General features: G+C 74.5%; 41 protein-coding genes (1 of these 41 only partly in view). 23 read left to right on the forward strand and 18 right to left on the reverse strand.

Annotated features, from left to right (window positions below; genetic code table 11):
* The 8 genes from ACI79F_RS15220 to ACI79F_RS15255 all read left to right on the forward strand — a co-directional run.
* Positions 1–1,090: the 3' portion of an acyl-CoA dehydrogenase family protein gene (locus ACI79F_RS15220; RefSeq protein WP_456543298.1), read on the forward strand. Its footprint begins 206 nt before the window's first position; only the last 1,090 of its 1,296 coding nucleotides appear in the window; its start codon lies off the left edge, out of view; the stop codon is at positions 1,088–1,090.
* Positions 1,087–2,181 (forward strand): phosphotransferase family protein, encoded by a 1,095-nt coding sequence (locus ACI79F_RS15225; protein WP_456543297.1) that lies wholly within the window; start codon positions 1,087–1,089, stop codon positions 2,179–2,181. Before ACI79F_RS15220 ends, ACI79F_RS15225 begins: the two co-directional genes overlap by 4 nt.
* Positions 2,182–2,222: 41 nt before the next feature.
* Complete coding sequence (locus tag ACI79F_RS15230) at positions 2,223–3,341, forward strand: acyl-CoA dehydrogenase family protein (protein ID WP_456543296.1); 1,119 nt, start codon at positions 2,223–2,225, stop codon at positions 3,339–3,341.
* Between the two features lies 1 nt (position 3,342).
* On the forward strand, positions 3,343–5,787 hold the full coding sequence (locus ACI79F_RS15235; RefSeq protein WP_456543295.1) for a CoA transferase: 2,445 nt from the start codon (positions 3,343–3,345) through the stop codon (positions 5,785–5,787).
* A 42-nt stretch (positions 5,788–5,829) separates the two neighbouring features.
* A complete protein-coding gene (locus ACI79F_RS15240; protein ID WP_456543294.1) occupies positions 5,830–6,651 on the forward strand; it encodes an SDR family NAD(P)-dependent oxidoreductase in 822 nt (273 codons plus the stop codon).
* Between the two features lie 142 nt (positions 6,652–6,793).
* Positions 6,794–7,966 (forward strand): amidohydrolase family protein, encoded by a 1,173-nt coding sequence (locus tag ACI79F_RS15245; protein ID WP_456543293.1) that lies wholly within the window; start codon positions 6,794–6,796, stop codon positions 7,964–7,966.
* A 41-nt stretch (positions 7,967–8,007) separates the two neighbouring features.
* Positions 8,008–8,448 (forward strand): Zn-ribbon domain-containing OB-fold protein, encoded by a 441-nt coding sequence (locus ACI79F_RS15250; protein WP_456543292.1) that lies wholly within the window; start codon positions 8,008–8,010, stop codon positions 8,446–8,448.
* A complete protein-coding gene (locus ACI79F_RS15255) occupies positions 8,441–9,586 on the forward strand; it encodes a thiolase family protein (RefSeq protein WP_456543291.1) in 1,146 nt (381 codons plus the stop codon). The genes ACI79F_RS15250 and ACI79F_RS15255 overlap by 8 nt, the downstream gene beginning before the upstream one ends.
* A 42-nt stretch (positions 9,587–9,628) precedes the next feature.
* On the opposite strand, the gene ACI79F_RS15260 is transcribed toward ACI79F_RS15255, so the two are convergent.
* Positions 9,629–10,747 (reverse strand): alcohol dehydrogenase catalytic domain-containing protein, encoded by a 1,119-nt coding sequence (locus tag ACI79F_RS15260; RefSeq protein ID WP_456543290.1) that lies wholly within the window; start codon positions 10,745–10,747, stop codon positions 9,629–9,631.
* Positions 10,748–10,830: 83 nt separating this feature from the next.
* On the opposite strand from ACI79F_RS15260, the gene ACI79F_RS15265 reads away from it, so the two are divergent.
* The 8 genes from ACI79F_RS15265 to ACI79F_RS15300 all read left to right on the forward strand — a co-directional run bounded on the left by ACI79F_RS15265 (position 10,831) and on the right by ACI79F_RS15300 (position 19,759).
* Complete coding sequence (locus ACI79F_RS15265; RefSeq protein ID WP_456543289.1) at positions 10,831–11,742, forward strand: TIGR03619 family F420-dependent LLM class oxidoreductase; 912 nt, start codon at positions 10,831–10,833, stop codon at positions 11,740–11,742.
* Positions 11,739–13,085: an FAD-dependent oxidoreductase gene (locus tag ACI79F_RS15270; RefSeq protein ID WP_456543288.1), complete on the forward strand. Its 1,347-nt coding sequence runs from the start codon at positions 11,739–11,741 to the stop codon at positions 13,083–13,085. Before ACI79F_RS15265 ends, ACI79F_RS15270 begins: the two co-directional genes overlap by 4 nt.
* 152 nt (positions 13,086–13,237) lie before the next feature.
* The gene (locus ACI79F_RS15275; RefSeq protein WP_456543287.1) at positions 13,238–14,311 is read left to right on the forward strand and encodes an ABC transporter substrate-binding protein; all 1,074 of its coding nucleotides are present in this window, start codon (positions 13,238–13,240) and stop codon (positions 14,309–14,311) included.
* Positions 14,312–14,381: 70 nt separating this feature from the next.
* A complete protein-coding gene (locus ACI79F_RS15280) occupies positions 14,382–15,548 on the forward strand; it encodes an ABC transporter ATP-binding protein (protein WP_456543286.1) in 1,167 nt (388 codons plus the stop codon).
* Positions 15,545–17,254, forward strand: a complete 1,710-nt coding sequence (locus tag ACI79F_RS15285) for an ABC transporter permease (RefSeq protein ID WP_456543285.1) — start codon at positions 15,545–15,547, stop codon at positions 17,252–17,254. The genes ACI79F_RS15280 and ACI79F_RS15285 overlap by 4 nt, the downstream gene beginning before the upstream one ends.
* 49 nt (positions 17,255–17,303) lie before the next feature.
* Complete coding sequence (locus tag ACI79F_RS15290) at positions 17,304–18,077, forward strand: SDR family NAD(P)-dependent oxidoreductase (RefSeq protein WP_456543284.1); 774 nt, start codon at positions 17,304–17,306, stop codon at positions 18,075–18,077.
* A 42-nt stretch (positions 18,078–18,119) separates the two neighbouring features.
* Positions 18,120–19,313, forward strand: a complete 1,194-nt coding sequence (locus tag ACI79F_RS15295; protein WP_456543283.1) for a thiolase C-terminal domain-containing protein — start codon at positions 18,120–18,122, stop codon at positions 19,311–19,313.
* A complete protein-coding gene (locus tag ACI79F_RS15300) occupies positions 19,310–19,759 on the forward strand; it encodes a Zn-ribbon domain-containing OB-fold protein (RefSeq protein ID WP_456543282.1) in 450 nt (149 codons plus the stop codon). Before ACI79F_RS15295 ends, ACI79F_RS15300 begins: the two co-directional genes overlap by 4 nt.
* Here the strand turns inward: ACI79F_RS15300 and ACI79F_RS15305 are convergent.
* Together ACI79F_RS15305 and ACI79F_RS15310 are read right to left on the reverse strand one after the other, a co-directional pair.
* The gene (locus ACI79F_RS15305; RefSeq protein ID WP_456543281.1) at positions 19,734–20,480 is read right to left on the reverse strand and encodes a FadR/GntR family transcriptional regulator; all 747 of its coding nucleotides are present in this window, start codon (positions 20,478–20,480) and stop codon (positions 19,734–19,736) included. The genes ACI79F_RS15300 and ACI79F_RS15305 overlap by 26 nt on opposite strands.
* Before the next feature lie 308 nt (positions 20,481–20,788).
* Complete coding sequence (locus ACI79F_RS15310) at positions 20,789–21,880, reverse strand: alcohol dehydrogenase catalytic domain-containing protein (protein ID WP_456543280.1); 1,092 nt, start codon at positions 21,878–21,880, stop codon at positions 20,789–20,791.
* A 632-nt stretch (positions 21,881–22,512) separates the two neighbouring features.
* On the opposite strand from ACI79F_RS15310, the gene ACI79F_RS15315 reads away from it, so the two are divergent.
* Together ACI79F_RS15315 and ACI79F_RS15320 are read left to right on the forward strand one after the other, a co-directional pair.
* Positions 22,513–23,865, forward strand: coding sequence for a DUF1254 domain-containing protein (locus ACI79F_RS15315; protein WP_456543279.1), 1,353 nt, complete (start codon positions 22,513–22,515; stop codon positions 23,863–23,865).
* Positions 23,862–25,334 (forward strand): class I adenylate-forming enzyme family protein, encoded by a 1,473-nt coding sequence (locus tag ACI79F_RS15320; protein ID WP_456543278.1) that lies wholly within the window; start codon positions 23,862–23,864, stop codon positions 25,332–25,334. Before ACI79F_RS15315 ends, ACI79F_RS15320 begins: the two co-directional genes overlap by 4 nt.
* A gap of 610 nt (positions 25,335–25,944) precedes the next feature.
* Here ACI79F_RS15320 and ACI79F_RS15325 read toward each other — a convergent pair.
* Genes ACI79F_RS15325 through ACI79F_RS15345 form a run of 5 tightly spaced genes read right to left on the reverse strand, consistent with a single transcriptional unit; the run spans position 25,945 to position 31,999 of the window.
* The gene (locus ACI79F_RS15325; RefSeq protein ID WP_456543277.1) at positions 25,945–26,898 is read right to left on the reverse strand and encodes a PDR/VanB family oxidoreductase; all 954 of its coding nucleotides are present in this window, start codon (positions 26,896–26,898) and stop codon (positions 25,945–25,947) included.
* Between the two features lie 7 nt (positions 26,899–26,905).
* Entirely contained in the window at positions 26,906–28,852 is a 1,947-nt protein-coding gene (locus tag ACI79F_RS15330) for an acetoacetate--CoA ligase (RefSeq protein WP_456543276.1), read from the reverse strand.
* Positions 28,849–29,829, reverse strand: coding sequence for a fumarylacetoacetate hydrolase family protein (locus ACI79F_RS15335; protein ID WP_456543275.1), 981 nt, complete (start codon positions 29,827–29,829; stop codon positions 28,849–28,851). Before ACI79F_RS15335 ends, ACI79F_RS15330 begins: the two co-directional genes overlap by 4 nt.
* Positions 29,826–30,803 carry an MBL fold metallo-hydrolase gene (locus ACI79F_RS15340; protein ID WP_456543274.1) on the reverse strand — a complete coding sequence of 326 codons (978 nt, stop codon included), beginning with the start codon at positions 30,801–30,803 and terminating at the stop codon, positions 29,826–29,828. Before ACI79F_RS15340 ends, ACI79F_RS15335 begins: the two co-directional genes overlap by 4 nt.
* Positions 30,800–31,999 (reverse strand): cytochrome P450, encoded by a 1,200-nt coding sequence (locus tag ACI79F_RS15345; protein ID WP_456543273.1) that lies wholly within the window; start codon positions 31,997–31,999, stop codon positions 30,800–30,802. The genes ACI79F_RS15340 and ACI79F_RS15345 overlap by 4 nt, the downstream gene beginning before the upstream one ends.
* 102 nt (positions 32,000–32,101) lie before the next feature.
* Between ACI79F_RS15345 and ACI79F_RS15350 the strand changes: the two genes are divergently transcribed.
* On the forward strand, positions 32,102–32,695 hold the full coding sequence (locus ACI79F_RS15350) for a TetR/AcrR family transcriptional regulator (RefSeq protein WP_456543272.1): 594 nt from the start codon (positions 32,102–32,104) through the stop codon (positions 32,693–32,695).
* 169 nt (positions 32,696–32,864) lie between these two features.
* On the opposite strand, the gene ACI79F_RS15355 is transcribed toward ACI79F_RS15350, so the two are convergent.
* From ACI79F_RS15355 to ACI79F_RS15380, 6 genes are read right to left on the reverse strand one after another with little or no spacing between them, the layout of a single operon-like run.
* Entirely contained in the window at positions 32,865–33,932 is a 1,068-nt protein-coding gene (locus tag ACI79F_RS15355; RefSeq protein ID WP_456543271.1) for a DNA polymerase domain-containing protein, read from the reverse strand.
* A 33-nt stretch (positions 33,933–33,965) separates the two neighbouring features.
* Positions 33,966–35,525 (reverse strand): alpha/beta hydrolase, encoded by a 1,560-nt coding sequence (locus ACI79F_RS15360; protein ID WP_456543270.1) that lies wholly within the window; start codon positions 35,523–35,525, stop codon positions 33,966–33,968.
* 48 nt (positions 35,526–35,573) lie between these two features.
* A complete protein-coding gene (locus ACI79F_RS15365; protein WP_456543269.1) occupies positions 35,574–35,732 on the reverse strand; it encodes a hypothetical protein in 159 nt (52 codons plus the stop codon).
* A gap of 9 nt (positions 35,733–35,741) precedes the next feature.
* On the reverse strand, positions 35,742–36,476 hold the full coding sequence (locus ACI79F_RS15370; protein ID WP_456543268.1) for a class E sortase: 735 nt from the start codon (positions 36,474–36,476) through the stop codon (positions 35,742–35,744).
* Positions 36,473–37,543 carry an ATP-dependent DNA ligase gene (locus tag ACI79F_RS15375; protein WP_456543267.1) on the reverse strand — a complete coding sequence of 357 codons (1,071 nt, stop codon included), beginning with the start codon at positions 37,541–37,543 and terminating at the stop codon, positions 36,473–36,475. The genes ACI79F_RS15370 and ACI79F_RS15375 overlap by 4 nt, the downstream gene beginning before the upstream one ends.
* Before the next feature lie 5 nt (positions 37,544–37,548).
* Positions 37,549–38,241, reverse strand: coding sequence for a signal peptidase I (locus tag ACI79F_RS15380; RefSeq protein ID WP_456543266.1), 693 nt, complete (start codon positions 38,239–38,241; stop codon positions 37,549–37,551).
* Between the two features lie 86 nt (positions 38,242–38,327).
* Here ACI79F_RS15380 and ACI79F_RS15385 point away from each other — a divergent pair, with 86 nt between their 5' ends.
* Both ACI79F_RS15385 and ACI79F_RS15390 read left to right on the forward strand, forming a co-directional pair.
* A complete protein-coding gene (locus tag ACI79F_RS15385) occupies positions 38,328–39,263 on the forward strand; it encodes a hypothetical protein (RefSeq protein WP_456543265.1) in 936 nt (311 codons plus the stop codon).
* The gene (locus ACI79F_RS15390; RefSeq protein ID WP_456543264.1) at positions 39,260–39,850 is read left to right on the forward strand and encodes a SipW-dependent-type signal peptide-containing protein; all 591 of its coding nucleotides are present in this window, start codon (positions 39,260–39,262) and stop codon (positions 39,848–39,850) included. The genes ACI79F_RS15385 and ACI79F_RS15390 overlap by 4 nt, the downstream gene beginning before the upstream one ends.
* Before the next feature lie 5 nt (positions 39,851–39,855).
* Here ACI79F_RS15390 and ACI79F_RS15395 read toward each other — a convergent pair whose 3' ends face one another.
* Entirely contained in the window at positions 39,856–40,542 is a 687-nt protein-coding gene (locus tag ACI79F_RS15395; protein WP_456543263.1) for a LuxR C-terminal-related transcriptional regulator, read from the reverse strand.
* Complete coding sequence (locus ACI79F_RS15400) at positions 40,539–42,047, reverse strand: sensor histidine kinase (protein WP_456543262.1); 1,509 nt, start codon at positions 42,045–42,047, stop codon at positions 40,539–40,541. The genes ACI79F_RS15395 and ACI79F_RS15400 overlap by 4 nt, the downstream gene beginning before the upstream one ends.
* 253 nt (positions 42,048–42,300) lie before the next feature.
* Here ACI79F_RS15400 and ACI79F_RS15405 point away from each other — a divergent pair, with 253 nt between their 5' ends.
* Both ACI79F_RS15405 and ACI79F_RS15410 read left to right on the forward strand, forming a co-directional pair.
* Complete coding sequence (locus tag ACI79F_RS15405; protein ID WP_456543261.1) at positions 42,301–42,996, forward strand: TasA family protein; 696 nt, start codon at positions 42,301–42,303, stop codon at positions 42,994–42,996.
* 161 nt (positions 42,997–43,157) lie between these two features.
* Positions 43,158–44,687 (forward strand): protein kinase domain-containing protein, encoded by a 1,530-nt coding sequence (locus ACI79F_RS15410; RefSeq protein ID WP_456543260.1) that lies wholly within the window; start codon positions 43,158–43,160, stop codon positions 44,685–44,687.
* Between the two features lie 9 nt (positions 44,688–44,696).
* On the opposite strand, the gene ACI79F_RS15415 is transcribed toward ACI79F_RS15410, so the two are convergent.
* Positions 44,697–45,434 (reverse strand): dihydrofolate reductase family protein, encoded by a 738-nt coding sequence (locus tag ACI79F_RS15415; RefSeq protein WP_456543259.1) that lies wholly within the window; start codon positions 45,432–45,434, stop codon positions 44,697–44,699.
* 1 nt (position 45,435) lies between these two features.
* A complete protein-coding gene (gene treZ, locus ACI79F_RS15420) occupies positions 45,436–47,187 on the reverse strand; it encodes a malto-oligosyltrehalose trehalohydrolase (RefSeq protein ID WP_456543258.1) in 1,752 nt (583 codons plus the stop codon).
* Positions 47,188–47,345: the final 158 nt, after the last annotated feature.

The raw sequence follows: 47,345 nt of genomic DNA on the forward strand, positions 1-47,345 counted from the left end.
CGGCGGCCCCGGCTACGGGCAGCTCAAGCTCGCCCTGCTCAACGAGAAGCTCGGGCGCACCCACTCGGGCCCGGTCGTGTTCGGCTGCCACGCGCCCGACTCGGGCAACGCCGAGATCCTCGCGCACTACGGCACCGACGACCTCAAGAAGACCTACCTCGAGCCGCTGATCGAGAACGACATCGTCAGCTGCTTCTCGATGACGGAGCCGCACGGCGGCTCGGACCCCACCGGCTTCCGCACCACCGCGGTCCCCGACGGCGACAGCTGGGTGATCAACGGCGAGAAGTGGTTCTCCTCGCACGCCCGCTTCGCGTCCTTCCTCATCGTGATGGCGGTGACCGACCCCGACGCCGAACCGCACAAGAGCATGTCGATGTTCGTCGTCCCGGCCGACACCCCCGGCATCGAGATCGTGCGCAACGTGGCGGTGTACGGGCACGAGGAGACCGAGGGCACCCACGCCTACATCCGGTACACCGACGTCCGGATCCCCGCCGACCACATCCTGGGGGAGCGCGGCGAGGGCTTCGCGGTCGCGCAGACCCGGCTGGGCGGTGGCCGGATCCACCACGCGATGCGCACCGTCGGCCTGGTCAGCCACGCCTTCGACCTGATGTGCCGGCGGGCCGTGTCCCGCTCGACCAAGGGGACGACGCTGTCCCGGTTGCAGCTGGTGCAGGAGATGGTCGCCGACTCCTGGCTGCAGATCGAGCAGTTCCGGCTGCTGGTGCTACGCACCGCCTGGAAGATCGACAAGTACAACGACTACCGGCGCGTGCGCGCGGACATCGCCGCCGTGAAGGCCGCCATGCCCAAGGTCCTGATGGACGTCTCCTCCCGGGCCATCCAGGTGCACGGCTCGCTGGGGATCTCCACCGAGCTGCCGTTCGGCCGCTACGTCATGGAGTCCTTCCACATGGGCCTGGCCGACGGCGCCACCGAGGTGCACAAGGTCAACCTCGCCCAGGGACTGCTGCGCGGCTACACGCCGGACGAGGGCCTGTTCCCGCCCTACACCGAGCCGACCCTGGCCGCCGAGGCCCGGGCCCGGTTCGCCGCGGTGCTGGAGGAGGCGGCGGCGGAGTGATCACCGGCCACGAGGAGACGTCGACCCAGCGCGGCGCGGTCGAGCTGGCCCCGGTCCGGTCGGGGGAGGAGCTGGACTGGGCGGCCCTGGAACGCTGGCTGCGGGACCAGCTCCCGGACCTGTCCGGGCCGTTCTCGGTGCTGCAGTTCCCGAACGGCTCGGCGAACCTCACCTACCAGGTGCAGGTCGGCGACGCCCGGCTCGTCGTCCGCCGGCCGCCCTTCGGCCAGCTCGCCCCCGGTGCGCACGACATGGCCCGCGAGCACCGGGTCCTGTCCCGGCTCCACCGCTGCTACGACCGGGCGCCGCGGGCGCTGACCTTCTGCGGCGACGAGACCGTCGTCGGGGCACCGTTCTTCGTCATGGAGTACCGGCCCGGCATCGTGGTCTGGGACGCCGTCCCGGAGTCCATGGCCGGTCTGCCCGACGTCGGCCGCCGGCTCGGGTTCGCCGCCGTGGACGCGCTCGCCGACCTGCACCGGGTCGACCCCGCGGAGTGCGACCTGGCGGATCTGGGCCGGCCGCAGGGCTACCTGGAGCGGCAGCTGGCCGGCTGGGGCCGGCGGTGGGAGATGGTGGCGCCGGAGGGCGGCGCGCCGCGGGCCGAGCGGCTGCGCGACCGGCTGCAGGAGACGATGCCGACGTCGGGCCCGCCGGCCGTGCTGCACAACGACTTCAAACTCGACAACTGCCAGTTCACGCCGGGTGACCCCGACCGGGTCGTGTCGGTCTTCGACTGGGACATGGCCACGCTCGGCGACCCGCTGGTCGACCTGGGCACGCTGCTCAACTACTGGCCGGACGGCGACCGGGCGCCCGCGGCGCTGGCCGAGCTCGGCCTCGAGCGGCTGGGCCTGCCCTCGCACGCCGAGGTGGTCGAGCGCTACCGGGAGCGCAGCGGCGCCGACGTCTCCGACGTCGCCTGGTACGTCGCCTACGGGGGCTGGAAGACCGTGGTCATCCTCCAGCAGCTGCACGCGCGGTACCTGCGCGGGGAGAGCAGCGACCCCCGCATGGGCGAGCGCGGCCGCCTGGTCGCACCGCTCGTGGAGCAGTCGCTGGCCGTCCTCGGCGAGCCGCTGCTCACCTGACCCGCACCCGACCGTCGATCCCTGCCCGCCGAGGAGGCACCGTGCGGCTGACCCCGACCGCCGACCAGGAGGAACTGCGCGACACCGTCCGCGCCTTCCTCGACCGACACTGCGGGTCGGAGGACGTCCGCCGGCAGATGGCCACCGAGCGCGGGTGGGACCCCGCGGTGTGGCGACGCGCCGCCACCGAGCTCGGGCTGACCGGCCTGGAGGTGCCCGAGGAGCTCGGCGGAGCCGGCGCCGGCTTCGGCGAGGTGGCCGTCGTGCTGGAGGAGACGGGGCGGTCCCTGGCCTGCCTGCCGTACTTCTCCACGGTCGTCCTCGCCTCCGGGGTGCTGCTGCTCGGCGACGACGAGCAGGCGCGCGCGGACCTGCTCCCCGGCATCGCCGACGGGAGCCGGACGGCGACCCTGGCCCTGGCGGGGGAGACCGGCTCCTGGGACCCGGCGGCGCCGACGGTGACAGCGTCCGCGGACCCGGGCGGCTGGACCCTGGACGGGGTCAGCGGGTTCGTCGTCGACGGCCGGACCGCCGACCTCGTCCTCGTCGCGGCCGGCACGACGGCGGGGGGACCGAGCGTCTTCGCCGTCGACGGTGCGGCGCCCGGCCTGACGCGGACCCCGCTGACCACCCTGGACCCGACCCGCAAGCTCGCCCGCCTGGAGTTCTCCCGCACCCCGGCCCGGCTCCTGGGGGGCGAGGGGACGGCCGGACCGCTGCTCGAGCGGGTGCTCGACCGGGCGCTCGCCGGGCTGGCGTGCGAGCAGGTCGGCGGCGCGCAGGCCACGCTCGACGCCGCGGTCGCGCACGCCCGTGACCGCCGCCAGTTCGGCCGCCCCATCGGCTCCTTCCAGGCGATCAAGCACCGGTGCGCCGACATGCTGCAGCAGCTGGAGGGCGCACGCGCCGCGGCGTCGTGGGCCGTCGCGACCGTCGCCGACGGCAGCGGCGACGCCCCGGCCGCCGCGGCGATGGCCGCCGTCCGGTGCGCGGAGGCCTTCCGCTTCACCTCCGCCGAGTCCATCCAGGTGCACGGCGGCATGGGGTTCACCTGGGAGCACCCGGCCCACCTGTACTTCCGGCGCGCGGCGAGCAGCGCGGAGCTGCTGGGCAGTCCCGCGGCGCACCGGGAACGGCTGCTGCAGGCCATCGGGGTCTGACGTGCCGGCCGCGTGCGAGGAGCCGGCCGGTCCGGTCTACGCGGGACTGCGCGTCGTCGACCTGACCCGAGGGACCGCCGGGGCGATCGCCACCATGCTGCTGGCCGACGCCGGCGCGGAGGTGATCCGACTGGACTCACCCGACGACCCGTTCGCCGGCTGCTCGGGCTACCGCGTGTGGCACCGCGGCAAGCGCCGGGCCGTCCTGGACCCCGCCGACCCGGCCGACCTGGCCGTCGCCCGGGAGCTGCTGACCGGTGCCGACGTCGTCGTGGAGACCCCCGAGCACCTCCCTGCCGAGCTCGACGTCGCCGGCTGGACCGCCGCCGACGAGCGGCTGGTCCGCTGCTCGATCACCGGGTACGGGGACGCGGCCGCGCACCGGGGGCGGCCCGCGGTCGACGCCCTGGTCGCCGCCCGCACCGGTCTGTGCTGGGAGACCCGCGGCGTCCCCGGGACGACGATCGGCCTGCTCTCCGGCCGCAGCGACCCGCTGGCCGACCTCCCCGTCCCCGACGGCGCCGCCGTCGGCCCGGACCGCGACGGGCCGATGGCCACCGGCATCCCGTGGGCGAGCAACGCCACCGCCTACCTGGCGGCGATCGCGATCGCGGCGGCGCTGCGCGACCGGGAGCTCACCGGCCTCGGCCAGCACGTCCGCACCTCGCTGCTGCAAGGCGTCCTCGGTACGACGAGCATCGCCTGGCAGCGTGCCGAGCACCCGGACAGCGAGAGCTACCTCGGCTGGACCAGCGACCCCCGGGCCCCCAAGGGCTTCTACCGCGCCCGCGACGGGCGGTGGTTCCAGCAGTGGGTGCAGCTGCCCGCCTTCATGCTGGCCGACGAGGAGCCGCCGGCGGGCACGTCACCGCGGGACGCGGAGCTGCGGATCGAGACCGACTACGCCGAGATGGTGCTGCTGCACCACTTCCACCCCCTGATGACCCGGGCGGCAGGGCGGCGGACGGCCGCCGAGTGGGAGCGGGCGGCCGAGGCGGCCGGCGTCCCGCTGGAGGTGGTCCGGTCCCCGGAGGAGGCGCTGCTGGACGACGCGCTGCTCGCCGACGGCTGCGTGGCCGAGCTGCCCGACGCCGAGCACGGCGCCATCCGCGCCGTCGGCAGCGTCATCCGGCTCGGGGACTGCCCGGCGCCCGTCACCCGGGGGACCGCGCCGGCCGGCGCCGACACGGCCTGGGTCCGGGCGCACGCCCGCCGGTCCCGGCGCGCCGCGCGGCCGGCCGGGGGCTCGAGGGGTGGGGGAGCGGCCCCGCTCGCCGGCGTGCGTGTGCTGGACCTCGGGCTGGCGATCGCCGGGCCGTTCGGCGCGCAGCTGCTCGCCGCGCTCGGGGCCGACGTCGTCCGGGTGCACCCTGCCCGGGACGAGTTCTGGATGCGCACGCAGTACTCGCACATGTCCAACCGGGGGAAGCGCAGCCTGGCGCTGGACCTCAAGGACCCCCGCGGCCTGGCCGTGTTCCACGACCTCGTGCGCGGGGCGGACGTCGTCCACCACAACATGCGCGAGGCCGCGGCCCGGCGTCTCGGGGTCGACTCCGCGTCCCTGCGCGCGGTCAACCCCGGGCTGGTCCACTGCCACACCCGCGGCTACGAGCACGGCCGGCGCGACCCCCGCCCGGCCAACGACCAGACGGCCGCAGCGCTGTGCGGCACCGAGTGGGTGGACGGCGGCACCGACCGGGGCGGCACACCGATCTGGCCGTCGGTCTCCCTCGGCGACACCGGCAACGGCCTGCTCTCGGCGCTGGGGGTCCTGCAGGCGCTGTACCACCGGGACCGGACCGGGCGCGGGCAGCTGGTCGACACCTCGATCACCTACGCGCACCTGCTCAACGCCTCGTCGGCGTGGGTGACCCCCGACGGCGCCACCCGCGGCGCGCGCCCGGAGCTCGACGCCGAGGGCTGGGGAGTGTCCGCCCTTCAGCGGATCTACCCGACGGCGGTGGGCTGGCTGTGCCTGGCCGTGGCCTCCGACGACCAGTGGCGCCGGCTGTGCGCAGCACTGCCCGAGCTGGACCTGCCGCGGTTCGCCACGGCGCCGGGCCGGGCCGCCGCCGACGGCGAGCTGGCCGAGCGGCTGACCGCCGTCCTCGCCACCGACACCGCCGAGGCCTGGGCCGCGCGGCTGGACGCCTGCCAGGTGCCGGCCGAGGCGTGCGCCCCGGCGCCCGGCACCGCGTTGTTCGACGACCCCGACCTGGCCGCGCGCGGGCTGGTCACGAGCTACCGCCATCCCGTGCTCGGCCGCATGCAGATGGCCGGCCGGCTGTTCGACGTCCGCGGTGTCGCGCCCCTCGGCCCCGCACCGCTGCTGGGCCAGCACACCCGGGAGCTCCTGCTCGAGCTCGGCCGCTCGCCCGCGGAGGTCGACGCGCTCGCCGCCGACGGCGTCGTCGTCGACCGGTCCCGGTCGGCCGTCGACGCCTGACCCGGGCCGCCCCGTCCCGACCGCAGCGAGGAGACCACACCCATGACCGCCCCGACGACCTCCGCGACGACCTCCGCGACGACCTCCGGCCGCTTCGCCGGCCGCACCGCCCTCGTCACCGGCGCCGGCTCCGGGATCGGCGCGGCGACCGCGGCCGGGCTGCTCCGCCAGGGGGCGGCGCACGTGTACCTGGCCGACGTCGACACCCGGGCGATCCGCGAGTCCGGCGCCGGCCCCGCGTCCACCGTCGTCGACCTCGACGTCGCCGACGCGCGGGCGGTCGACGCGGCCGTCGACCGGATCGCCGAGGCCCGCGGCGGCCTGGACGTCGTCGTGCACGCCGCCGGCGTCGACGACGGCCCCGTCAAGCAGCAGCTGGCGGAGGCGATGACCCAGGAGCGGCCGCCGTGGATCACCGCGGGGCTGACCGACCAGTCCTGGCGCAGGGTCATGGCGGTCAACCTCGACGGCACCTTCCACGTCCTGCGGGCGGCCCTCCGCGTGATGGCCCCGCACCGGCGGGGGACCGTCGTGGTCATCGGGTCGTCGTCGGTGTTCGACACCCCGACCGGGATCGCGCACTACGCGGCGTCGAAGGCCGGCGTCCACGCGCTCACCCAGGCGGTGGCCAAGGAGGCCATCCCGTTCGGCATCCGGGTCAACGGGCTGGCCCCCGGGCCGACCGACACCGGCATGGCCGCCCGCACCCCCGCGGCGCTCCGGGCCAGCATGTCCGGCGCGACCGCCCGGCCGTACGCGACCCCCGACGAGATCGCCGACATCGCCCTGTTCCTCGCGAGCGAGGAGTCGCGCAACGTCGTCGGCGAGGTGCTGCTCGCCAACGGCGGGCGCTTCACCGTCTGACGAGCGGCCACTCAGGGACGTCGATTCATCATGAGGAAGCGTTGACCGCGGCCGCGCAGCGGCCGTAATGTGATCCAGGCAACGATCCGCTCCCCGGGCCGAGTCGGCCCGACGGCGAGCCCCCTGGCAGAGGAGGCAACGGATGAGTTCCGTGCTCCGGGACATCCCGATCATCGACACCGACACCCACGTCGTCGAACCGCCGGACCTGTGGACCTCGCGCGTGCCGGCCCGGCTGAAGGACCAGGTGCCCTCCGTCCGGTGGATGGCCGACCGGCAGGAGGAGGTGTGGGTCCTCGGCGACAGCGTCCTCAGCGGCGTCGGGGCCGCCGCGATGGCCGGCTGGCACGAGCACCCGCCGTTCCACCCGCGGACCTGGGCCGAGGCCGACCCGGCCACCTGGGACGCCGGCCGGCGCGCGGCGATGATGGACGGCTACGGCATCCGGTCGCAGATCCTCTATCCGAACGTGGCGGTCTTCAACGCCGGCACGCTCGTGGGGCTGCACGACCCGGAGGCCCAACTGGCCTGCGTGCAGGCCTACAACGACTTCCTGGTCGACTGGTCCGGAGAGGCCCCGGGCCGGCTGGTCCCGGTCGCCACGCTGCCGTTCTGGGACCTGCAGCTGACCCTGGCCGAGATCGAGCGGGTCGCCGCCATGGGGCACCGCGGCATCGTCTTCACCCAGGACCCGACCGCGTTCGGCCTGCCGATGCTCACCGACCGCTACTGGGACCCGATGTGGGCCTCGGCCCAGGAGAAGGGCCTGCCGGTCAACTTCCACATCGCCTCCGGCGAGGTGGACCTCAACGGCTTCGGGCACCCGGACAACGGCATCCACGCGAACTACGCCATGATGGGCGTCTCCTTCTTCATGGGGAACGCCAAGACGGTCTCGCAGCTCATCTGCGGCGGGATCTGCCACCGGTTCCCGGACCTGAAGTTCGTGTCCGTGGAGAGCGGCATCGGCTGGATCCCCTTCGCGCTCGCCGGGCTGGACTGGCAGTGGCTCAACTGCGGGGTGCACAAGGAGCACCCGGAGTACGACCTGCTGCCCAGCGAGTACTTCAAGCGGCAGATCTACGGCTGCTTCTGGTTCGAGCGCGACACCGCGCTGAGCGCCATCGAGCAGCTCGGGCCGGACAACGTGCTGTTCGAGACGGACTTCCCGCACCCGACGAGCTTGTCCCCGGGGCCGGCCTCGACGGCGGAGCGGCCCGACGACTTCCTCCGCAACCACTTCGCCGGGCTCGACGAGACCGTGCTGCGCAAGGTGCTGCACGACAACGCCGCCCGGCTCTACTCCCTGCCGTAGGCCCCCGCCGCCGACCCGCACGACCACGGAGGAGGACGTCGATGGCCCAGCGGCTCGTTCCGGCCCAGGTGGTCCGCGAGGGCCCCGACGGCCCGCGGCTGGTCGGGTCGCGCTGCGGCGACTGCGCCGCCGTGGCCTTCCCGGCGCAGCGCTCCTGCCCGCGCTGCACCGGGGAGGCCACGGAGGAGCACCTGCTCGCCCCCTCGGGCACGCTGTGGGGCTTCACCGTGCAGGGCTTCCCCCCGAAGGAGCCCTACCTGGCGGCCGCGGCGCCGTTCCGGCCGTTCGGCGTCGGCTACGTCGACCTGGCCGGCGAGGTCCTGGTCGAGTCGCGGCTGCAGGCGACCTCGCCCGACGACCTGCGGATCGGCATGCCGATGGACCTGGTGGTCGTGCCGTTCCACGTCACCGACGCCGGCGAGGAACTGCTGACCTACGCCTTCGCGCCGGCCGGCGCGGCCGAGGAGGACACCCGTGCCTGACGTCGCGATCATCGGCATCGGCATGCATCCCTTCGGCCGGACGCCCGGGGTGTCGGGCCGGGCCCAGGGCGCGCACGCCGCCCGTGCGGCGCTCCGCGATGCCGGGCTGCGCTGGCCGGACCTGCAGTTCGCGGTGGGCGGCAGCCAGGACGCCGGCAACGCCGACGCACTGGTGGCCGATCTGGGGCTGACCGGCATCGAGTTCGTCAACGTGCGCAACGGCTGTGCGGCCGGCGGCAGCGCCCTCGCCATGGCCGACCGCGCCATCCGCTCCGGCGCCCACGACATCGGCATCGCCATCGGCTTCGACGCCCACGCCCGCGGCGCGTTCAACGCGAGCCCGGCCGAGTACGGGCTCGACGACTGGTACGGCGAGATCGGGCTGATGGTCACCACCCAGTTCTTCGCCATCAAGATCCAGCGCTACCTGGCCGAGCACGACCTGGACCCGTCCGTGCTGGCCAAGGTGGCCGCGAAGGCCTATCGGAACGGGGCGGCCAACCCCTGCGCCTGGCGGCGCACCCCGATCCCCGAGGAGGAGATCGCCGCCGCCGACATGATCAGCTACCCCCTGACCAAGTACATGTTCTGCTCGCCCGGCGAGGGCGGGGTGGCGCTGGTGCTGTGCCGGGCCGACCTGGCCCACCGCTACACCGACCGGCCGGTCTTCCTCCGGGCGTCGGTGCTGAGGTCGCGGCACTACGGCACGTTCGAGGTGTTCAGCCCCGGCCTGGCCGTCGAGCGGGCCGAGGGCCCGACCGTGCAGGCCGCCCGAGCCGCCTTCGAGATCGCCGGCATCGGCCCGGACGAGGTCGACGTCGCCCAGATCCAGGACACCGAGGCCGGCGCCGAGGTGATGCACATGGCCGAGACCGGCCTGTGCGCCCACGGCGAGCAGGCGGGCCTCGTCGAGGCGGGCGAGACCGAGATCGGCGGCCGGCTGCCCATCAACACCGACGGCGGCTGCATCGCCAACGGGGAGCCGATCGGCGCCTCCGGCCTGCGCCAGGTCCACGAGAACGTCCTGCAGCTGCGCGGCGAGGCCGGTGCCCGGCAGGTGCCGGGCGATCCGCGGGTCGCCTTCACCCACGTCTACGGGGCGCCGGGGATCAGCGCCTGCACGGTGCTCACCCGCTGAGCGCGCCGGCCCGCCGGTCGCGGGGGGCCGCCCGGCGGCCGCTCAGTCGAAGCCGGTGACGACGCCGCGCAGGACGCGGCCGGCCTCCTGGTCGGCGAACGCCCGCGAGATCTCGTCGAGGCGGTAGCGCGCCGAGAGGACCGCCCCCAGCGGCAGCCGGCCCAGCCGGTACAGGTCGGCGAGGTGGGCGACCCCGTGCCGCGGCGGCCAGCTGCCGCCCAGGCAGCCGACGACCTGCTTCTCGTAGGACTGCAGGTCGCGCAGGCTGAGCCGCACGTCCAGCTCGTCGGTCGGGTGGACGTTGACCACCACCGCGCGGCCCTGCTTGCCGAGCAGCCGCATGGCGTCGGCCAGTTGCTGCCCGTCGCCGATCCCCATGCACAGCAGGACCTGGTCGGCCATCCGTCCGGCGGTGGCCTCGCGCAGCGGCTCGACCGTCTCGGCCATCGACGGGCAGGCGACGTCGGCGCCGAGGACGTGCGCCGCGTCCCGCTTCCCGGGCACGGGGTCCACGGCCCACACCCGGCCGGCGCCGGCGTACCGGGCGCCGAGCACGGCCATGGCGCCGATGCCGCCGACCCCCACGACGACCGTGGTGTCCCCGGGGCGGACCCCCGCGGTGTTGACGGCCGCGCCCCAGCCGGTGACGCCGGCGCAGCCGAGCAGGCACAGCTCGTCCAGGGGCAGCCGGGGGTCGACGACCACCGCGCTCCGCTCGTGCACGACCGTGTGCGAGGCGAAGGAGCCGGTGAAGCAGAACAGGCCGAGGTCCTCACCCCGCGCACGGTGGCGGGCCGTGCCGTCGCCGACCTGGAAGCCGGTCCCCAGCAGGGCGCCGACCTCGCACAGGTGCTGGCGGCCGCCGGTGCAGCTGCGGCAGACCCCGCAGGAGGGGAGGAAGGCGAAGACGACGTGGTCGCCCGGCCGGCACAGCGTCACGCCCGGCCCGACAGCCTCCACCACGCCGGCGCCCTCGTGTCCGCCGATGACCGGCCGGCGCAGCTGCTCGTAACCGCCGTGCACGAGGTGCGCGTCGCTGTGGCAGATGCCGGCCGCGGCCATCCGGACCAGCACTTCACCGTGCCGCGGCGGGTCCAGCTCGACGTCCTCCACGGACCACCGGTCGGCTCCCGGCCAGGCGATCGCGGCTCGTGCGCGCATCGTCGTCCCCTCACTCTTGTGACCTAATTCTCATGACGATATGGTCACACGCACGTTTCCCGCCAGAAGGGATGTGCCGGTTCATGCACATCGGGATCTCCGCCTACGACATCGCCGCCCGGGACCTGGTCGACCTCGCGGCCGCCGCCGACGAGCTGGGGTTCGAGTCGCTGTGGCTGGGCGAGCACGTCGTCCTGCCCGTGGGCTACAGCAGCGAGCACCCCACCTCCGACACCTCGGGGCACCACCACCACACCGGGCCGATCGTGGACCCGAGCACCAAGCTGCTGGACCCGCTGGTGGCGCTGGCCGGCTGTGCCGCCGTCACCCGGTCGATCCTGCTGGCCACGGGGATCTACCTGGTGCCCCTCCGCTCGCCGCTGCTCGTCGCGCGGATGGCGCACACGCTGCAGGAGCTCAGCGGCGGCCGCTTCCGGCTCGGCGCGGGTGCCGGGTGGCTGGAGGAGGAGTTCGCCGCCGTCGGCGTGCCGTTCGCCGGTCGCGGCGCCCGCCTGGAGGAGCACCTGGACGTCCTGCGGGCCGCTCTGGCCGGGGGGCCGTTCGAGCACCGGGGCCCGCTCTACCAGTTCCAGGGCCTCCAGTTGTGCGAGGAGCCGGTCGACGTCCCCGTCGTCCTCGGCGGGAACGGCGAGCGCGCCCTGCGCCGGGCCGCGGAGCGGGGCGACGGCTGGTTCGCCTCCGGCACCCCCGCCTACGACGACGCCTGCCGCTGGCGCGAGCAGCTGCTCGCGTACCGCCGGGCCGCGGGGCGCACCGACCCCTTCCCGACCTACGTGCGGATCCCCGACCCCGATCCCGACGCCGTCGCCCGGTACGAGGCGGCCGGGTTCACCGGTGCGGTCGTGTGGGCCGACCAGGTCTGGCCGGCCCAGGGGGACAGCGCGACCAAGCGAGCCGCACTGGCCGAGGCCGCCCGGCGCCTGGGCGTCCAGCCGCAGTCCCGGCCGCAGCCGGTCCCGGTGCCGGTCGCATGAGCGAGCCCACCGGGACCACGCCGCTGGACCTGCTCGTGGTCGGCGGGGGGATGGCCGGCCTCACCGCGGCCGCCGCGGTGGCCCGCGCGGGGGGCGCGGTCACGGTGCTCGAACGCGCCGACGAGCTCGGCGGGTCGACCCTCTTCGCCGGCTACGCGTGGACCGCACCCAGCGCGGACGAGATGGCGGAGGTCAACCCGGGCGGCGACCGGGCGCTGGCCGACCGCCTCGTCTCCGGCTTCGCCGGGGGGATCGAGTGGATCCGCGGGATGGGGGTCGAGTGCGGGCCGGCGGTCCGGGTGCTGCGCTACGGCACCGGGCACGCCTTCGACACCGGGGCCTACGTCACCGCGTGCGCCCGGGCGGTGCGGGACGCCGGCGGCGACGTCCGCTGCGGGGTCGACGTCCGGCGGCTCCTGGTGGAGGACGGGACGGTCGTCGGCGCCGAGGTGGCCGGGAGGGACGGAGCCGTCGAGCAGGTCACCGCCCGGCACACGCTGCTGGCCACCGGCGGCTTCCAGGCCGACGACGACCTCCGGCGCGAGCGCCTGCACGAGCAGGGGCCATGCATGCCGCTGCGGTCGAACCCGCACAGCGACGGGGGAGGCCTGCGCCTGGGCCTGGCGGCGGGAGCGGCGTTCGGCCAGGACGACGCCGGGTTCTACGGCCACCTGGTGCCCTCCGGCGTCGCGCTGGACCCCGGGTCGTTCGTGGAGCTGGCGCTGTACTACAGCGAGCACAGCCTGCTGTTCGACCTCGCCGGGGAGCGCTTCGTCGACGAGACGGTCGGCGACCACCTGACCACCATGGCCCTGCTGGAACGCCCGGGAGCCCGGGGGCTGCTGGTCGCCGACGCGGTCACCCACCGGGACTGGGTCTGCGGGTCCTACGTCGAGGGCATCCCGGGCTTCGACCGGTTCGAGCGGTGCATGCGGCGCGGCGCCCGGGGTGCCGTCGCCGACAGCCTCGCGGACTTCGACGACATGCCGCCGGAATGGGGCTATCCCGGCGCGGCCATCCGCGAGGGGATCGAGCGGTTCAACGCCGCGATGGCGTCGGGGACCGACGACGGCCCGGGCCGGGCCTTCGACCGGCGTCCACAGGACGTCCCGCCCTTCTACGTGCTCGAGGCGGTGCCGGCGATCACCTTCACCCTCGGCGGCCTGCTGATCGACGAGCACGCGCGCGTGCGGGCCGCCGGGGGAGGGGTCGTCCCCGGGCTGCTGTCCGCGGGAGCCGACGCCGGAGGCCTGTACCGGCGCGCCTACGCCGGAGGCATCGCACCCGCCCTGGTCTTCGGCCTCGCCGCGGCCCGCACGGCCACGTCCGGCACGCCCTCCTGACGTCGCCCGACGCCGTTCGTCACAGCCCGGCAACGGCACGGTGTGACCGTTGACACCCTTCGCGCGGCAGCCCTAGTCTCATGATGAATGGTCTACGTCACAGTCGGACCGATCCGGTCCCGTGACCCCACCCCCCTCCGATCGGAGTTGACGTGAGCAGGTCGAGCCGGTTCCCCGCACTGACGCGTGTGGCCCCCCTCGCGGTGGCGATGACGCTGGCCATGGCCGCCTGCGGCGGTGACGACGGCGGCGAGGACGACGGCGGCTCGACCCCTGCAGCCGCCGACACGTCCGCGAGCCCCGAGTGGCAGCAGGTGATCGACGCCGCCGAGGAGGAGGGCGCGGTCACCATCTACTCCAGCCAGGGCACCGAGCAGCTCGAGGAGCTGGCGAGCCGGTTCGAGGACACGTACGACATCGACGTGACGATCAACCGGGACGTGGACGCCAACATCGAGGCCCGGCTGGACGCCGAGGACTCCAGCGGCTCGCCCGCCGCCGACGTGGTCGCCATCGCCGACGGCGCCTACATCGCGAGGCAGGGAGAGGCGGGCTGGTGGGAGCAGCCGACCGGCCCCGCCTTCGACGACCCGGCGTACAACCGTGCCGAGTACGTCGCCGAGGCCGGCTCGTTCTTCACGTCCGCCGCCGTCTTCGTCATCGGCTGGAACACCCAGTTCGTCCCGGACGGCCTCGAGAGCTACGAGGACCTGCTGAACCCGGATCTCCAGGGCAACGTGGGTGTGACCGACCCGGCGACCTCGCCGGCCGTCGTCGACTTCTACGACTTCGTCATCGAGCAGACCAGCGACGACTTCATCGACGAGCTGGCCGCCCAGGAGCCGCAGATCTTCGCCAGCGTCCTGCCCGCCGCCCAGGCGCTGACCTCGGGGGAGATCTACGCGGCGATGGCCGTGCAGGCCCTGGTCGACGAGCGGGACCAGGGCGCACCGGTCGACTTCGTGGTGCCCGAGCCGGCCTGGGGGGCGCCCTTCCACACCGCGGTCCTGGCCGAGGCGCCCCACCCGAACGCCGGCCAGCTGCTCGCCAACTTCATGATCACCGAGGCGGGGCAGGAGGCGATCGCCGCCAAGGCGGCCTCCGTGCTGCCGGACATCGAGACCTCGGTCACCACGCTGGACAACGTCGACGCCTTCGACCCGACCACGCTCGACCCCGCCCGGGTCGAGGAGTTCCGCGCCCAGTTCCAGGCCGCCTTCCAGTGACCCGCTCCGCAGCGCACACGTCGTCCCGCGCCCGGTTCCGGCCGGCGCTCCCCGTCAGGAGGCTGACCCCATGTCGCGAGTGACGATCCGCGGCCTGCAGAAGCGCTTCGACAGCAAGCCGCCCGTGATGGCCATCGACTCGCTGGACCTGGAGATCGAGGAGGGGGAGTTCGTCGCGCTGCTCGGCCCGAGCGGCTGTGGCAAGACGACCACCCTGCGCTGCGTGGCCGGTCTCGAGCGACCCGACGCGGGGTCGATCGCCATCGGCGACGATCCGGTCTTCGACTCCGCCCGGCGGATGAACGTCCGTCCCGACAAGCGCAACATCGGGATGGTCTTCCAGTCCTACGCGCTGTGGCCGCACATGACCGTGCGGCAGAACCTGGCCTACCCGCTCAAGGCCCGCAAGCAGCGCGAGCAGCTGAAGGCCGGCCGGGTCGAGGAGGTCGCCCGCCTCGTCGAGTGCGAGAACCTGCTCGACCGCCTGCCGGGCCAGCTCAGCGGCGGCCAGCAGCAGCGGGTCGCGCTGGCCCGGGCCCTGGCCGCCAACCCGAGGGTCATCCTCTTCGACGAGCCGCTGTCCAACCTGGACGCGCGGCTGCGCGACCAGATGCGCACGGAGATCCACCGGATCCACCGGGCCCGGCCGTTCACCGCCGTCTACGTCACCCACGACCAGTCCGAGGCCCTGGCGCTGGGGCAGCGGATCGCGATCATGCGGGTGGGCGGGCTGGAGCAGCTCGGGACGCCGGAGGACATCTTCGAGCGTCCCGCCACCGAGTACGTGGCCGGCTTCATCGGCATGGCCAACCGGCTGATCGCCCACTACGCCGACGGCGCCTGGACCGCGCACGGCCAGCGCCTGCTCGGGGCGACGGACCAACTGCGCCACCGCGCGCCGGTGGCGCTGCGGTTCAACCCGCGCGACGCCCGCATGGTGGGCGCCGCGGCCGATCTCGCACCGGGCGAGATCGGCCTGCCGGTCAGCGTGCTCGACACCGAGTTCGGCGGCCGCGACCGGCACTTCACCGTCGAGGTCGGCGGCTGCCGGATCCGGCTGACCGTCCCCAGCGAGGGCCCGGGCGGCTGGACGCGGGCGCTGTCCACCGGGGACCGGGTCGTCCTCGCCGTCCCCCTGCACCGGGTGGCCGCGTTCCCGGAGCCGGACGCCGAGCCGCCGCCGGTCGACGTGGCCCCGGTCGCGGCCGTCCCCGAGGGAGTCGGGGCGAAGGCATGACCACGCTGACCCCCGCCATCCCGCGGCGGCCGCTCGCGGCGCGGTTCGAGCGACGGGCCGTCGTCCGGATCGGCGTGGCCGCGCTCTTCCTGGCGGCCGTCGGCTACCTGGTCGTGGTGCCGCTGGTCCGCCTGCAGGCCCTGGCGCTCGGCGGCGAGGACGGCGGCTTCTCGGCCGCGTTCGGCCGCGCCGGCTTCGGCCGGGTCATCGGCTACACGGTCGGGCTCGCCGTCGGGTCCCTGGTGATCGGGCTGGTCCTCGGGACGCTGCTGGCGTGGGCCTCGACCCGGCTGCCGCGCCGGCTGCGCTTCCTCTCGGTGCTGCCCGTGCTGCCCATCGTGGTGCCGGCCATCGCCTCGGTCGCAGGGTGGACCTTCCTGCTGGCGCCCGGCCCGGGGTACCTCAACGCCTGGCTGCGCAAGCTGCCCTGGTGGGACCACCTGCTCGAGGGTCCGGTCAACATCTACTCGATCCCGTGGATCGTCATCCTCACCGGCTTCGGGCTGACCTCGTTCGTCTACCTGTTCATCCGCTCGGCCTTCGCCAACATCAGCGCCGACTACCTGGAGGCGGCGGCGGTCAGCGGGTCGTCGAGCTTCGGGGTGTTCTTCCGGATCATCCTCCCGCTGCTGCGCCCGGCCCTGATCTACGGCGGCGGTGTCGCCCTGCTGCTGGGCCTCGGTCAGTTCACCGCGCCGCTGCTCCTGGGGACCCAGGAGGGCATCACGGTGCTCACCACGGACATGTACCGCTCGGTGACCCAGACGCCGGTGCAGTACGGGATCGCCGCGGCCGTGGGGACCCCGCTGCTGGTGTTCGGCGTCCTGGTCGTCGCGCTGCAGAAGATGATGCTCGGCGACGAGCGGAGGTTCGTCACCCACGGCGGCAAGGGCTTCCGCACGACGGACCGGCCGAGCAAGGGCGCCGCGCTGCTGATCGTGCTCTACGCGCTGGTGGCCATCGCGCTGCCCCTGGCAGGCCTCATCGTCCTCTCCCTGTCGCGCTTCTGGAGCTCCACGATCGACGTGTCGCTGTGGTCGACGGTCAACTTCGAGCGGATCTTCGACGACGAGCGGACGGTCGACGGGATCGTCAACAGCCTGACCTACTCGCTCATCGCGGTGCTGATCGTGCTGCCGCTGGGCTTCGCGGCGGCGTCGGTCATCCTCCGCGGGAAGCAGTACCCGGTGGTGAGCCGGGTGCTGGACTTCATGGTCGCGCTGCCCCTGGGCGTGCCGGCCGTGCTGTTCGGCGTCGGCTTCCTGCTGGCCTACAGCGACGGTCCGCTGGTGCTCTACGGGACGCCCTGGGTCATGGTGCTGGTGTACGTGACGCTGATGCTGCCCTTCGCCACCCGGATGCAGATGTCGGCGCTGCTCGCGCTCGGCGACAGCTACCAGGAGGCGTCGCGGATGAGCGGCGCGGGGTACACCCGGACGACGCTGCGGATCATGCTCCCGCTGCTGCGGACGAGCCTCGCCGGGGCCGCTGCCCTGATCTTCGTCCTGCTGACCCACGAGTTCACCGCGTCGCTGCTGGTCCGGTCGGTGGACACGAACGTCATGGGCACCGTGCTCTACGACTACTGGACCAACGGCAACTACACCGTCGTCGCCGCGGTGGCCCTGGTCATGTCCGCGGTGACCACCGCCGGCGTCGCCGTGGCCATGCTGTTCGGCGGCTCCGAGTCGCTCGGCCGGCTGTAGCCGGTCCCGGACCGGGCCGGACGGCCGACCGCACGGAGAGGAGCGGCGCATGGGGCAGGGCCCCTCCCGCCAGCTGGACCAGCAGTGGATCGTCGTCACCGGCGGCAGCAAGGGGATCGGCTACGGCATCGCCGAGCGCTTCGTCGACGAGGGCGCCTGCGTCACCATCGCCGCGCGCAACCGCGAGGACCTGGAGCTCGCCCGCGAGCGGCTGGCGGCTCGGGCCGGTCCCGGGCAGACCGTCCGCTCGGCGGTGCTCGACGTCGCGGACGAGGCGTCGGTCGACGGGTTCTTCGCCTCGCTCGGGGAGGACACGCCCCGGCTCGACGTGTTCGTCGCCAACGCCGGGGCGGGCGCCGTCGTCCCCTTCCTGGAGCTGACCAAGGAGGCCTGGGACCGGACCATCGGGCTCAACCTCACCGGCACCTTCCTCTGCGTGCAGCGGGCGGCCCGGGCGATGGCCGCGGGGTCGAGCGAGAACCGCTCGATCATCGTGGTGTCCTCGATCCGCGCGCTGGGGGCCCGGCCCGGCGTCCTCGCCTACGCCACCGCCAAGGCGGGGCTCAACCAACTGGTCCGCGTCAGCGCGTACGAGCTGGCCGGCTCCGGCATCCGGGTGAACGCGCTCTCCCCGGGGATCACCGCCACCCCGCTGAGCGACGCCAACCCCGACCTGTTCCGCGAGCGCGTGAAGGACGTCCCGATGGGGCGGGCCGGGTCCACCCGTGACATGGCCGAGGCCGCGGTCTACCTGGCCCGGCCCGAGTCGGGCTTCGTGACCGGCACCAACCTCGTCGTCGACGGCGGCGAGCACCTGTGGTGACACCCCCTGCCCATCGCACGCTGCGACGTCGAGGAGACGCCCATGGCCGGTGACGACGGCTTCGACCACCGGGACAAGTGCGCGATCGTCGGGATCGGGGCGACCGACTTCTCCCGGAACTCCGGTCGCAGCGACCTGACGCTGGCGACGCAGGCGGCTCTGGCGGCGATCGAGGACGCCGGGCTGGCCCCCGCCGACATCGACGGCATCGTCCGCTGCTCCCACGACACGATCTACCAGCACGACCTGGCCGACTCCCTGGGCATCCCGACCATCACCTACTGGTCCGACGTCGGCCCCGGCGGCGTGGCCCCGGCGGCCATGGTGGGCCAGGCGGTGGGCGCCGTCCTCTCCGGGCAGGCCACGGCGGTGCTGGTGTTCCGCGAGCTCAACGGCCGCTCGGGTCGCCGGTACGGGCTGGCCGACACCGGCGCCGGCCGCGTCGGCGGCGCGGGGACCTACGACGAGTTCTTCCACCCCTACGGCCTGCTGACCCCCGGCCAGGTGTTCGCGCTGATGGCCCGCCGGCACATGCTCGAGTTCGGCACGACGGCCGAGCAGCTCGGCGCGATCGCGCTCGCCTGCCGGGAGCGGGCCAACGCCAACCCGGCGGCGCAGATGCACGGCCGGCCGATGACGCTGGAGGACTACCTGGACGCGCGGGTCATCGCCGACCCCCTGCGGCTGTTCGACTTCTGCCTCGAGACCGACGGCGCCTGCGCGGTGGTGGTGACCAGCACCGCGCGCGCCCGCGACCTGCCGCAGCCGCCCGCGCTCATCCGCGCCGTCGCCCAGGCCAGCATCCCGCACCCGCAGCCCGGGATGATGTTCCCGGTCCTGATGCGCGACCGCCTGACCGAGCTGCCGGCCACGGCGGTGGCCGAGACGCTGTACCGGCGCGCCGGACTGGGGCCGGCGGACATCGACGTCGCGCAGCTCTACGACTGCTTCACGATCACGGTGCTGCTGCAGTTGGAGGACTGGGGGTTCTGCAAGAAGGGGGAGGGCGGGCCGTTCGCCGCGAGCGGCGCCCTCGGCCTCGACGGCGAGCTGCCGATCAACACCGGCGGAGGGCACCTCTCCGAGGGCTACATCCACGGGATGAACCACGTGCTCGAGGGGGTCCGGCAGGTCCGCGGCACGTCGACGTCGCAGGTCCCCGGCGCGGAGACCTGCCTGGTGGCCACCTCGCCGCTGCCGCCGGGCAGCGGGCTGATCCTGCGGGCGGACCGATGACCGACGCGCGGCTGTCGCCCGTGGACGACGACCTCGACACCGGCCCCTTCTTCCAGGCGGCCCGTCGTGGCGAGCTGGTGGTGCAGCGGTGCGACCGCTGCGACGCCGTCCTGCACGTGCCGCGAGCCCGCTGCCACACCTGCGGCAGCTGGGACACGCGCTGGCAGCCGGTCTCCGGCCGGGCGACCCTGCTCACGTGGACGGGGGTGGCGCACCAGGTCCACCCCGCCTACCCGCCGCCCTACACCGTCGTCCTCGTCGAGCTCGACGACTGCGGCGCCCACCTGGTGGGGTCGGTGCCCGGCACCCCGTCGCTACGGGCCGGTCAGCCCATGGAGGTGTGGTTCGACGAGCTCCCCGACGGGGTCGTCCTGCCCAACTGGCGTCCGGTCGGAGCCGACGACGGGGCCGACGGGCAGCTCAGCGCCACTCCACCGGGTCGTTGACCCGGTCCCCGAGCCGCTCGCGGGTGTCGGCGATGACGGCCTCGATGTGCCGCTGCATCGCGTCGCGGGCCTTCTTCGGCTGACCGGCGATCACCGCCTGGGCGATCGCGAAGTGGTCCTCGGAGAGCACGTGGCTCAGGTGGCGCGGGTCGTTCACGCGCGCGGCGTGGTGGCTGACCACCAGCCCGTAGCTCTGCAGCGTCAGCTCCAGCACCCGGTTGCCCGCGAGCTGGGCGAGGATCCCGTGGAACGAGGAGTGCATGCCGACGAACTCGTCCAGGCCCTCGGGGTCGTCCGGCGGCTCGTGGACGTAGGGCGCCATCCGCTCCAGCCTCGCGGCGCCGTCCGGGTTGCGCGCCGCGCGCTCGGCGAGGAGGACCTCCCCGAGCAGCCACGCGTCGAGCAGCTCCTGGTAGGTGGCGCCGGCCATCTCGTAGTAGAGGGTGGCCACCCGCCCCAGGTTGGCCGGGTCCACGACGCCGACGAGGGGCCCGCCGCGCGGTCCGCGCCGGATGACGATGAGCCCCTGCGTCTCGAGCAGCCGCAGGCCCTCGCGCAGCGACTCCCGGCTCACCCGGTACTGCTCGATCATGAAGGCCTCGTTCGGCAGCGGGTCGCCGGGGGCCAGGCCCTGCGCGATGATGTCCCGGACGATGTCGCGGGCGACGGCCTCCGCTGCCTTGAGCGGGCGGAACAGCGCCGTGGCCGAGGCGGGCACCATGCGGCGGGGGTCGTGGGCACCGTCCAGGCGTCGGGAGCCCCGGGACGCGTCCGGGTCGCCTCCGGTCTCCGGCGCAGTCCGTGCCGCATCCGTCATGGGGACGAGGCTAGTCCGCGAACCGGGGGCCCACCCCCGCGATCGCCGGGATGGGACACCCCTCCGGGGGACTCGGCGCCCGACCCGGCCGCCGGTCACGATCCGCATCGCGACGGCCGTACCCACGGCCGCGAGGAGGTCGCCGCGTCCCCGCCCCTCCCGGACACGCTCCCGGCGGAGGGACGGTCGCGGCGGTCCGCACGGAGCGCCGGTCAGCGACCGCCCTCGCCGGCGGTGCCCACCGGCCCCGGGACGACCACCGCCCGGCCGCGGACCTCCCCGGCGCGCAGGCGGTCGTAGGCGTCGACGGCCTCGTCGAGCACGAACGTCTCGGTCTCCGCGCGCACGACACCCTCCGCGGCCAGCCGGACGACCTCCCCGAGCTCGTCGCGGCTGCCCCAGAACGGCGTCGAGACCGTCACGCCGCGAGCCTGGCCGGCGCCCTTTGCCAGGGTGAGCCGCCCGCCTCCCGAACCGACGAGGACGAAGTCGCCGCCGTCGGCGACGAGGGCCGCCGCGGGAACGGTCGTCGGCGCACCGACGAAGTCGACGACGAGGTCGGCACGTCCGGCGGGCAGCGCGCCGGGCGCATCGGCGACATCGCCCACGGTCGCCGTGGCGCCCAGTTCCGTGGCCAGCGTCCGGGCCTCCGGGCGCGGGTCCACGGCCAGCAGCGCCGCGGGCCGGGCCGTGGCCAGCAACTGCACGGCCACGTGGCCGAGCCCGCCGATCCCGACGACGAGGACGGAGGCGCCCTCGAGCCCGGGCAGGTGCGGCCGCACGGCGGAGAACGCGGTCAGGCCCGCGTCGGTGAGTGGCGCGAGGGCGACCGGGTCGGCGCCTGCAGCCGGGACGAGCGGCCGGGTGGAGGGGAGCAGGACGTACTCTGCCAGGCCGCCGTCGTGCCCGAGTCCGCCACCGAGGGGACCGGTCAGCGTGACGCAGTAGTTGTCGCGGCCGCTCCGGCACATCCGGCAGCTCCCGCACGACCAGATGCCGTGGACGGCGCACCGGGTGCCCAACCACCCGGCGTCGCCGTCGGCGCCGACGGCCACGACGGTGCCCACGATCTCGTGGCCGAGGGTGAACGGCAGCGGGTAGGGCAGCGCGCCGGCGGGTGCGTCGACGACGTGCAGGTCCGAGTGGCACAGCCCTGCGGCCTCGACCCGCAGGAGCACCTCGCCGGGGGAGGGGCGTGGCACGGGGACGACGGAGAGCACGGGCCGCGCCGACCACTCGAGCAGCCGCAGGGCGCGCATCGTCGAGGGGATCGCGGCACCGGGCGACACGGTCCCCGACGTCACCGCGCAGCTCTCCCCGCCGCAGCGGTCGAGGACCTGCGGGCGAGGACCGGGGGGTGCGCCCACACCTGCACGCGGGCCCGAGGCGAACGGACGACGGCGCGATCAGCAGCGGCCACGGTGGCTCCTCACGTCGGGACGACCCGTCGTCTCCGGGTCCGGCACCGCCGCGGCAGGCCGGCCCGGCCGGGCCGTCGCACGGTACGCACCGGTCCTCGGCGACTCCCGGAGACGCCTCGTCCCACCACGCACTGGACCGCCGAACCCGCCCTATTCATCAGGAGGATAGCTTGACGGTGCGGACGCACAAGGGGTGTACTCGGGCCGTGCGCGGCGTGACCCCGCTCACCGTTGACGTCCCTCACCGCGGACCCCAGGAGGTCGGCCGGATGTCCCCTTCCCAGCCGCTGGACCCGCCGTCGCAGGGGTCCGGTGCGGACCCGCGGAGTCCCGGCGGCCCGATGGCGACCCACCCGGCCGAGGGAGGCGTCACCGTGGCCGAGTCCGGGTGCGTGCGGCCAGGGCGCCTCCGCTCCTACGACCTGCGTTCGGTCGACCAGCTGGTGGTGTCGGAGGCACCGGACACGCTCCCGGCGGATCCGGCCGAGCGACGCCGTCACGCCCGCATGCTGGCCATGGACGCGACGATCTACGGGCTGCCCTCCGTGTACGAGTACGTGCAGCTCCACGCGCAGGCCGTGGACTCCTCGAGCGGCTCGTGGACGGGCTTCAACGCCTTCCTCCACCAGCGGGAACCGGCCACGCCGGCGTTCGACGCGTTCAAGACGCCCAACGTCGACACGCTGTACTCCAACGCCTGGCTGGACCTCACCTGCGGGCCCGTCGAGGTGCGCGTGCCGCCGATCGAGGGCCGCTACTTCACCCTGCAGTTCGTGGACATGTACGGCAACGCGTCCAACCTGAGCTCTCGCACGGTCGGCTCTTCCGGCGGCCGGTTCGCCGTCATGACCAGCACGTGGGACGGCGCGGTGCCGGAGGGGCTGGAGCCCTTCCGGGTGGGGACGCCGTACGTGTGGGTCCTGATGCGCATCCTGGTGAAGGACGCCGGGGCGGACGTCGCGGTGGTCCGGGACCTGCAGGACCGCGTGCAGCTGATCCCGTCCGCCGCGCCGTCCCGAGTCGCGTTCCCGGCGGTATCCGCCCGCGTCGACGAGGACCCGAGGACCTTCTTCGCCGCGGTGGACTGGACCCTGCGCCACAACGGTCGGCCCGTCCAGGAGGAGGGCCACGTCCACCGCTTCCGCGCTCTCGGTCTCGGCGGTCCCGAGCCGCTGTCCTGGGAGACCTCGGACCCGGCCGTCGTCGAGGGCATGGAGCAGGGGTTCGGTGACGCCATGGCGGTCATCGCCGGATCGCGCGACCAGGTCGGCGAACGCACGGCGACGGGTTGGCGCACCGGGACGGCCGGCGAGCCCGGGTTCAACTACCTGCACCGGGCCATCCAGAACTACGTCGGGACGGGCGGCAACGTGACCGCCGAGAAGAAGTTCTTCGTCACCTTCGAGGACGCCGGGGGTGAGCCCCTCGACGGCCGCGCCGACCACCGGGTGACGTTCCGGGCGCCGCCTCCGGTCGACGGGCACTGGTCGCTGACCGTCTACCCGGTCGAGAAGGGCCTGCTCTACGAGAACGAGATCCACCGCTACGCGGTCGCCGCCACGACGCCGGGACTGGTCGCCGGCGCCGACGGCGAGCTCGAGGTGCTCGTGCAGCACCGCCGTCCGCAGGACCCGTCCAACTGGCTCCCGGTGCCCGACGGGCCGTTCTACCTCGACCTCCGGCTGTGGGAGCCGAGGCCCGAGGCGAGGGACGGCCGGTGGCTGCCGCCCCCGGTGGTCGCGGTCAGCGGGGACCACCGGGAGGCGAGCCGGGGCGTGCACCGCAGGGGCGGTGACGGTGCGGGATCGACCCCGGACCCCACCGTGGGGAGCCCGGTGCAGGCTGCCCGGCCGGGGACGGGCGCATGAACCCCTACGTGCTGCTGGAACTGGTGGCCGATGCCGCGCCGGACCGGCGCGCTCTCCACGGGCTCACCTACGGCGACCTGAAGCAGCGGGTGGACGAGGTGGCCGCCGGTCTGGCCGGTACCGGCGCCGCGCACCTGGCCCACCTGGACGAGTACGACGAGGCCGTGCCGGTGCTGTTCTACGCGGCACAGCGGGCAGGGGTGCCCTTCGTCCCGGTGAACTACCGGCTGGACGACGACGCCCTGCGGGCACTCCTCGCGCGCATCGCCCCCGCAGTGCTGGTGGCGGGGGCGGAGCAGGCGCCGCGGGCCGCCGGCATCGACGGCGTGCAGGTGACGTCGTACGGCGCCCTGCCGACCTCTCCGGGGGTCGCCTCGGCCGAAGGCGACGTGAGCGTGCTCCTGTTCACCTCGGGGACGAGCGGCCAGCCCAAGGCGGCGGTGCTGCGGCCGGCGAACCTCACCTCGTACGTGCTCTCCACCGTCGACTTCCTCTCCGCCGGGGAGGACGAGACGCAGCTCGTCGCGGTGCCGCCGTATCACATCGCCGGCGTCTCGACCGTGCTGACCAGTCTCTTCGCGGGGCGCCGGATCGTGGTGCTGCCGCGGTTCACACCGGCGTCGTGGGTGGACCTCGTCGAGCGCGAGTCCGTCACGCACGCGATGGTCGTGCCGACCATGCTCAACCGCATCCTCGACGAGATCGAGCGGCGCGGCACCTCGCTGCCGACCCTGCGTCACCTGTCCTACGGCGGCGGGCGGATGCCCCTGCCGGTCGTCGAGAGGGCGTTGCGCCGCCTCCCGCACGTCGACCTGGTCAACGCCTACGGGCTCACCGAGACCAGTTCGACGATCGCCGTGCTCGGCCCGGACGACCACCGGACCGCGGCCACGTCGGCGGACCCGGCGGTGCGGGCCCGGCTGGGCTCGGTCGGCCGACCGCTGCCGACGGTCCAGATCGAGGTCCGTGACGAGGACGGGCACATGCTTCCTGCCGGGCAGCCCGGCGAGATCCACGTACGAGGAGAGCAGGTGTCCGGCGAGTACCTGTCGCACACGGCGACCGACGCCGAGGGGTGGTTCCCGACCCGCGATCGGGGCTTCCTCGATGCGGAGGGTTACCTGTTCCTGGCCGGCCGGGCCGACGACGTGATCGTGCGCGGGGGCGAGAACCTGTCGCCCGGCGAGATCGAGGACGTCCTGTTGGCCCACCCGTCGGTGGCCGAGGCGATGGTCGTCGGCGTCCCGGACGTCGAGTGGGGCGAGGTGCCGGTGGCCGCGTGCGTGCCCGCAGCCGGGGCGGTCGACGCCGCCGCCCTGGAGGCGGAGCTGCAGCGGCACGTGCGGAGCCACCTCCGCTCGGCGAAGACGCCCACGCGCATCCACGTCCGGGAGCACCTGCCGCAGACCACCACCGGCAAGTACCTGCGCCGGGTGCTGCGCAGCGAACTCGAGGGCATGAACAGGTGAGGTGAGCCGCCTGCGAGCTGGCGGGGTGAGCGATGCGACGCTGCGGGTGGCCGTCTCGTCGGGTCGACGACGCCAGTCAGCCGCCGGAGGCAAGGGGCGGATGCCTCTGTCCGGAGCCCCCGGAACTCGATGTCCACGGACGTGCGCCGGCGCAGGACGGCTGCAACCTGGGCCAGTGGGACGGGGGCTCATCCATGAAGTCACGCGTCGCTCTCCCGGGACTGGTCCTGCTGTTCTCCGCAGCCTCGATCGCGATGGCCGGAGGGGCGGCGGCCGATCCCGTTCAGCCGGAGGCCTGCTTCGGTGCCTCCTCTCGCCGAGGAGCTCAAGCCGGCGCGGACGGCGAATAGCCGAGGCCGAGTTCAGCTGCTGTTCGGCGGGCGACGTCTGGCAGCGGCAGGTCGAGACGGTCCGCGGCGTCGCCACGGGGGCCGGCAGGCCGCCGATGGGGGCCCGCACATGCGGAGTCCTGCACGCCCACTTCTCGGGCGCTCCACAGTCGGGCCGGGGCCTCGGGTCCGTGCGCCGGGAGCCGGCCGCCAAGAGTCCTGACCCGCACCGTGGTAGGGCGAGGAGACCGGGGCGCGCGTCGCTGGAGGACGGCAGGCGACTAGGCGTCGAGGACGAGCCTGGGGGTGAGCGCCCGCGACACGCAGATCAACATGCATGACCGCGCGGCGCGTTCGTCGTCGTCGAGCAGTGAGTCGCGGTGATCGGGTTCGCCGTCCAGGACGGTGGTCTCGCAGGAGCCGCACGTCCCCTCCTCGCAGGAGTAGACGACCGGGACGCCGGCCTCCTCGGCCGCGGCGACGATGGACTTCCCGGCAGGGACCGTGACGGTCATCCCGGACTGGACGAACTCGACGTCGAAGGCGCGGTCGGGCTGGTCGGTCACGCGTTCCGGGGGCGCGAACCGTTCCAGGTGCAGCACGCCGGCCGGCCAGTGCCGGCACTGCTCTTCGACGGCGCGCAGCAGTTGTTCCGGGCCGCAGATGTAGACGACGGTGTCTTCGCGCGGACGGTCGAGGAACCCGGCGAGATCCAGTGGTCCGTGGACGTCCGCGGGACGGAGGGACACCCGAGCCGCGCGGGAGGCGAGCTCGGGCAGGAAGGCCATCGAGGTGCCGGTTCGTCCGCCGTACAGCAGATGCCAGTCGGCGCCGGCGTTCTCGGCGGCCTCGATCATCGGCAGTATCGGGGTGATGCCGATGCCGCCGGCCACGAAGAGGTAACGCGGAGAGGCGACCAGCTGGAAGTGGTTGCGGGGCGCGCTCGCCAGCACCCGGTCACCGGGGCTCAACCGGTCGTGGACGTGCGACGAGCCGCCGCGACTCCGCGGCTCGCGTAGGACGGCGACCTGATAGCGGTCACGGTCGGCCGGCGAGGAGCAGAGTGAGTACTGCCGGATCACCGGAGGGGTACCGAGGTGCAGGTCGAGGTGGGCGCCGGGTTCCCATGGCGGGAGTGTGCGGCCGTCCGGTCGGGCGAGGGTGAGCTGGATGACGCCGTCGGCGAGAGATCGTTTGTCGAGCACGATCAGCTCGAAGGAGTCCGGTGCGGGCACGGCGGTGTCACTCTCCGCGGCGTCGGGCGCCGACATCGTGGTAGAAGTCGAGGAGCTCGGGCCGGTCGACCGCATGCCGGTCGACGGCGGCCCGGCCGCTGAGCAGGCTCTTGACCGGGATCTCGAGCTTCTTGCCGGTGAGCGTGTGGGGTATGGCGGGCGCCTGGATGACCGCGTCCGGGACATGGCGTGGCGACACGTGGTCTCGCACGGCGGTGAGGATCGCCGAGCGGAGGACGTCGTCGAGCTCGAGCCCGTCGTGGAGCTCGACGAACATGGGCATCCAGTAGCCGCCGTCGTCCTCCTCGACGCCGACGACCAGCGCCTCCCGGACTTGGGGGAGGCCCTCGGCGGCCTGGCAGATGTCGGCGCTGCCCATGCGGATGCCGTGCCGGTTCAAGGTGGCATCGGATCGGCCGTGCACGACCACGGAACCCCGGCTGGTGACCGTGACCCAGTCGCCGTGCCGCCACACGGCGGGGGTGGCGGCGAAGTGGTCGAAGTACGCCGCCCGGTAGCGGGCGCCGTCGGGGTCGTCCCAGAACCCGACGGGCATCGACGGCATCGGCGTGGTGACCACCAACTCGCCCACCTGGTCGACGAGCGACTCGCCGGCCGGGGACCAGGCCTGCAGGTCGACGCCGAGGCAGCGCACGGCGATCTCGCCGGCGCGGACGGGCACGGTCGGGACCGAGCCGGCGAAGCCGCTCACCACGTCGGTGCCGCCGGTCGTGCTCCCGACCAGGACGCCGGGCAGCTCGCCCGCCGCCCAGCGGTGCAGCGGCGCCGTGAGCACCGAACCCGTGCACCCGACCACTCGGAGGGCGCTGAGGTCCCAGTCGGCTGCGGGGCGCACGCCCGCGTCGCGGGTGGCCGCGAGGTAGCCAGGGCCGAGCCCGAGGTGGGTGACCCGCCCGCGCTCGGCGACCTGCCAGAGGGCGGGGACGCCGGGGGCGCCGTCGAAACAGTGGACCGTGGCGCCGCGCAGCAGCCCACCGACGCGGAGCTGCCACATCATCCAGTTCAGCGTCGTGTACCAGAAGAACTGGTCCCCGGGTCCGAGGTCGAGGTGCAGCGCGAGGGTCTTGAGGTGCTCCACGACCACGCCGGCGTGGCCGTGGACGATGCCCTTCGGCGGGCCGGTGGTGCCCGAGGTGAAGAGGACCCAGAGCGGGTGGTCGGCCGGCAACGGTCGCGCGTCGACGTGCCGGGCGCCTGTCGAGACGGCCTCGCCCCAGGGGATGGTGGCGCCGCCGCGGGGAGGGTCGTCCCCGACGAGGACGGTGGCCCGCAGGTCCGGCAGGCCCGCCTGCAGCCGGACGACGTCGTCCATGCGGTCCACCCACGTCCCGCGGTGGTGGTGACCGGAGCCGGCGACCAGCACGGTCGGGGCGAGCTGCCCGAGCCGGGCGAGCGCTGCGTCGGCTCGGAGGTCGGTGCCGCAGCCCGCCCACACCGCGCCGAGGCTGGCCGCGGCGAGGAAGGCGACGACCGCCTCGGGGCGATCGGGCAGGTAACCCGCCACCCGGTCCCCTTCGCCGACCCCCAGCGTGGTGAGGGTGGCGGCGAGCCCGGCCACCTGCTGCTCCAGCTCGGGCCACGTCAGCACCTCGGTCGCACCGGTCTCGTCGTGCCCGACGACGGCGGCGCCGCTGCGGGGTGTGCGGAACACCTGGCCGGTGTAGTTGATCCGACCGCCCGGGAACCACCGCGTGTGCGGCATGGGTGCACCGTCGGTGACGGCGTCGGGCGCCGTGTGCCACGCCATCCCGACGTGGTCGGTGACGGCGGTCCAGAACGCCGCCGGCTCGGTCACCGACCAGCGCCAGAGGGCGTCGTAGCCCGCGTCGGGCGGCGGTCCGCCGTACGCGACGGCGGACCGCGCGAACCGGGTGACCTCCGCGTCGGCGGCCGCCTCTGCCCGCGGTGTCCAGACGGCCGGGTAGCTGGTCACGACGTGCCCCGCGGCTCCCACCGGCGCGGCCGGGGGTCCCGCGCGACCCGGGCGCGCGGCAGCGGGACGAGCTCGACCCCCGCGACGACCGGGTTGGACAGCGAGCCGATCCCCTCGACGACGAGGGTCACGACGTCCCCCGGCCGCAGCGGCGGCGGCTGCTCGGACCCCGTCCGGCCCCAGTACTCCAGCAGGCAGCCGGCTCCGCAGGTCCCGGAGGCGAGCACGTCGCCGGGTCGGAGCTCGGCGCCGCGGGAGGCGTAGGCCACGATCTCCTCGAACGACCACGCCATGTTGGCCAGGGTGTCGCCGCCGCCGGGCAGGGGGACACCGTTGACCTCGCCGTGCATCTCCAGGACCAGCCGGTCGTCGCGCCGGTGCGGCTCCAGCTCGTCGGCCGTGACGATCCACGGGCCCAGGCTGTTGGCGAAGTCCTTGCCCTTGACCGGTCCGAGCCCGATCGGCACGACCGGGGTCATCAGGTCGCGCGCGGACCAGTCGTTGAACAGGGTGTAGCCGGCGATGTGCTCGCGCGCCTGCTCCGGGGTGAGGTCCCGGCCCGGCCGGCCGATGACCGCGGCGACCTCGACCTCGAAGTCCAGCCGCGCGCACCCGGGCGGGACGGCGACGGGGGTGTCGGGGCCGATGACCGCGTTGGTGTTGGAGAAGTAGAAGACCGGCTGCTCGTACCAGTTCGGGTGCACCGGGATCCCGAGGGCCGCGAGGCTGCCCTGCAGGTGCTCCTCGAAGGTGATGTAGTCGCGCAGCGTGGGTGGGTGCACCGGCGCGAGCAGCCGCACCTCGGACAGGGGGAGGGGTCGGCCCTCCCTCGTCCCGGCGACCAGCGCGGTCCGCTCGTCCGGGGACGCCGCGAGCAGGTCCAGGACGCCGGTCGTGGGGCCGAGTGGCTGGACGGTGTCCCCGTCGACGACCGCCGTCCGGGGACCGGATCCGGTGTCGATGCGTGCGATCCTCATGCGCGTGCCGCTCCTCTGCCGTCGTAGACCGGCGCCGCGCTGCGCGCGCACAGATCGGCCATCCGGCCGAACTGGCTGAGCCGGTCCGCCCGGGGGCGCTCCGGATCCAGCTCCTCGTAGACGTTGCCGACGTTGACGGTGATCCGTTCCGCCTCAGCCAGCTCGGCGAACCGGGCGAGGTCGATCGCCGCGACGGCTTCGTCGACGTCCAGCCCGGCCTCGAAGCAGCGCGTGGCCTCGGTGAGGACGTGGGTCAGGTAGTCGCGGACGTCCAGCACGCCCTGTCGGTCGGTGACCGGGCCATGGCCCGGCACGACGGTGTCGGGCTCGAGGTCCAGGACGGCGTCACAGGCGGCGATGCACCGGGAGACCGGTCCCTGCCACACGAGGGGGGCGCTGCCGATGAACAGGATGTCCCCGGTGAAGACGACGCCGGCGTCGGGCACGTGCACGAGGACGTCACCGGGTGTGTGGGCCGGGCCCACCTGCAGCAGCCGCACCAGGCGTCCGCCGACGTCGAGCTCCAGCTCGCCGGTGAAGGTGCGGGTCGGGGGTGCCGCGGTGACACCCGAGGGGTCGAACTGTCCGGCGTACCGCCGGACGTAGTCGCCGACCGTGCCCTCGAGCTCCCACAGCGAGGACAGCTCCTCGACCGTCTCCTGGGTCATCGACGCGGCGGCAGCCTCGGAGGCGACGATCTCCACCTCGGGGCCGGCGACCAGTTGGTTGCCGAACCAGTGGTCGCCGTCGGCGTGGGTGTTGACCACGGACTGGATCGGGTGGTCGGCCCGCAGGGACGCGGTGCCGTCGAGCATCTCGGCGGTGTGGGCGAGGTCGAGATGCGTGTCGATCAGCAGCGACTGCCCGGCGCCGCGCACCAGTCCGGAGTTGCTCTGTCCCCAGCCGCCGGGGGGCAGCAGCCAGGCTGCGCAGCCGTTCCCGAGGTCGTGCACGCCGTGCGCGTAGACGTTCACCGGGCCACCTCGGTGAGGACCGCGCGGACCGGCAGCGACGCGAACTTGCGCACCGTGCCGCTCGGGTGGCGCACCGCGTCACCGGCGCGCTCGAACCGCTCCACCCGGCGAGCCAGCTCGGACAGCACGGCGGTGACCTCGAGCCGGGCCAGCGGCTGGCCGAGGCACAGATGCACCGAGGCGCCGAAGGCGAGATGACTGCGGGCGTTCTCGCGCGACACGTCCAGCCGGTCGGGATCGGGGAACTGCCGCTCGTCGCGGCCGGTCGCACCGAGGACCACGCCGACCGCGGCGCCGGCCGGCACCGGGACCCCGCCGATCTCGGCCTGCGCGCGGGTGCGGCGGTAGAAGACCCGGAACGGCGCCTCGAAACGCAGCAACTCGTCGACGGCGTTCGGGATCAGGTCGGGGCGGCTCCGCAGGAGCTCCCACTGATCAGGGTGCTCGACGAAGGCGTCGATCGCGTTGCCGAGCAGCGCTCCGGTGGAGTCGATGCCGGCCATCCAGATGGACGCGAGCGTCATCAGCCGCTCGGGTCCTTCGGCAGCCAGCCCCCCGTTCGCGCCGCCCTCGTCCACGAGCAGCCTGCCGAGGCAGTGTGCCGGCATGCCCGGAACGCCGTCGCTGATCAGCCACCCCAGCGCCTCGTTGAGCAGCTCGGCGTGCCGGGCCGTCCCGGCCGGCTCCTCCGCCCGCACGACGGCGTCACTCCAGTCGACCAGGGTCTGCACGCTCGGCGGGGTGAGCCCCGTCAGCAACTGCATCGCCCGGTCGGGCATCGGCTGCGCCACCACCTGCACCGCGTCGAACTGCTCGAGTTCGGCGACCCGGTCGGCGATCTCGACGGCAGCGGCTTCGACCCCCGGGCGCAGCTGCTCGACCGGCGACTTGGCGAAGGCCGGCTGCACCGCACGGCGGATCCGGTTGTGCTCGGGCGGGTCGCTCTCGAGCAGCGGATAGCGCACCTCGCGGGTCGGCGCGCTGTAGGTGACCCCGTCGCCCGACACGAAGTCCCTGTGGTTGCGGAGCACCGCCGCGCCGTCGGTGTACCCGGCGACGAGCCAGATGTCCCGGTGTGGCTCGTGCACGACGGGACCGGCCGCGCGGAGCCGGCCATACAGCGGATACGGGTCGTCCAGGACCTCGGGGCGGTACGGGTCCAGGGACTGGGCCGGCGTGGTCGTTATCGTGGACATCGGTTCTCCCCACAACGGAGTTGCACTCAAGTGCAAGTGATGAGGGCCACAGAGTTGCACTCAGGTGCAAGTCAGTCAAGGAGCTGTCCGAAGAGGAGCGCGGTGGCAAGCCCCAAGGCCTTCGACGGTCCCCGTGCCGCCGCCACACGTGACCAGCTCTACGAAGCGGCCGCGGCTCTGTTCGTGGAGCGCGGGTACGACGAGACGACGATGGCCGACATCGCCGAGCGCGCCGGCACCTCTCGACGGACCGCGTTCAACCACTTCCCGCGCAAGAGCGACATCCCCATGCTCTGGACCCGTCGACTCGCCGATGTCGCGGTGGCCGCGGACGCCACGGCAGGCGAGTGCACCGCTCCGGAGCGAGTCCGCGCCTACTTCTGGACGATCAGCGAGCTCGTCGAGGCCGAGTCAGAGATCTCCCGGCAGATGATGCTCGGCTGGACATCGGCGAACGGCCCCATCCAGTACGAGTCGCAGCTCCTGGCCGACCTGGCACCGCTTCTCCGCGCCGGCCAGGCTGCCGGCCAGATCGACGCATCAGTCGATGTCGATGTCGTCGCCCGTACCCTCAGCGACGCGTACATGGGCGCGGTCTTCCGTTGGGTCCGCACCACCGACCCGAGCGTCACCTTGCGAGGCCAGGCGGACGCGTCGATCGAGCTCGTCCTCTCCGCCGTCCGCGTCCGGCAGTAGATCTCCGGGCCTGTCGGCGCCGACTTGATGCTCGGCGACGGACCCGACCGCGGCTTCGCGTGTCGCAGGCTGCGGCGGCCCTGCATCGCGGCTGGTGCGTAACTCGGGCAACGAAGCAGCGCTGGGCGCCAGGTGGGAGTGCGTTGCGCCCGTTGTCCCCCGACAGTTCTCAGGTGTTCTCGCTGGTAGAACGCCTGGCGCGGCTGGGCTGGACCCGCATCGGTTCGCCCGGCATCTTCGGGTAGTCCGGGGGATAGGGGAGGTCGCCCAGGCCGGCGTCGTGCTCCTGCTTCTCGGCCAGCTCCAGCAGCGGCTCGATCCCGAACGCGTGGTCGGCCAGGCCGGCGTGCTTGTCGCCGACCGCGGCGAAGCGCTCCGGCATGGTCAGCACGGTGAAGTCGGTCGGGTGCACGTCGGGCAGCTCGTCCCAGTCCAGCGGCGCCGACACCGGGGCGTGTGGCTTGGGCCGGATGGAGTAGGCCGAGGCGATCGTGCGGTCCCGGGCCATCTGGTTGTAGTCGATGAAGATCTTCTCGCCGCGCTCCTCCTTCCACCACGACATGGTCACGCGGTCGGGCAGGCGCCGTTCCAGCTCGCGGCCGAACGCGATGACCGCCCGGCGGACCTCGGTGAACGTCCACCGCGGCTGGATCGGCACGTAGATGTGCACGCCGCGGCCGCCGGAGGTCTTCGGCCAGCCCTGCATGCCGAACTCGCCGAGCAGCTCGCGCACGTGCGGGGCGACCCACACGGCGTCGGAGAAGTCGGTGCCCGGCTGCGGGTCGAGGTCGATGCGGATCTGGTTGGGCGACTCGACGTCGTCCTTGCCGACCGGCCACGGGTGGAACGTCAGCGTGCCCAGGTTGGCGCACCAGGCCACGACGGCGACCGAGTCGGGCGCGATCTCGTCCGCCGTCCGTCCGCTGGGGAAGGTGATGTGCGCCGTCGGCACCCACTCGGGCGCGTTCTTGGGCACCCGCTTCTGGTAGAAGGCGTCGCCGGTGTTGTCCATCCGCGTGGACAGCCGCGCGCCCTCGAACACCCCGCCCGGCCAGCGCTCCAGCGTCGTCGGCCGGTCCCGCAGGGCGAACAGGATCCCCTCGCCGACGCTGACGAAGTAGTTGACGACGTCGATCTTGCGGATGCCCTGCTCGGCGAAGTACGGCTTCTCCGGGTTCGAGACGCGCACCTCGCGCCCGTCCACCTGCAGCACCACGGCGTCCTTGCTGGAGGCCATGTACGCCCTTCCGTCGAGGTCAGCCCGCCGGCGTCACGCCGGGCACGTCAGGCCATCCTGCGGGACGACGAGGTCGATCAGGTAGGCGTTGACCGCGCCTGTCACACAATCGGTCTTCGGGTAGGCGGTGTGGCCCTGCCCCTGCCAGGTGACCAGGACGCCGTTGGTGAGGTCCTCGGCCATGTCGACGGCGCCGGGCAGCGGGGTCACCGGGTCGCCGGCGTTGCCGATGACGACGATCGGCGCGCTGCCCTCGGCGTCGCGCTCGGGCAGCGAGGTGCGCGGGGCGTCCCAGGCCGAGCAGAGGTACAGCGCGGCGGCGGAGTCGGCGCCGAACAGCGGGTACCGGGCGTTCCAGTCCGCGGCCAGCTGCGCCACCTGCTCGCGGCTGAACGTCTCGTCCTCGGACGTGTCGGCGCAGTTGATCGCGAAGTTCGCGTCGAACAGGTTGGAGTAGGTGCCGTCGTCCATCCGCTGCGAGTAGCTGTCGGCCAGCGACAGCAGCCCGGCGGCGTCCCCGGCCTGCGCCGCGCGCAGCGACTGGGAGAGCTGCGGCCACGACGCCGGGTCGTACATCGCGGCGGTCACGGCGGTCATCACCAGACCCGGGGTCGCCTGCCGGGTCTCCCCGGGCACGCTGCTGGCGATCGGCGCCTGCGCGGCCTGGGCGAGGAGGTCGGTCACGAACTGGCGCGGGTTGGGGCCGATCGGGCAGCCGGAGATCAGCCCGGTGCAGCTGGCGGCGAACGCGTCGAAGCCGGCCTCCAGGCCGGCGGCGCCGGCCTCGGCGTTGGCCTGCGCGTCGGCGTCGGGGTCGACCGCGGCGTCGAGCACCAGCGCGCGCACCTGCTCGGGGAACAGCTCGGCGTAGGTCGACCCGAGGGTGGTGCCGTAGGAGTAGCCCAGGAAGGTCAGCTGCTCGTCGCCGAGCGCGGCCCGCAGCCGGTCCATGTCCCGGGCGGTGTCGACGGTGTTGAACGCGCCCAGCGCCTCGCCGTACTCCTCGGTGCACGAGGCGGCCACGTCGTCGTAGAGCCCGAGCACCGCGTCCAGCTGCTCCGGGGTCGCCGGCCGCGGCTCGTCGGCGAAGAACTGGTCCTTCTGCTCGCTGGTGAAGCACTCGACCGGCGTCGTCAGGCCGACGCCGCGCGGGTCGAAGCCGACGACGTCGAACCGGCGCAGCACGTCCTCGGGCAGCGTCTGCGACAAGCTCAGGGCGGCGTCGGCACCGGAGCCGCCCGGCCCGCCCGGGTTGATCACGAGCGAGCCGATCCGGTCGGTCTGGCCGGGGAAGCGGGCGCGCAGCACGAACATCGGCAGCGTCTCGCTGTCGGGCTCGTCGTAGCTGATCGGCACGTCGAGGTAGCCGCACTCGTAGCTCAGCGACCGGTCGTTGGCGACGCCGAGCGCGAGGATGTCGTCGGTGCAGTCCTGCAGCTCGATCGGCGGCACGTCGGTCGCCGCCGCCGTCGGTGCCGCCGACGTCGACTCGGCGGCCGTGCTGTCCGGCTCGTCGGAGTCGCCGGAGGTGCAGCCGGTGAGGGCCAGGACCAGGCCGGACGCGACGGCCAGCAGACCGCGGGAGGCACGCATGATCAACCAGGGTAGGAGGGGTTCCTGGCAACCGCAGCGCGCCCCCGGCTAACGGTCGACGGTCACGTCGGTGAACGGCAGCAGGTGCTCCACCCGCGGGAAGACGACGAACAGCAGCAGCGCGCTGACCGCGAGCACGAGCAGCAGGGCGCAGAACGCCTTGCTGCCGGTACTCCCGGGCAGCCGCCGCCAGATCCACGAGTACACGGGTCTACCTCAGCGTTCGGTCAGGGCCGGCGGGCCGTTCGGGGCGTCGGCGCGCATCAGCGGCCCGCCCTCCAGGACGGCGTGCACGATCAGCCGCTGGCGCGCGGAGTACTTCGGGTGGCAGGTCGTCAGCGTCAGGTAGGCGCCGGACGGCGGGGCCTCCGGCGGCGCCAGCGGCGTGGGGGAGATCACCGAGACGTCGCTGGGCGAGACGATCTGCCGGCCGGGCACCGGGACGCTGCCGAAGTCGCCCGTCGCCGGGTCGCCCAGCACCCGGTAGACGTACCAGGCGTCCGACGTCTCGACGACGATCGGGTCGCCGGGCCGCAGCTGGTCCAGGTCGAGGAACGGCGAGCCGCGGCCGACCCGGTGGCCGGCGACGGCGAAGTTGCCCGGCTGCCCCGGCAGCGCCGTGCCGACGTAGTGGCCCGGGCCCTCGGCCAGCTCGTCCTGGGAGGTGCCCTCGACGACCGCCCGGTTCCAGCCGGGGCCCAGGCCCGGGATGTGCAGGAACGCGAACGGCTGGCCCACCTCCGGCGTGATCGGCGCCGGCGTGCCGCCCGGGGCGGCGCCGTCCCACTGGTCGCGGAGGTCGTCGCTGAGCTCCTCCTGCGCCTGCCCGGCCAGGATGTCGGTCACGTACAGCTCGTAGACGACGAACAGCAGCAGCACGAACCCGATGGTCAGCAGCGTCTGCCCGATGCCCCGCAGGCCCGTGCGGGCCAGGTCACCGGCGCGGCTCACCCGGCGAGCACCTCGGCGAGGTCGTAGCGCACGGGGACGTCGAGCTGGTCGTAGGTGCAGCTGCGCGGCTCGCGGTCGGGCCGCCAGCGGAGGAACTGGCCGGTGTGCCGCAGCCGCCGTCCCTCCAGCTGGTCGTACTTGATCTCCACGACCAGCTCCGGCCGCAGCGGCACCCAGGACAGGTCCTTGCCGGCGTTCCAGCGGCTCTGCGCGCCCGGCATCCGGTGCTCGCCGTTCGTGTCGACCTGCGCGTTCGCCCAGTCCTGCCAGGGGTGGCCGTCGAGTGCCCTCGCCCGGTAGGGCTCCAGCTCCTCGACCAGCTCGGCCCGCCGCGCCATCGGGAAGGACGCCGCGACGCCGATGTGCTGCAGGTCGCCGGCGTCGTTGTACAGGCCGAGCAGCAGCGACCCGACGATCGGCCCGCTCTTGTGCCAGCGGAAGCCGGCGACCACGCAGTCGGCGGTGCGCACGTGCTTGACCTTGGTCATCAGCCGCTGGTCGGGGCCGTAGGGCAGGTCGGGGGCCTTGGCGACGACGCCGTCCAGCCCGGCGCCCTCGAACTGCTCGAACCAGCGCTGCGCGGTCTCCGGGTCCCGCGTGATCGCGGTCGTGTGCACCTGGTCGGTCGGCCGCACGACCTCGGTCAGCCGGGCCCGGCGCTGCTCGAACGGCTGCTCCATCAGCGACTCGTCGCCGAGGGCCAGCAGGTCGAAGGCGACGAAGGTGGCCGGCGTCTGCTCGGCCAGCAGGGTGATCCGGCTGGCGGCGGGGTGGATGCGCTGCAGCAGCGCCTCGAAGTGCAGCCGGTCACCGGCGGGGACGACGATCTCGCCGTCCACCACGCACCGCTCGGGCAGCGCGGCCTTCACGGCCTCCACCACCTCGGGGAAGTAGCGGGTCAGCGGCCGCTCGTTGCGGCTGCCGAGCTCGACCTCGTCGCCGTCCCGGAAGACGATGCAGCGGAAGCCGTCCCACTTGGGCTCGTAGAACAGGCCCTCGGCGGTGGGCAGCTTCGTGGCCGCCTTGGCCAGCATCGGCTTGACCGGCGGCAGCACGGGCAGGTCCATGCTGGTCAGTCAAGCAGCCGCATCGGCCTCGGGGGGACAGGGACCGCCGGGCGCGCCGCCCCGACCAGCAGGGTCTCCGGCTCCACCGCCACAGGGGCCATGACCACGGTGCGGGCGTTGTCGGCGTCGACGTCGGCCGGCGCGGCTGCATCCGGTTCGTCGTGGGCCGGGCGCTTGCCGGGGTGGGCGGCGAGGAGCCCGCACACGAGGACGACGAGCACGCCGACGCCCCTGGGCGAGTGCAGGACCGCCGTGACCCGGCCGATCTGCGGCACCGAGAACCACAGCTCGCCCTGCACCGCGGAGGCGGGCACCGGATCGACGTCGGGGTCCTCGTTCGCGTCGCCCTGCGTCGTGAACACCGGTGAGCCGGACGAGGTGTCGACGGCGATCACCCGGTGGGTGACCAGCGCCGTGGGGTCCGAGGGGTGCTGGAAGGTGATGACGTCCCCGACCCCGACGGTGGCCGGGTCGACCTCCCGCGTGAAGACCATCCCGCCCACCGGCAGGCCGGGCCGCATGCTGCCGGAGAGCACGGCGAGCGCCTGGCCGCCGGTGACCGTCGGGTAGAGCGCGACCCCCAGTGCGGCGCCGGTGCCGGCGAGCAGGACCAGCCCCAGGGCCCAGGCGACCACCAGCCGCAGGGCGCGGACCGCGGGGTTCGGCGCGGTCGCGTTCGCGGGGGCGGGGGAGGGCACGCTCCGAGTCTCGCGAGCGCGGGGGCGCGCGACATCATCGATTCTGACGATGTGGCCGCCCGCCGGCCGCGGGGAGCATCCTCCGCGTGCGCCGCGCCCTGACCCGCTCCGCCGCCGTGGTGGCGGTCGCCGTCGGGGCACTCCTCCCGGCCGGACCAGCTGCGGCCGACGGGCCGCTGATGCCCGGGCAGACCCAGGCGCTGTCCGTCGAGCTGGAGCCGGGCACGTGGGACCAGGTGCCCGACCTCGTCACCGTCCAGGTGACCCGGCTCCTCCAGCTCGAGAAGGGGTGCCTCGAGCCGGAGGACGCCGCGGGTGACCGGTCGTGCGACCCCGAGCAGGGCGAACTGGCCGGGCAACTGCAGGCGACGGTGACTCCCGGGGTGATCCGGGATGAAGCCTGCGAGGCGATCGGGCTGCCGCGCGGTCTGGACCTCCTCGCATCCGGCCCGGTCGAGCTCGCCGTGGCCACCCCCGCCGACTGGGACCGGGTCACCTGCCTGCACCTCGCGTTGACCTTCCGGGACCTGCCGGAGAACAACCGCGCCCAGTCCGACGAGGTCGTCGTCGACCTGCGCGTCCTCGCGCGAGACCTCCCGGGCGGGCCGGCCGACGGCGGCGACGGCGCGACCGTCGAGGTGCCCGTCGGCACCCCGGCGGGGTCCCCGCCGGCAGCCGGGGCGGCCGGCGGCCCGGTGGGTGACGCCGTCGCCGGTGCGCCCGCGGCGGGAGCCCCGGCAGCGGCCGGCGGAGGGGCCGGTGCTCCGGCCGCCGCCCCGGACGGCGCCGTCGGCGGTCCGGTCGCGCCCGCCACCGGGGGCCCGGAAGGGGAGGTCGTGGGCCGCTCGGACGCCTCGGTCACGGTCGGTGGGGACGGCGCGGCGGTGCGGACCCAGGCCGCGGGCACCTCCCTGCTGGGCACGGCCCTCGTCTGGAGCGGGGTCCTCCTCGCCGCCCTGGCCCTGTTCTGGGCGCTGTTCCTCCTGCTGCGCCGCCGGCGCCGGACGGAGCGGCCGGCATGAGGCGGCAGACGCAGTGGGCGCTGGGCGGCGTCCTCGCCGGCACCGTGATGCTCGGCGGAACCGGCACCCTCGCCGTGTTCACCGACACGGAGAGCGTGGACGCCTCGGCCGCCGCCGGCACGCTCGGCCTGCAGATCCAGACGGAGACGCGGGCCGGCCAGCGGCTCCAGCTGCACGCGCAGCACCAGGACGGAGTGGAGGTCACCGCCCGGCTGGTCGGCGGCTCCGCGGGGACGCTGTCGGTCTCCGTCGACGCCCCGCCCGGCCCGTGCCGGCTGCCCGACGTGCTGGTGAGCTTCTCGGTGCCCGGGCGGGCCGTCCCCGTCGAAGAGGATCTGTGCGACCTGGCGGCCGGGGCCGTCGAGCTGACCGGCCTGGACGCCGCCACGCCGGGCGCCGACCTCGTCGTCCGTGTCGCGGCAGGCCCGGCCCCCCGCCAGGGCGCGCTCGACTGGGACGGCGCCCTGCGGTTCGACCTCCGGCAGAGCGGAGGCGGGTTCAGCGACACGGCGCTGGTCGACGTGCACGTCCACGTCCCCAACGGGGTCGGGAACGACACCCGGGGCGGGGGCCCGCGGAACGGCTGACCGCCTCAGCGGGCGGGAGCCACCAGCGGGTCGTCCAGCCAGCCGGCCTGGCGGGCCAGCGCGACGGCCTGCAGCTGCGAGGAGACCTGCAGCTTGCTCAGGACGGCACGGATCTGCGTCCGCACCGTGGCCTCGCTGACGTGCGCCGCCGCCGCGATGGCCGCCGCGGGCAGGCCGTCGGCCATGCAGCGCAGCACCTCGTCCTCCCGCGGCGTGAGCGAGCGGAAGGGCGCCAGCCGCGACTCCTGCTCGGTCCGGGCCCGCCGGGCGGCGGCCAGCAGATCCTGCCGGCGCCCCTCGTCGAGGACCCGCTCGCCGCCGTGCACCGCGCGGACCACGGCGACGAGGTCGTCGAGCGCGGTCTCCTTGGCCACCACCGTGGCCGCCCCGCGCTCGACGGCGGTGCCCCACACGTCGTCCCCCACCTCGCCGGTGACGACGACGACCCGGCAGCCGGCGCCGGTGAGCGGGCCGACCAGGTCCAGGCCGTCGATCGGCTCGCCGTCCTCCCCGGTGCCCAGCCGCAGGTCGAGCAGCACGGTGGCCGGCGCGGCGGCGGCGCAGGCGGCCCGCACGCCGGCGGCGGTGCGCGGCACGACCCGCTCGGCAGGGAGTCCGGCCGCGGCGAGCCCCAGCTGCAGGGCCTGGGCGAAGAGCGAGTGGTCGTCGACGAGCAGCACCGGCGCGGTCACCGGCGCGCTCCCACCGGCGCGGGGGCCGCATCGGCGGCCGCGCGGGGGCGGGGGATCGCGGCGGCGCGGACAGCCGTCGGGCCCGTGCCCGCTGCCCGCGTGACCGGCAGGGTGAGCACGAAGCGGCAGCCGCGGTCGGCGTCGGCGGCGACCAGGTCGCCGCCGTGCCGGCGGGCCAGGTCGCGCGAGATGGCCAGGCCCAGCCCCTCGCCGGGGCTGGCGGCGCCGCGTTCGCCGGCCTCGAAGGCCGCGGCGCGCCGGGCCGCCGGGAGGCCCGGGCCGTCGTCGGCGACGGTGACGGTGAGCCGCTCGCCCACCTCGACGGTGAGGGTGCACAGGGCGCCCGGGGCGTGCACCAGGGCGTTGCCGAGCAGGTTGCCGACGATGACGGCGAGGGCGTCGCCGTCGAGGCCGACCGGCCCGGCTCCGGTCGGCGCCCAGCGGACGCGCAGCCCCCGCTCGCGGTGGCTGACCACCAGGGGGCGGACCAGCCGGTCGACGTCCACGTCGCTCAGCCGCGGGGTGCGGTCGGGCAGGCGGAGCAGGCGCTCGACCCGCTCGAGCTCGGCGGCCATCGACTCCTCGAGCTCGGCCCGTGCCGGTCCGGCGACGTGCCGGACCGCGGAGCCGGCCGCCCGCACCCCGGCGACCGCGGCGCGGGCGTCGTGCAGGCAGGCGCGCGCCTGCTGGAGCTGGCGCTCGTGGGCGGCGACCTGTTCCAGCAGCCCGGCGACGTAGCGCTCCTGACCGGCGAGGGCGTCGGTGAGCCGGCGGACGGCGGAGAGGACGGCGACGACGGAGGCGGCCACGAACGCGAGGTCGTTCACGGTGCGGACCGCCAGCGTCGCGCCGGGCAGTGCGGCGGGCAGCATCGCGAGGGCGGTCAGCCCGGACAGGATCAGCGCGATGGCGGCCAGGGCCCGCGCGGCCCGGCGGTGGCCGCTGCTGAGCTGGTCGCTGCGCCACGCGGCGACGGCCGTGGCGCCCCAGAGCAGCGACATGCCGAAGCAGGCGGCGGCCAGGCCGGGGCGGGCGAGCGCGGGGACGAACGCGCCCAGGGCCATGAGCAGCGCCCCGCCGAGGGTGGCCGCCAGCAGGGCGAGCGTGACGGGACGGCGGCGGGTGCCGGCGCCGGGGAAGGCCCGCAGGACGGCGGTTGCCGCGACCGCGCAGACGACGAGGGCGACCGTGTGGCCCACCGCCGTCCAGCGGTGCTCGAGGAAGGCGTGGGTGACGGCGCTGGCCGGCCGGTGCAGGCCGACCAGCAGCAGTCCGACGCCGATCTGCGCCGTCGTGTCGTTCCCGGTGACCCGCCAGCGCAGCAGGAAGCCGCAGCCGGCGCCCAGGAAGCCGAGTGTGCCCAGCACGGCCATGACGGCGTGCCGCGCCTCGTGGCCGGCCAGCACCACCAGGGCGATCGCGAGCGCGACGACGGCGACACGGGCGGGCCCGACCCGCCCGGCGATGCCCCGGAGCGATGCCGGAGCGGTGGTGGTGCAGCGCATACGTGGACCCCCCGTGGTCGTCGCTGGAGAGCAGACCACGACGGAGTGACTCCACCGACACGGCCGCGCCTCTGGAGGGGGCCGTGCGCCGAGCGGGACGGCTGTGACGAGCGAGACGGGGTGGCGCCGGATCAACAGATTCGACGATGTCCGGAGGTGGGGGCGCACCGGAGTCTCGTCGTCGACGCCGGGGGCGCAGCGCCCGGTGAGAGACGTCCGTCGGTCGACGGGGACATCGACAGGGAGACCCACCGTGAAGAAGATCGCCATCGCCTCCGCCGCCATGGGCGGCGCCGCGCTCATCGCCTTCGGTGCCAGCGGCACCTTCGCCGCCTTCAGCGACACCGACACCGTCAACAACACCGCGGCAACCGCGGGCTCGCTGGTGATCGACGCGACCGGCACGACGACGACCGCCATGGCCGGGCAGCGACTGGTCCCGGGGCAGAGCGTCGAGCGCACGTTCCTCGTCGAGAACGACGGGCAGGGAGTGGCCGGTTACCCCTCCGCCAAGGTCACCAAGATCACGAACACGGAGGACGGCTGCACCTCGACGAGCGAGGGCCAGGCGGACGACTGCACGAACCCCAGCGCGGGCGACCTCGCTGCGCAGACCCTCGTCGCCTACAAGCAGTACGCGGTCTCGCCGAACGGCACCTGTGGCCCTGCGCCGACCACCGGCTACGTGCCGCTCGGCATCCTCTCGCAGATCCAGAACGTGTCGGCTGCGTCCCCCGCTCCGCTGGCGGCGGGCCAGAAGACCTGCGTCGCCTTCCAGCTCACCCTGGTGGACAACTACGGCGGCACCACGTTCAACAACAACCTGGCCCAGGGCGACTCGTTCTCGGTCGACATCGAGTTCGGCATCACGCAGGTGACTGGCGGCAGCGTCGCCGGCTCGGGGGTTCAGAACCCCCTGACTCCGGCTCCCGCGGGTCTGCCTGGCTGATGTCCTGACTGCACAGAGGGCGGTCCGGGGACTCCCCGGGCCGCCCTCGCGGCGTTCCGCCAGGTGACGCGCCGGAGGACGCCCGGTCGGGCGGCCCGAGGCGGGGCGGCGGATCATGGACGGCCGGACCCCACCGGAGGGGCCGGGCAGAGGAGAGGTGCGTGCAGCCGGGGCCGACCGTGATCGCCGACCGCTACGAGCTGCGGTCGCTGCTGGCGACCGGCGGGATGGGCCGGGTGTGGCGCGCGCACGACACCCGGCTGGGCCGGGACGTCGCGATCAAGGTGCTGCGCAGCGAGTTCACCGGCGACGCCTCCTTCCTCGCCCGCTTCCGCGCCGAGGCCCGGCACACCGCGGTGCTCAGCCACCCGAACATCGCCACGCTGCACGACTACGGCGAGATCACCGAGGGGCCCGAGCACCTCGCGTACCTGGTGATGGAGCTGGTGGACGGCGAGTCGCTGTCCCAGCTGCTCGCGCGGGAGGGACGGCTGGACCCCGCCCGCGCCGCCGCCGTCCTCCGGCAGACCGCGGCCGGGCTGGGCGCCGCGCACGCGCTCGGCGTCGTCCACCGGGACGTGAAGCCGGGCAACGTGCTCGTCGCCCGCGACGGCACCTGCAAGCTCACCGACTTCGGCATCGCCTCGTCGGCGGCCAGCGTGCCGCTCACCGGCACCGGCCAGATCATCGGCACCGCGCACTACCTGTCGCCCGAGCAGGCGCAGGGCGCCCCCGCCACCCCGGCCAGCGACGTCTACGCCCTCGGCCTGGTCGGCTACGAGATGCTCGCCGGACGCCGCGCCTTCGAGGGCGAGAGCTCCGTCCAGGTGGCCCTCAAGCAGATCCACGAGCTGCCGCCGCCGCTGCCCGCCGACGTCCCCGAGGGGCTGCGCGCCGTCGTCGGCCGCGCCCTGGTCAAGGACCCCGCGCAGCGCATCCCCACGGGCGCCGCCTTCCGCGACGCGCTCGACGCGGCGCCCGCCGGCCGGCCGGTCGCGGACGTCGACCGGGCCGACACCGCCGTCCTGGCGCCGCCGCCGGTCGCTCCGACGCCGTCCGGCCCGCCGCCGGTCACCCGGGTCCTCCCCGCCGCCGCTCCCACGGCACCGGCGGCCGGACCGCCGCCGCAGCCGTTCGGAGCACCGGGCACCGACCGGCCGCGACGACGTCCCCGCCGCGGCCTGCTCGCCGGGGCGGCCGTGCTCGTCGCCCTGTTCGCGCTCGGGGTCGTGCTCGCGCTGGTCCTCCGCAGCGGGGACGACCCCGGGTCGGGGGAGGCGGAGACCACGGCGAGCGCGCCGGCCGACCAGGGGACGAGCGCCCCGGCGACGCCGACCGCCGAGGAGCCGCCTCCGGTGCAGGTGGCCGCCGATGACTACGTCGGCCGCCCCGTCGACCGGGTGCAGGCCGAGCTGACCGAGCTCGGCCTGCGGGTGCAGCTGCGCCCGGTCGCCACCGGCGACGCCGACGAGGGCGACGTGCTGGCCCTCGACCCCGTCGGCGCGCTCGCGCCCGGGGACGTGGTCACCGTGACCCACGCGGTCGCCCCGCCGCCCGCGGACGAGGGCGACGAGGGCGAGGGCGACGACAGCGGCCCCGGCAACAACGAGAACGGGAACGGCGGCAACGGGAACAACGGGAACGGCAACGGCAACGGCAACGGCCGGGGCGGCCGGGGCGGGGACGACTGAGCCCCGGCCTCAGCCGTCCAGCGTGTACCGGGTGAACAGGACGCCGTCCTCCTCGAGCACCTGCGACAGCCGCGGCCGCACCGGCTCGGCCAGCGCGCCGGGCAGCAGCCGGGTCTCGCCGCCGACCAGCGCGGGGGAGAGGGTGAGGTCCAGCTCGTCGACCACCCCGGCGGCCAGCGCCGCGGCGAACAGCGCCGGCCCGCCCTCGCAGACCACCTGCTCCAGCCCGCGCCCGGCCAGCTCGTCCAGCGCCCGCGGCAGGTCGACGTCGTCCTCGCCGCAGACCAGCACGGTCACCCCGGCCTCGGCCAGGGCCGCCCGCCGGTCCGCGTCCGCGGCCGCGCAGGTGACGAGGATCGTGGAGTCCACCGCCAGCCGGTCGCCCGGCGCCAGCGACGCCCGCCGCGAGACGACGGCGATCGGCGCCGACGCCGGCCGCCCCAGCGCGGTCCGCAGCGCCCCGACCGCCGGGTCCGCCGCCACCGGCCGGTAGCCCTCGGCCGACGCCGTCCCCGCGCCGACGAGCACCGCGTCGGCCAGCGCGCGCAGCGTGCGGAACACCCGCTTGTCGCCGGGCGAGCCCAGCCCGCCGCTGCGCCCCTGGATGGCGATCGCGCCGTCCAGCGAGCAGACGAAGTTCACCCGCACCGCGCGGCCGGGCAGCCGGTAGGCGTCGGCCAGGGCGGCGTCGTCCAGGTCGGCGGCCGGGGCGGTGGCCGGGCCCGGCGCCGGCAGCAGGCGGCGCACCTCAGGCGGTGGTGACCACGGCCGCGCTCTCGGCGGGCAGCGTCACGGTCGGGCCGTCCAGCGTGGGCTCGTCACCCGTGGAGAACAGCACGCCGGTCGCCGTCCGGTCCAGGTCCACCTCGCGCGGCTCGCCGGCGAGGTTGGCGACGACCCGCAGCGCGCCGCGGTGCACGACCAGCCAGCGGTCCTCGTCGTCCCAGCTGACCTCGACCGCGGACAGGTCCGGGTCGACCAGGTCCGGCTCGGCCTTGCGCAGCGCCAGCAGCGCCCGGGTGGTGGCCAGCAGCCGGGCGTGCGGCTCCCGGGCGGGCTCCGACCAGTCCAGTTTCGAGCGGGTGAAGGTCTCCGGGTCCTGCGGGTCGGGGACGACGTCGGCGTCCCACCCGTGCTCGGCGAACTCGCCGATCCGGCCCTCCGCGGTCGCCCTCCCCAGCTCGGGCTCCGGGTGGCTGGTGAAGAACTGCCAGGGCGTGGTGGCGCCCCACTCCTCGCCCATGAACAGCATCGGCGTGAACGGGCTGGTCAGCACGATGGTGGCGCCGACGCCGAGCAGGCCGGGGGAGAGGGAGGCGGAGATCCGGTCGCCGACCGCGCGGTTGCCGATCTGGTCGTGGTCCTGCAGGTAGCCGAGGAACTTCCAGCCCGGCAGCGCCGCGGTGTCGACCGGCCGGCCGTGGTGCCGCCGCCGGAAGCTCGACCACGCGCCGTCGTGGAAGAACGCGCCGGTCAGCGTCTTGGCCAGCCCGCCGAGCCCGGCCTCGGCGAAGTCGGCGTAGTAGCCCTGCCCCTCGCCGGTCAGCGTCGCGTGCAGCGCGTGGTGGAAGTCGTCGCTCCACTGCGCGGTCAGCCCGAGGCCGCCGGCGGCCCGCGGCGTCACCATCCGCGGGTCGTTGAGGTCGCTCTCGGCGATCAGCGTGAGCGGCCGGCCCACGGCCACCGACAGCTTGTCGACCTCCTGCGCCATCTCCTCGAGCACGTGCGTGGCGCGCTCGTCGACCAGCGCGTGGACGGCGTCCAGCCGCAGCCCGTCGACGTGCATGTCGCGCAGCCACATGAGGGCGTTGTCGATGACGTAGCGGCGCACCTCGTCGGAGTCCGGCCCCGACAGGTTGATCGAGTTGCCCCAGGTGTTGGCGCCCTCGGCGAACACCGGGAAGAACAGCGGCAGGTAGTTCCCCGACGGGCCCAGGTGGTTGTAGACGACGTCCTGGATCACGCCCAGCCCGCGCTGGTGGCAGGCGTCGACGAACCGCTGGTAGGCGGCCGGGCCGCCGTACTCCTCCTGCACCGTGTACCAGAGGACGCCGTCGTAGCCCCAGTTGTGCGTGCCGTTGAAGCCGTTGACCGGCAGCAGCTCCACGAAGTCCACGCCCAGGTCGACCAGGTGGTCCAGCCGGCCGACGGCGGCGTCCAGCGTGCCCTCGGGGGTGAAGGTGCCGACGTGCATCTCGTAGACGACGCCGCCGGCCAGCGGGCGGCCGGTCCACGCCTGGTCGGCCCAGCCGTGCGACGCCGGGTCGTAGCGGCGGGACAGCCCGTGCACGCCCTCGGGCTGCCGCCGCGACCGCGGGTCCGGCCGGGGGGTCTCCTCGTCGTCCAGCAGGAAGCCGTAGTCCGCCTCGGGCGCGGCCTCGACCGTGGCCCGCCACCAGCCGTCCTCGTCGCGCTGCATGTCGGAGACGGCGCCGTCGACCTGCAGCCGCACCCGCTCGGGCACCGGCGCCCAGACGGCGAACTCGACGGGCTGGGACATGCGGGGACCTCCCGGAGGGGGACGACGGCGGCCGCCCGATCATGCCCGGGGCTCGGCGGCTCAACCGCGGCGTGGGGGGCCGGGGGGGGGGGGGGGGGGGGGGGGGGGGGGGGGGGGGGGGGGGGGGGGGGGGGGGGGGGGGGGGGGGGGGGCGCGCG

The organism is Blastococcus sp. SYSU D00868, from assembly GCF_054050575.1.

Coding starts and splice junctions, on each gene's coding strand:
- ACI79F_RS15240 (WP_456543294.1), top strand. CDS start 5,830: ATGACCGCCCCGACGACCTCCGCGACGACCTCCGCGACGACCTCCGGC.
- ACI79F_RS15245 (WP_456543293.1), top strand. CDS start 6,794: ATGAGTTCCGTGCTCCGGGACATCCCGATCATCGACACCGACACCCAC.
- ACI79F_RS15250 (WP_456543292.1), top strand. CDS start 8,008: ATGGCCCAGCGGCTCGTTCCGGCCCAGGTGGTCCGCGAGGGCCCCGAC.
- ACI79F_RS15260 (WP_456543290.1), bottom strand. CDS start 10,747: ATGCGCGCACGAGCCGCGATCGCCTGGCCGGGAGCCGACCGGTGGTCC.
- ACI79F_RS15265 (WP_456543289.1), top strand. CDS start 10,831: ATGCACATCGGGATCTCCGCCTACGACATCGCCGCCCGGGACCTGGTC.
- ACI79F_RS15270 (WP_456543288.1), top strand. CDS start 11,739: ATGAGCGAGCCCACCGGGACCACGCCGCTGGACCTGCTCGTGGTCGGC.
- ACI79F_RS15280 (WP_456543286.1), top strand. CDS start 14,382: ATGTCGCGAGTGACGATCCGCGGCCTGCAGAAGCGCTTCGACAGCAAG.
- ACI79F_RS15285 (WP_456543285.1), top strand. CDS start 15,545: ATGACCACGCTGACCCCCGCCATCCCGCGGCGGCCGCTCGCGGCGCGG.
- ACI79F_RS15290 (WP_456543284.1), top strand. CDS start 17,304: ATGGGGCAGGGCCCCTCCCGCCAGCTGGACCAGCAGTGGATCGTCGTC.
- ACI79F_RS15295 (WP_456543283.1), top strand. CDS start 18,120: ATGGCCGGTGACGACGGCTTCGACCACCGGGACAAGTGCGCGATCGTC.
- ACI79F_RS15300 (WP_456543282.1), top strand. CDS start 19,310: ATGACCGACGCGCGGCTGTCGCCCGTGGACGACGACCTCGACACCGGC.
- ACI79F_RS15305 (WP_456543281.1), bottom strand. CDS start 20,480: ATGGTGCCCGCCTCGGCCACGGCGCTGTTCCGCCCGCTCAAGGCAGCG.
- ACI79F_RS15315 (WP_456543279.1), top strand. CDS start 22,513: ATGGACGCGACGATCTACGGGCTGCCCTCCGTGTACGAGTACGTGCAG.
- ACI79F_RS15320 (WP_456543278.1), top strand. CDS start 23,862: ATGAACCCCTACGTGCTGCTGGAACTGGTGGCCGATGCCGCGCCGGAC.
- ACI79F_RS15335 (WP_456543275.1), bottom strand. CDS start 29,829: ATGAGGATCGCACGCATCGACACCGGATCCGGTCCCCGGACGGCGGTC.
- ACI79F_RS15345 (WP_456543273.1), bottom strand. CDS start 31,999: ATGTCCACGATAACGACCACGCCGGCCCAGTCCCTGGACCCGTACCGC.
- ACI79F_RS15355 (WP_456543271.1), bottom strand. CDS start 33,932: ATGGCCTCCAGCAAGGACGCCGTGGTGCTGCAGGTGGACGGGCGCGAG.
- ACI79F_RS15360 (WP_456543270.1), bottom strand. CDS start 35,525: ATGCGTGCCTCCCGCGGTCTGCTGGCCGTCGCGTCCGGCCTGGTCCTG.
- ACI79F_RS15375 (WP_456543267.1), bottom strand. CDS start 37,543: ATGGACCTGCCCGTGCTGCCGCCGGTCAAGCCGATGCTGGCCAAGGCG.
- ACI79F_RS15390 (WP_456543264.1), top strand. CDS start 39,260: ATGAGGCGGCAGACGCAGTGGGCGCTGGGCGGCGTCCTCGCCGGCACC.
- ACI79F_RS15400 (WP_456543262.1), bottom strand. CDS start 42,047: ATGCGCTGCACCACCACCGCTCCGGCATCGCTCCGGGGCATCGCCGGG.
- treZ (WP_456543258.1), bottom strand. CDS start 47,187: ATGTCCCAGCCCGTCGAGTTCGCCGTCTGGGCGCCGGTGCCCGAGCGG.